Annotated in this window: 39 protein-coding genes and 3 pseudogenes (1 of these 42 running past the window's edge); 9 read left to right on the top strand and 33 right to left on the bottom strand. The window is 43.2% G+C overall.

The window, feature by feature from the left end:
* From NF418_RS02975 to yycF, 14 genes are all read right to left on the bottom strand, one after another.
* Nucleotides 1–96 carry the beginning of a peptide chain release factor 3 gene (locus tag NF418_RS02975; RefSeq protein ID WP_105107860.1) on the bottom strand. Its footprint begins 1,449 nt before the window's first position, so 96 of the gene's 1,545 nt are visible here — the first part of the coding sequence; its start codon is at nt 94–96; its stop codon lies beyond the left edge, outside the window.
* Between the two features lie 144 nt (nt 97–240).
* Nucleotides 241–924 carry a YwaF family protein gene (locus NF418_RS02970; RefSeq protein WP_256778369.1) on the bottom strand — a complete coding sequence of 228 codons (684 nt, stop codon included), beginning with the start codon at nt 922–924 and terminating at the stop codon, nt 241–243.
* Between the two features lie 128 nt (nt 925–1,052).
* The gene (locus NF418_RS02965) at nt 1,053–2,258 is read right to left on the bottom strand and encodes a hypothetical protein (RefSeq protein ID WP_256778368.1); all 1,206 of its coding nucleotides are present in this window, start codon (nt 2,256–2,258) and stop codon (nt 1,053–1,055) included.
* 128 nt (nt 2,259–2,386) lie between these two features.
* The gene (locus NF418_RS02960) at nt 2,387–3,748 is read right to left on the bottom strand and encodes a UDP-N-acetylmuramoyl-tripeptide--D-alanyl-D-alanine ligase (protein WP_256778367.1); all 1,362 of its coding nucleotides are present in this window, start codon (nt 3,746–3,748) and stop codon (nt 2,387–2,389) included.
* A gap of 368 nt (nt 3,749–4,116) precedes the next feature.
* Nucleotides 4,117–4,785 carry an ABC transporter ATP-binding protein gene (locus NF418_RS02955; protein WP_256778366.1) on the bottom strand — a complete coding sequence of 223 codons (669 nt, stop codon included), beginning with the start codon at nt 4,783–4,785 and terminating at the stop codon, nt 4,117–4,119.
* A 9-nt stretch (nt 4,786–4,794) separates the two neighbouring features.
* Nucleotides 4,795–5,871, bottom strand: coding sequence for an ABC transporter permease (locus tag NF418_RS02950; protein WP_256778365.1), 1,077 nt, complete (start codon nt 5,869–5,871; stop codon nt 4,795–4,797).
* A 1-nt stretch (nt 5,872) separates the two neighbouring features.
* Nucleotides 5,873–6,253, bottom strand: a complete 381-nt coding sequence (locus NF418_RS02945) for an OsmC family protein (protein WP_256778364.1) — start codon at nt 6,251–6,253, stop codon at nt 5,873–5,875.
* Nucleotides 6,254–6,358: 105 nt separating this feature from the next.
* Nucleotides 6,359–7,405 (bottom strand): D-alanine--D-alanine ligase, encoded by a 1,047-nt coding sequence (locus NF418_RS02940; protein ID WP_256778363.1) that lies wholly within the window; start codon nt 7,403–7,405, stop codon nt 6,359–6,361.
* 81 nt (nt 7,406–7,486) lie between these two features.
* Nucleotides 7,487–8,083 (bottom strand): recombination mediator RecR, encoded by a 597-nt coding sequence (recR, locus tag NF418_RS02935; RefSeq protein ID WP_014637682.1) that lies wholly within the window; start codon nt 8,081–8,083, stop codon nt 7,487–7,489.
* Nucleotides 8,084–8,091: 8 nt separating this feature from the next.
* Complete coding sequence (gene pbp2b, locus NF418_RS02930; RefSeq protein WP_256778362.1) at nt 8,092–10,158, bottom strand: penicillin-binding protein PBP2B; 2,067 nt, start codon at nt 10,156–10,158, stop codon at nt 8,092–8,094.
* Between the two features lie 88 nt (nt 10,159–10,246).
* A complete protein-coding gene (gene vga(F) / locus NF418_RS02925; RefSeq protein WP_256778361.1) occupies nt 10,247–11,626 on the bottom strand; it encodes an ABC-F type ribosomal protection protein Vga(F) in 1,380 nt (459 codons plus the stop codon).
* A 358-nt stretch (nt 11,627–11,984) separates the two neighbouring features.
* Entirely contained in the window at nt 11,985–12,788 is an 804-nt protein-coding gene (locus NF418_RS02920) for an MBL fold metallo-hydrolase (RefSeq protein ID WP_004298858.1), read from the bottom strand.
* A gap of 6 nt (nt 12,789–12,794) precedes the next feature.
* Nucleotides 12,795–14,144 carry a cell wall metabolism sensor histidine kinase VicK gene (vicK, locus tag NF418_RS02915; RefSeq protein ID WP_256778360.1) on the bottom strand — a complete coding sequence of 450 codons (1,350 nt, stop codon included), beginning with the start codon at nt 14,142–14,144 and terminating at the stop codon, nt 12,795–12,797.
* A complete protein-coding gene (gene yycF / locus NF418_RS02910; RefSeq protein WP_172084212.1) occupies nt 14,137–14,841 on the bottom strand; it encodes a response regulator YycF in 705 nt (234 codons plus the stop codon). Before yycF ends, vicK begins: the two co-directional genes overlap by 8 nt.
* Before the next feature lie 195 nt (nt 14,842–15,036).
* Between yycF and NF418_RS02905 the strand changes: the two genes are divergently transcribed.
* The 4 genes from NF418_RS02905 to NF418_RS02890 are packed head-to-tail and all read left to right on the top strand — an operon-like array spanning nt 15,037 to nt 18,039.
* Nucleotides 15,037–15,798 (top strand): amino acid ABC transporter ATP-binding protein, encoded by a 762-nt coding sequence (locus NF418_RS02905; protein ID WP_105110078.1) that lies wholly within the window; start codon nt 15,037–15,039, stop codon nt 15,796–15,798.
* Nucleotides 15,799–15,808: 10 nt separating this feature from the next.
* Nucleotides 15,809–16,654 carry a transporter substrate-binding domain-containing protein gene (locus NF418_RS02900; protein ID WP_256778359.1) on the top strand — a complete coding sequence of 282 codons (846 nt, stop codon included), beginning with the start codon at nt 15,809–15,811 and terminating at the stop codon, nt 16,652–16,654.
* A gap of 14 nt (nt 16,655–16,668) precedes the next feature.
* A complete protein-coding gene (locus NF418_RS02895) occupies nt 16,669–17,367 on the top strand; it encodes an amino acid ABC transporter permease (protein ID WP_256778358.1) in 699 nt (232 codons plus the stop codon).
* 12 nt (nt 17,368–17,379) lie between these two features.
* A complete protein-coding gene (locus tag NF418_RS02890) occupies nt 17,380–18,039 on the top strand; it encodes an amino acid ABC transporter permease (RefSeq protein WP_105145086.1) in 660 nt (219 codons plus the stop codon).
* A gap of 391 nt (nt 18,040–18,430) precedes the next feature.
* Here NF418_RS02890 and thrS read toward each other — a convergent pair whose 3' ends face one another.
* The 6 genes from thrS to ccpA form a co-directional block, all read right to left on the bottom strand.
* Nucleotides 18,431–20,380, bottom strand: coding sequence for a threonine--tRNA ligase (thrS, locus tag NF418_RS02885; RefSeq protein WP_256778357.1), 1,950 nt, complete (start codon nt 20,378–20,380; stop codon nt 18,431–18,433).
* Between the two features lie 17 nt (nt 20,381–20,397).
* Nucleotides 20,398–20,727 (bottom strand): MazG-like protein, encoded by a 330-nt coding sequence (locus tag NF418_RS02880; RefSeq protein ID WP_256778356.1) that lies wholly within the window; start codon nt 20,725–20,727, stop codon nt 20,398–20,400.
* Between the two features lie 263 nt (nt 20,728–20,990).
* On the bottom strand, nt 20,991–21,365 hold the full coding sequence (locus NF418_RS02875) for a hypothetical protein (protein ID WP_256778355.1): 375 nt from the start codon (nt 21,363–21,365) through the stop codon (nt 20,991–20,993).
* Between the two features lie 13 nt (nt 21,366–21,378).
* On the bottom strand, nt 21,379–22,692 hold the full coding sequence (locus NF418_RS02870; protein WP_256778354.1) for a glycosyltransferase family 4 protein: 1,314 nt from the start codon (nt 22,690–22,692) through the stop codon (nt 21,379–21,381).
* Between the two features lie 99 nt (nt 22,693–22,791).
* Nucleotides 22,792–23,832 carry a glycosyltransferase family 4 protein gene (locus NF418_RS02865; RefSeq protein ID WP_256778353.1) on the bottom strand — a complete coding sequence of 347 codons (1,041 nt, stop codon included), beginning with the start codon at nt 23,830–23,832 and terminating at the stop codon, nt 22,792–22,794.
* Nucleotides 23,833–23,989: 157 nt separating this feature from the next.
* Complete coding sequence (gene ccpA, locus NF418_RS02860; RefSeq protein ID WP_256778352.1) at nt 23,990–24,994, bottom strand: catabolite control protein A; 1,005 nt, start codon at nt 24,992–24,994, stop codon at nt 23,990–23,992.
* 208 nt (nt 24,995–25,202) lie between these two features.
* Between ccpA and NF418_RS02855 the strand changes: the two genes are divergently transcribed.
* A complete protein-coding gene (locus NF418_RS02855; protein ID WP_256778351.1) occupies nt 25,203–26,288 on the top strand; it encodes a M24 family metallopeptidase in 1,086 nt (361 codons plus the stop codon).
* 39 nt (nt 26,289–26,327) lie between these two features.
* Here NF418_RS02855 and tgt read toward each other — a convergent pair whose 3' ends face one another.
* The gene (gene tgt / locus NF418_RS02850; protein ID WP_256778350.1) at nt 26,328–27,470 is read right to left on the bottom strand and encodes a tRNA guanosine(34) transglycosylase Tgt; all 1,143 of its coding nucleotides are present in this window, start codon (nt 27,468–27,470) and stop codon (nt 26,328–26,330) included.
* Between the two features lie 167 nt (nt 27,471–27,637).
* Between tgt and NF418_RS02845 the strand changes: the two genes are divergently transcribed.
* The gene (locus NF418_RS02845; protein WP_256778349.1) at nt 27,638–28,489 is read left to right on the top strand and encodes a DUF975 family protein; all 852 of its coding nucleotides are present in this window, start codon (nt 27,638–27,640) and stop codon (nt 28,487–28,489) included.
* Between the two features lie 734 nt (nt 28,490–29,223).
* Here the strand turns inward: NF418_RS02845 and NF418_RS02840 are convergent.
* The 11 genes and pseudogenes from NF418_RS02840 to NF418_RS02795 form a co-directional block, all read right to left on the bottom strand.
* Nucleotides 29,224–30,510 (bottom strand): FAD-binding oxidoreductase, encoded by a 1,287-nt coding sequence (locus tag NF418_RS02840; protein WP_256778348.1) that lies wholly within the window; start codon nt 30,508–30,510, stop codon nt 29,224–29,226.
* Nucleotides 30,507–31,262: an FAD:protein FMN transferase gene (locus NF418_RS02835; protein ID WP_256778347.1), complete on the bottom strand. Its 756-nt coding sequence runs from the start codon at nt 31,260–31,262 to the stop codon at nt 30,507–30,509. Before NF418_RS02835 ends, NF418_RS02840 begins: the two co-directional genes overlap by 4 nt.
* Entirely contained in the window at nt 31,259–31,744 is a 486-nt protein-coding gene (locus tag NF418_RS02830; RefSeq protein ID WP_256778346.1) for an FMN-binding protein, read from the bottom strand. Before NF418_RS02830 ends, NF418_RS02835 begins: the two co-directional genes overlap by 4 nt.
* Nucleotides 31,745–31,921: 177 nt before the next feature.
* On the bottom strand, nt 31,922–32,731 hold the full coding sequence (locus tag NF418_RS02825) for a hypothetical protein (RefSeq protein WP_256778345.1): 810 nt from the start codon (nt 32,729–32,731) through the stop codon (nt 31,922–31,924).
* Nucleotides 32,732–32,755: 24 nt separating this feature from the next.
* Nucleotides 32,756–33,190 (bottom strand): CoA-binding protein, encoded by a 435-nt coding sequence (locus tag NF418_RS02820; protein WP_256778344.1) that lies wholly within the window; start codon nt 33,188–33,190, stop codon nt 32,756–32,758.
* An 11-nt stretch (nt 33,191–33,201) separates the two neighbouring features.
* Entirely contained in the window at nt 33,202–33,468 is a 267-nt protein-coding gene (locus NF418_RS02815) for a hypothetical protein (protein ID WP_256778343.1), read from the bottom strand.
* Nucleotides 33,469–33,491: 23 nt separating this feature from the next.
* Nucleotides 33,492–34,241, bottom strand: a complete 750-nt coding sequence (locus NF418_RS02810; protein ID WP_256778342.1) for a glucose-6-phosphate isomerase — start codon at nt 34,239–34,241, stop codon at nt 33,492–33,494.
* An 11-nt stretch (nt 34,242–34,252) separates the two neighbouring features.
* A complete protein-coding gene (polA, locus tag NF418_RS02805; RefSeq protein WP_256778341.1) occupies nt 34,253–36,889 on the bottom strand; it encodes a DNA polymerase I in 2,637 nt (878 codons plus the stop codon).
* 125 nt (nt 36,890–37,014) lie between these two features.
* On the bottom strand, nt 37,015–43,554 hold the full coding sequence (locus NF418_RS02800) for a ZmpA/ZmpB/ZmpC family metallo-endopeptidase (RefSeq protein WP_256778340.1): 6,540 nt from the start codon (nt 43,552–43,554) through the stop codon (nt 37,015–37,017).
* Nucleotides 43,555–44,180: 626 nt separating this feature from the next.
* Nucleotides 44,181–44,306: pseudogene (locus NF418_RS10655) on the bottom strand (LPXTG cell wall anchor domain-containing protein); the annotation flags it as partial.
* A 105-nt stretch (nt 44,307–44,411) separates the two neighbouring features.
* Nucleotides 44,412–50,726, bottom strand: a pseudogene (locus NF418_RS02795) (hypothetical protein); the annotation flags it as partial.
* Nucleotides 50,727–52,704: 1,978 nt separating this feature from the next.
* Between NF418_RS02795 and NF418_RS02790 the strand changes: the two are divergent.
* The 3 genes from NF418_RS02790 to NF418_RS02780 all read left to right on the top strand — a co-directional run bounded on the left by NF418_RS02790 (nt 52,705) and on the right by NF418_RS02780 (nt 56,442).
* Nucleotides 52,705–52,956 (top strand): hypothetical protein, encoded by a 252-nt coding sequence (locus NF418_RS02790; RefSeq protein ID WP_256778339.1) that lies wholly within the window; start codon nt 52,705–52,707, stop codon nt 52,954–52,956.
* A 1,998-nt stretch (nt 52,957–54,954) separates the two neighbouring features.
* On the top strand, nt 54,955–55,239 hold the full coding sequence (locus tag NF418_RS02785; protein ID WP_256778338.1) for a hypothetical protein: 285 nt from the start codon (nt 54,955–54,957) through the stop codon (nt 55,237–55,239).
* Nucleotides 55,240–56,274: 1,035 nt separating this feature from the next.
* Nucleotides 56,275–56,442 carry a hypothetical protein gene (locus tag NF418_RS02780; RefSeq protein WP_172000303.1) on the top strand — a complete coding sequence of 56 codons (168 nt, stop codon included), beginning with the start codon at nt 56,275–56,277 and terminating at the stop codon, nt 56,440–56,442.
* 392 nt (nt 56,443–56,834) lie between these two features.
* Here the strand turns inward: NF418_RS02780 and NF418_RS10650 are convergent.
* Nucleotides 56,835–57,074, bottom strand: a pseudogene (locus NF418_RS10650) (accessory Sec-dependent serine-rich glycoprotein adhesin); the annotation flags it as partial.
* Between the last annotated feature and the right edge of the window lie 597 nt (nt 57,075–57,671).

The raw sequence follows: 57,671 nt of genomic DNA, 5'->3' as shown, positions 1-57,671 counted from the left end.
ATAGAGCAACTGCTCAGTAATGGTGGTCTTACCCGCGTCCGGGTGAGAGATAATCGCAAAGGTTCGGCGTTTCTTGATTTCTTCTTGTAGTGACATGATCGTTATTCCTTTTTCTTTGGTCCATAGCAGAGCTGACTTCTTCTTTTGCCTACTAAATCAAAAGAGTACAAAAAAAGAGAGCAACTACTGCAACTCTCTTATTATATCGGAAATAATGGAATTTTTCAAACACTTGGAAAGTCAATCTTGGAGTAGGTAAAACCTTTTTTTCCAGTAGACTTGAAAGCCAGCCTGAATAGAACCAATCAAAAAAGATAAAACAAGCGTTAATAAGAAAAAGTTAAACCAGATTACCTGACTATTAACAATCGGCAAGCGAGTTAGAAACCCATAATTTCCCTTTGTCAGCCAGTTAACCACCAGCATGACCAGATGAATCATTGCTGTCTTTGAAAAAAACTCCCATATTGAAAGACTGAATTGGTGTCCTTCTGCCAAGATATAAGACAAACTCATTACTGCTAGGGCATAGTGCCCAACTACATGCGTAAAGAAAGTTAGATGCGGAAAAGGAAAGGGATCGAAGACCGGGTAAATAAAAGCTACTACGGAACCAATGAGACCAAGATAAGAAAAATAGAGTTTCAAATCTCCCTTTCTAGCAAAAAGTAAAAATAAAATGGCTAACCGACAATGATAAAAAGGCAAATTTTCAGATAGAGGAAATTCAGCCCAAACATACCAAGTATATAGACTAATCACTTGAAAAAGTAAAATCGGCCAAAACAAACGCTTAAACCAAGTCTTAGTATAATATCGCTTGGTCAAGTAAAGTAAAATAAAAAGCAGTACTAATAGGCCAAAGTGAGTAAATAACGTTAGATGCGGACCATGTGAAATTTGATTTGTAAAAAACTCATTCATACTCTCTATCCCTAAATCCTTTCTAACAGTTCAAGTTGGGATTAGTATATCAAATTTCATAAATGTTTACAATACTAAAAAACGAAACTCTCTCTCAACTTGAAACTGTCACCAACAGTCTACAAAGTTCAAAAACCCCTTTTCTTCATCAATTCTAGGAATCGTTGCAACCAATCACGCTGCTCCTGCAAATCATCCAAACTATCCACAAATTCAATACATTTTTTAGCCCGTTCAGTATAGGGATAATATTTTTTCACCTGCCTTCGCAATTCTAAAACAACACATTTCAACTCTTCCAGTTGTTTCTGTTCCAACCGACGATGATGTACATAGTCTGTATGCCACTTTTCAAGCATGAACAGTTTCTTATCGACGCTTTCAATAGTCTGAACTTTTTTCAGGTCATCCATACGATTATGTGAACGGAGCCAATCACATAAACTCTTCACACGAGCCTGTTTTCGCTCTAGTTCCGCTATAGCCACTCTTTCCTGTGCTTCTTTTCGTTCAAGAAAGCTTTGATACTCTGCGATTTTATGACAGATTTCCCTATCTTCCGTTTGGGAATCAAGCGAGTTCTTCAAAGCAATTGACTCTTCATCGAATTGTCCATCTAGCCAGGCTAATAAGTCTTGCTTTTTCTGAGCCCATCGCTGCAAGTCGAGTTGTCTTTGTCGCTCTCGCTCTGCCTCTCTTTCTCTCTGTGCAAGTAATTTCTCTCGTTCAAGGGCTTTTTTACGCAATGCAGCAGCAACTCGCTCGTGCAGTTTCCACCTTCTTAGCTTCTTTAAGTAGGCTTCCACATCAAAAACTTGATTCAATTCCGGTCTCAAATAATCATTGACTACATAAAGGATACGTTCAATCTTGTGAAAGGCCAACTGTCGCTCCGCTTGTTTTCCGCTTAAGGCTAGCTTAAATAATTGGTAATCATTCCAAGGATCAAAGCGATTGCCCCTATCTGCCTTAAAATAGCCCTTCTGATAGTATTCATCTAAACTATCCAAGTCCATTATTTCTTTTAGGCTTGAAAAATCAGAGTTGGTTCGCAAACGATACTCTCGCTCTGCCTTTTTCAAACTCTTGGTCAGTTCCTTATTTTGAAATTTTTTGATACAAGAGGAACCGATTGGCGATAGCTTTATGTTACTAAGATCTGTACGAGAAACAGAATAGACTTTCTGCAAGTGAGCCTTTCCACATAAACACTTGCTTTCCATGGTCTTGTCAATTTTTTCTAGCTTTACTCTTGTCCATTCCAGCCTTGCCTCTTCCCAGTTATCCGCTAGACTTAATGAAATGACTATCGTTTGTAAATTTGAATCCTTCATCTCAACCTCTCTTTATATATTATTATGATATATTTTATAAAATGTAGACATATTTTTCAAGGTCTCGAACAAATAAAAATGATTGAACTTCTCCGCATTTTTGCAAAAGAAATTCAATCATATTCTTACTATTCTTCTAATTCTTCCACCACTTTTCCAAGATTCATGGAATTAGAGCCTTTAAAGAGGATTTGATCTTGGCCGCCAAGAACTTCCTTGACTTGTTTGACCAAATCTTCAAATTGGTCCTGCTCTGCATTTTTCCTAAAGAAATAAACTTTTCCAATTGGGAACATCTGACTAGCCAACTGGGCCAGACCTTCAATATCCTGACCGTAGAAAATGACAGTGTCTAGCACATCAGGCGACAGGCTCAGAATCATCTGATTGTGGAGGTCAACGGACTGATGTCCCAGTTCTTTCATATCTGCCAGCACAGCAATTTTCTTACCGCCTTCATTGGCTGGAATGCTGGAGAAGGTTTCCAAAATCAAACGCATAGCGGTTGGGTTGGCGTTGTAGACATCGCTGAGAATATCTGCTCCGTTTGCTGCCTTCTTCCACTCGGTGCGGTTTCGAGTCAAGTTTAGACTGGCTAGGGCTGACTTGATTGCCTCATCTGACACACCCAAGGTCTTGCCCACATAGCTTGCTACCATAGCGTTGGTTGCGTTATACTTGCCCGTTACTGGGAGGAAAATGTCGCCGTCCATAAAATTGACGGTGAAGGTCAGGCTATCTTTTGACTCGACCAGACTAGTCACCTGCAAATCAGCCTGCTCACCGAAACGAATGAGGTCTACATGGCTCGGCAAGAGCTTATCCGCAATCGGATCTGCTGGGAGCAGCAATTTACTTCCCGCTGCCATACCGTCCGCAATCTGCAATTTTCCTTTGGCAATCTCTTCTCGTGAGCCGAAAAATTCCAAATGGGCTTCGCCAAAAAGGGTAATGACAGAAAGGCTTGGCTTAGCAATTTCAGACAGGAGATGGATATCGCCCAGATGATCTTGCCCCATTTCCAAGACCAGTTTTTCTGTATCCTCAGGCATATGGAGGACGGTGTAAGGCAGACCAATTTCGTTGTTGTAGTTGCCTTGTGTCTTGTAAGTCTTGTAAGTCGTCGCCAGAACATCGTGAATCATGTCCTTGGTGGTCGTTTTACCGTTTGAGCCTGTCACAGCAATGACCTCTACCCCTGTTTTCTCTAGGTAGTAGGCCGCTAATTGTTGAAGCGCAGCCAAGCAGTCATCTACTAGGATGTGGGGAACATCAAGGCTGACTTCAGACAGGGTTACTGCGCAGCCATTTTCAAAAGCAACAGGAATAAAGTCATGACCGTCACGCGCTCCCTTGAGGGGAACAAAAAGATCCCCTTCTGTAATCAGGCGACTGTCGAACTCCACCTTGTTAAGGGCTCTATCGGGATAAAGACTAATATTATTTTTTGCGCCCAAGACCTGAGCGACTTCGTGTAGGGTTAATTTCATTGTTTTCTCCAATAAACTAAAGGCTAGTTTCACCCCCACACCGCTTCTCAAAATTTGCATCAACATCTCAGCGCAGTGGTTGATTGGCTTTAATAGTCCAGTGGACTATTAAAGGTTGGAGATAGGATTTGCGAAGCAAATTTCAGCTGTTCGTAATTACACTCCAAATCTGTCCTACCTACTGATGCGATCAGTGTTCGCTTTATTTCCAACCTCAAACTGTCTCCCAGACAGTTTGAGCTGTGCGGGGGTGGGAGTGAAACAGTCTGGGAATAGACTGTTTCAGCTCAACAACTAGAAATAAAAACTTGTTGACGAACTCTTTTTTTGACCAGTCGAGTTCTTTCCCGCTCCCATTATACCACTTTTTATCGAACTTGAGTGAGGACGCCATCTTTCATCTCATATACTTTGTCGCATTTTTCAATCATGCGCTGGTCATGCGTTACCATGATGATGGATTTGTTCCGCTCTTTGGCTTCCTTAGCTAATAACTCAACCACTTCAAAAGCGCGATTACTGTCTAGACTGGCTGTTGGTTCATCAGCTAGAATCAAAGCTGGATCGTTATAAAGTGCACGGGCAATAGCTACACGCTGCCGTTCTCCGCCTGACAAATCCTTAGGGAACTTGTTTTTGAGATGGTCCACACCCAATTCAGATAGGAGCTCGTTTCGCTTGCTCGGATCAGCTTTCTTATTAACCTGATCAACCAAGGTTAATTGTTTTTCGACTGTTAAAAATGGAATCAAATTGGAAGCCTGCAAGACAAAACCAATGTCCTTATAGCGTAATTTGGCACGTTTTTTCTCAGGTAAATCAGAATAGTCCGACTGATTGATTAAAACACGACCCGTTGTCGGTGTTTGTAAACCACCTGCCAAGGTCAAAAATGTTGACTTCCCAGAACCAGATGGTCCAATGATGGCAACAAATTCGCCTTCTTCAATGCTAAAATTTGTTGGTTTAAGAGCCGTAATGGTTTGACTGCCATCTTGGAAGGTCTTACTAATATTTTCAAAAATAAGTGTTTTCATAACAACCTCCTAAGATAGATTTCGTAATGGATCTACCTTAAAGATAGAACCTACAGAGAAACTAGCACCCAATAGGGCAAAGACAACCAGAGCTAAACCGATTGCACTATAGAAGGTCCAGTTATTCTCAAATGGAACAACGCTTGGCAAGACAAGGGATGACAAATAAGTTCCAGCCAATCCAAGGACAGTTCCCGCACTAGCCAGTAGGAAGGTTTGAGCCAGTACAGAACCTGAGATATAGCCATTTGAAAGACCTTGAATTTTCATCAAGCCAAAAATCGGTGATTTCTGTGTTGTCAAAACAAAGATAAAAATACCAATAACAATGGCTGAGATGACAATCAAGAATCCTATCATAAAGCCAAAGGTCATATTTTGTGCCTTATATCCTGGCAGATTTTCAATAAAGTCTGCAATGGCAACTTTTTCCAGCTCATCTGGTAGAGAAGCGACATCGCCACGAACGACAATGGCACTGGCAAGATTACTCGTTGTAGCTTGTAGTTTATCAGCCTGCATCAATTCTGCAAATGCCGTAAAATCCATATAGACAACAGGCGCCACTCCAAAATAAGCATTGTCAGTATAACCTACAATGGTCACTTTTTCGTCAGTGCCCGACAGATAGACTTCATCACCTAGTCCAAAACCTTCTACTTCTGACAAGGTTTTGTCTACAAGGACTTCTCCCGTTTTTTCATACAAACGACCTTCTACAATATTTGGAACGATAAAACTATCTGATTCAACAGCAAAGATGTTTACCTTTTCTTTTTCGTCTGAGGTGGCATTTTCATCCACATAGGCAACTCCAGCTTGTTGGCGAATCAAGGCTTTGTCACCAGCGTCCACCCGGTCAAGCAAGCTCGTATCAATTTTTGATGCTGTAATCAGGCGATTGCTTTCTGAATTAAGCAAGACATAGTCCGCCTGCCATTTATCAACTGCTGTTCTATTTTCCTGCATGAGACCATAAGCCAAACCCGTCAGGAAAAAGACCAGGTAGGAAATCAGGACCAGTAGTCCTAATATTAAACCATAACGCAACTTATTCTGTCGCATTTCTTCAATTGCTAAAAACATCTTACTCCACACTTTCTAAGACATAAAAACTTGTCTCAAACTGCAAGTCTTCCCTCAAAAGAGCTTTGACTTTACATTTTTCTCCCACATAGGCAAGAATCTCTTTCTGCTTCTGCGCTGAAACCGACTCACCAATTCCAATCAACACCTCAAAACGCTGATTGTCCAAGCGACTCTCCACCTGAACAGGCATGGTTTTATTGCCTTCTTGGCTGGCATAGTAGCCCTGCACGCACATATTCACGCAGGCAGCCAAACCAATATTAACTAAACTCACCGGAGTCTCACCCTTTTCCGTCACCCCAAAGGTACGAACCGGTTCGCCATAACCTTGAGAAAGAGCCTGAAACAGACCTTCCCCTTTTACTGTCGTTTGATACATAAATACCTCCACATACTAGAGACAATTCTAATCTTTTTTGCAAACCTTTGCAAGAATGTGGACTAGAAAAAGATTGGAAAATTTTCCAATCTTTTTTCAAATATTTTAAATCAAGTGACTTTCCCGTTTTTCAAACATTTCCTTGGCCAAACGAACAAGCTCTTCAATCAAGTCTGGATAAGCTAGGCCCATATTATCCCAAAGGAGTGGATACATAGACCACTGGGTAAATCCTGGCATGGTGTTGAGCTCATTGAGGAAGATGTCGCCGTCTTCTGTCAGGAAGAAATCACAGCGAGAAAGTCCACAACCACCGATAGCACGGAAGGCCTTGGCAGCATTGTCCCGCATGGTGTCCATGATAGCCTCGTCAATCTTAGCTGGGATTTCCATGGTGATTTTGTTGTCGATGTATTTGGCATCGTAGTCATAAAAAGCAACGTCTTTGACTACTTCACCAGGAAGGGTGGTTTTCACGTCAGCATTTCCCAAAAGACCAACCTCAATCTCACGCGCATTAACACCCTGCTCAACGAGGACACGGCTGTCGTACTTGAATGCCAGATCAAGTGCCTTACGCAAGCCAGCTAAATCCTCAGCTTTAGAGATACCGACACTTGACCCCATATTAGCTGGTTTTACAAAGACCGGATAAGTCAATTTTCCTTCAATCTCTGCAATCTTATCGTCGATATTTTCACCCTCGATAACTGCTACATAAGGTACTTGGGAGATTCCTGCTGATTCAAGAACGCGCTTGGTAGTGATTTTATCCATGGCAACGCTGGAAGACAAGATATTGGTGCCAACATACGGCATACGAAGCACTTCCAAGAAGCCTTGAATCGAGCCATCTTCCCCCATCGGTCCATGAAGGACAGGGAAGACAACCGCATTTTCTTCATAAATATCGCTTGGACGAATTTTTTGCTCTTCAATAATCGTCGCATTGGTCATCAATTTTTCATCAGCAGCTGGTGTTTGAGAAAATTCTTGCGTCTTAATAAAGTCACCTGTCTGTCTAATGAAATAGGTTTTGACAAAAAATTTATCATAATTGATGGCACGCATGACGCTTTCAGCAGACAGAACGGATACTTCACGCTCTGCTGATCGGCCACCATATAGTAAAATTAAAGTTTCTTTTGTCATATACTTTCCTTTTCTAATTCAAAACAACTATAGTTAGTATAGCATATTTTTTATCTGATGGGCGGACCAAGGTCTCCGAAACTATAATTCTGTCCTGTTCTCAATGGCACGAAGGAGGGTGACTTCATCTGCGTATTCAATGTCACTTCCGACTGCCAATCCTCTTGCCAGGCGAGTAACCTTGATACCTGCTGGCTTTAGGACACGTGAGATGTACATGGATGTCGCTTCACCATCTGCTGTTGCATTTGTCGCTACAATGACTTCTGTCACTTCATTTTCCATCAAACGAGTTAGCAAGGTCTTTAAGTTAATATCGTCTGGTCCAATGCCATTCATCGGGGAAATCAAGCCATGCAAGACATGGTAAAGACCGTGGTATTCTTGGATATTTTCCAAGGCTGTCACATCTCGACTGTCTTCTACAATTAAAATGGTCGACTGGTCACGGCTGGTATCTTGACAAATGCCACAAGGGTCCTGGTCTGTCAGATTGCCACAAATGGAACAATAGGTCAAATCTCTCTTAGCTGCCAGGAGATTTTTAGCAAATTCGTTGACCACATCATCTTCCATACCGATGGTATAAAAAGCCAGTCGCGTAGCTGTCTTAATACCGATTCCTGGTAATTTAGAATAACTGTCAATCAATTTAGCTATGGGAGTTGGGTAGAGCATAAGCCTCCTTAATTCATTGGGTAAAGTGAATTGTATAAATTAATAATTTCTGTCACAATAGTCATGCTAGCTGTGGAATTAAAATCTGTCAGATTTGGTAGAACAACTGCTACAGCAATTTTAGGATTAGCACTTGGGGCATAAGCTACGATATTGGTATTTACAGCACTTATAACCTGACCATTTCTATCCGTCGTAAATGTCTCTGCAGTACCTGTTTTGGCACTGATAGACACAGCAGCACCATTACTGATTTGACGCCCGGTATTAAAGCTACCACTTCCATTTGCTACCTGATAAAATCCCTGTTGTAGAATAGCCAAATCCTGTTCTGAGATGGCAACTTTATTGAGTTCTGTACTTGTCTTCTTCTCAATTAACTCACCTAAACCACCTTCTGCGCTATTCCCATAAATCCCCTCCACCAAGTGAGGAGCTACTCTAGTTCCATTATTGGCGATTGTCGCTACATATTGAGCCATCTGCATCGGTGTATAGTTATCAAACTGTCCAAATGCATTCGTAATAAAGTTTGCGGTGGAATATTCTTCTGGTAAGAAACCTGTTGATTCAAGCGGTAAGTCAATTCCTGTTGGAGCACCTAATCCATATTCCGCAAAAGTAGAACGAAGTTTTGTCATCGCATTTGTCAATGCATCTCCATCGTTCAAAAACATATTAGGAGAATAGGTTTGTCCAAGTAAACCAAGCGCAATTTTTACCATATATGCGTTTGAAGAATATTCTAACGCCTGTGTAACATCCAGATTACTACCATAAGCACCATACCAAGATGTTATTGGAGCAGAACCTGCAAAATAAATCGGTTCATCTAATAATACCTGATTTCCTGAGATAATGCCATTCTCCCAACCAGATGAAATAGTTGCACCTTTGACAATAGAACCTGGAGTAAAGACGCTTGTGATGGTCCCAAGAGCATCTTCCGTAATCTCTCCCGTACCTTTTTCATGACTATATCCTGACATTGCAAGAACAGCACCTGTCGTTGGATTCAAAGCTACTGCATAGACTCCTTCAGAATATAGAGCACTTCCCGTAGCAAGCTCACTTTCAAAATATTTTTTCAAAATAGCATTCACACCTTCTTGAAAGGCTAAATCAATAGTTAACTTTATATTGTTCCCCTTTTGACCTTCCTGAATGGTTTCAATACGCTCGATATTTCCATTTCTCCCAAGCTGAATTTCTTTCTGTTCACGTTGCCCTTGTAGAACATCTTCATATTGTTTCTCAAGATAAGCCGTTCCCACACGGTCATTCGGAAAATATCCTTTTGCCAAATATTCTTCAGCATCTTCTGCTGGCAGTCCGGCCTGCTCAGTTGTAACGGTACCGATAATCGAGCTCAAGGAGGTTGGGAGAATGGTACGTTGCCAGTTATTAGTGGTAGAAATCCCTGGTAACTGATCGGCATTAGCAACTATAAGGGCTACTTGTTCGACTGTCAAATCATCTGTCACCAAATTAACCGTTTCGAAATAAGAAGCTCGGTTCATTTGCTTGAACAATTCAATCGCCTTGCTTTCCTCTTCAGAAAATTGCAATTGCTCCTCTGTCAGACTGTCCACTGCATTGTTATAGATTTGAGATTCGCTAAAAAAATTACCGTCTGTATCAAATTTCATATCTCTTGGCAAATTCTCTACGACTTGAGCATATACTTCCGGATCAGCCAAATAATAGTCTGCTCGATCTCTAGGAGTAATCGTTACCGTAGATACCGTGACCCATTTCAATAAGTCATTAGCCAGTTGTTTCATTTCTTGAGCCGTCATTTTATTGGAACGAGTAAAGGATGCTACCTGTTGAATTTCATTCTCCACAAGGGGCTTACCCTTTGCATCATAAATCTGACCACGAACAGCTCCCTTACTAATCACTTTTTTACTGGCAGTTGATAGCTTATTGCTATAAAAATCATGATTAATAATCTGCATATCTGCCAACCTAATGATCAAAACTGTAAATAGAAAAATGACGATTGCAAATAAAATATTTAAACGGAAGGATATAAACTTCCCTTCTTGGTCATGATAATACTTTCTTGTCACACAAAAACCTCATTCTAGAAATTTCCTTCTTATTATACCACAGGAAAAAAATATTTTTTAGACCTAGCTTCCATTTGAGAAATTTTTTCTAGTCTATTAAGCTACCATCCTTTATCCACCACTTACTTCTTGCGACCTTGTCCACAAAGTCCTGGTCATGAGAGATCACCAAGATACTTCCCTGGTATTCCTTCAAAAATCTTTCCAGGGCTTCAATAGCTGTCAGATCTAAAAAATTAGTCGGCTCATCTAAAATCAAGAGATTAGCATCAGTCAATAATACTTTGGCCAAGGAAAGCCGAACACGTTCCCCACCAGATAAATTTGCTACCTTCTGCTGGGCCTTATCATAAGAAAGTCCTAACATACCTAATAAATTGAGAACCGTTACCCTATCTTGAAGCGACGTCGAGCTAGCATTCACAAAGGCTGTTTCCTCTTCATTGAGACTGGTCAAATCCTGGGAGAAATAGGCAATTTTTAATTTTGGATTGTAATAGCCTTCTAATTCTTTTGAAATCAATTTCCGAACAAAACTGGTTTTCCCAGTACCATTTGACCCAACCAAAGCTAGTTTATCCCCAAAAGTCATGCCAAGTTGAGGAAAATCAAATAAATAGGTTTCCTCAATCCAGAGCTGACCAGCCTGCAAACGAAAGAGACTGTGAAGTCCCGTATCCAAGGCACCTTTGGCTTCCATCTTTACCCACCTTTCCTTTCTAGGTTGTTCAACCTTGTCCAAACGCTCTATCCGTTTTTCCAAATGCTTGGCAGTCTTGGCCATAGACTTGGCTTGACTATCATAGGAACCCATCATAGCATTAACCTTCCACTCAGACGATGAAACACCTTTCTTTCTCTTCCCCATCTTCTGAGCCTTTGCCTGACGTTCATGTTGGGCCTTTTTCAGTTGGGCAACTTTTTTCTGATAGGCTTCATAGGCCTCCTGCTGTCCTTCTCGCCTAGCCCGACGACTTTCTACAAACGCCTCGTAATTTCCTAGATAAACCTGAACCTTTCCTTCTTCTAAATGCCAAATGTGACTGGCTATTTGATTGAGAAAATGCCGATCATGACTGACAACCAGTAGACTACCTCGATAGCGTTTGATTTGTTTGATTAGCTTTTCCTGGTGTTCTTGATCCAAATTGGCAGTCGGTTCATCCATGATTAACAACTGTGGTCTTTGGGCAAAAGCCTCTTGAATAGACTTCCAAACCTGTTCCCCACCTGAAAGCGAGCTCCTTTCCTGTAACTGGGGTACATAGGCCCAGTCTGCTTTTACCTCAACCTGACCAGCAAAATCCCTATCCAGTCCTAGTAAGATTTTCAAAAAAGTAGACTTGCCAACACCATTATTTCCAACCAAACCAACCTTTTGACCAGCTTGAAGGCTCAACTGCTGGATTGTAAACAAACTACGTCCCGCAAATTCCTTCTCTAATTGAATACATTTTATCATTTCCATATAGACCTCTTCTCTTCACAAAAAGGGCTTCTATTCTTCAAAAAATGACACAAGAAAAAGCCATGCAAAACATGACCTTTCCCTATGGAAAAAGTCACACGAATACTAAGCCCTTATGAGCAGTCTTATCCCTTGTGTAGTCATTTAGTTTATCTTTTATTACTTCGTTAACTCGCTTTGCCGTACTTCAGTACAGCCTGCAGCTCGTTGCCTAGTACTAAAAGCAAACTAAAAGACTAAATTATCAAATAATTGATTTTCAACAAGTTTTAAGAACGACTAATAAGCAGCTTAATTATTCATGTAACTTCACCTCGTATAATTAGTAATTTTAGTATAACTTAGTTTGTATCAATTGTCAAATCTTGGTCAATGGTGTCGCTGTATCTGGCGAGGTATCATAGACCTGGAAATCCACTCCAACTCCTAAATCAGCCTGCGCCAACTGATTAACCATGGTCATGTGGGCCAATTCCTTGATATTATTTTCCTTTGATAAATGCCCAAGGTAAATCTTTTTAGTCCGATTTCCTAGTGAGCGAATCATGGCATCTGCCCCATCCTCGTTACAAAGGTGCCCCTTATCCGATAAAATCCGTTGCTTTAGGTTCCAAGAATAAGAACCCGCACGCAAGATTTCGACATCATGGTTAGACTCAATCAAATAGGCATCTGCGTTGGCTACAATCCCAGCCATTCGATCGCTGACATAGCCAGTATCCGTCAACATAACAAAGGATTTGTCATCCTTCATAAAGCGATAAAATTGAGGACAGGCCGCATCATGACTGACACCAAATGACTCAATATCTAGGTCACCAAAGGTCTTCATAGCCCCCAATTCAAAGATATGTTTTTGAGCCACATCAATCTTCCCCAACTTGCTCTCCATAGCCTGCCAGGTCAATTCATTAGCATAAATATCCATACCGTATTTACGCGCTAAAACACCGATACCATGGATGTGATCGCTATGTTCATGCGTTACCAGGATAGCATCAATATCCTCAGGCTTTCGGTCAATTTCTGCCAAAAGGCTGGTAATCTTTTTTCCTGATAAACCAGCATCTACCAAGATCTTTTTCTTATCTGTTTCCAAATAGAAACAGTTTCCACTGGATCCTGATGCCAAAATACTGTAGTTAAATCCTTTTCCGATCATATTCTCCTATTCTTCCTCATCCGAATCATCCCACTCTTCCATAGTAATATCCTTACTGTAAGGCAGAACTATCGTAAACGTTGACCCATGACCATACTCACTCTTGGCCCAAATGAATCCCTTGTGTTGCTTGACAATTTCTTTGGCAATGGCCAAACCTAGACCAGTACCACCTTGGGCGCGTGAACGAGCCTTATCTACACGATAGAATCGGTCGAAAATCCTTGGTAAATCAGCCTTTGGAATGCCCAAGCCTTCATCCGAAATTGAAACAATCAACTGACTATCTGTCGTTTTCATACTAAAGGTAATAGTCCCACCGTCAGGTGAATACTTAATGGCATTGTTTAAGATATTATCCAAAACTTGGGTCAGCTTATCTGTATCAATTTCTACCCAGATTGGACTTATTTGATAATCACGAACAATGGTATAAACTTTATCAGAATCAGAATGTTTCATCTGATCAAAACGGTTGAGAATAAAGGTCACAAAGGCTGTAAAGTTAATCAATTCAACATCCATTTCACCGACTTGATTATCAATCCTTGACAAACTTAACAAATCAGTAATCATCCGCATCATGCGGTTGGTCTCATCTAAGGATACCTTAACAAAACTCGGTGCAACAGATTCCGTCAGCGCCCCCTCATCCAGGGCTTCTAAATAGGATTTAACGGAAGTCAATGGCGTACGCAATTCATGGCTGACATTTGAGACAAAGAGTCGACGTTCCCGCTCTTCCTTGGCCTGTTCTGTCATATCGTGTAAGACAACCACCAAGCCTGAAATTAGACCGCTTTCGCTCCGAATGGTTGCAAAATTGGCACGAAGGGTAATAAATTCCTCATTCTCATTCGTATGTTCCAAGACAATCTCAGGGGTCTGAGCTAATAAATCCCGTAAGCTATATCTTTCCGATAAATCTAAAACATCCAAAAGATTAAGCTTCTCTTGCAGTTTATTGGTTAGCCCTAATTGTTTCTGAGCCATATCATTAACCATGATAATTCGACCAATCCTGTCCGTAGCGATTACCCCATCACTCATATAAGAAAGAATGGAAGTTAGACGTGTCTTTTCTTGCTCCAAACTATCATGTGTCAAGCGAATGACCTCGGACAAATCATTAAGAGAATTAGCCATGTCAGTGATTTCTGGACTCCCCCGCATGTCTAAAACATCTGTATAATTCCCTTCAATCAAGGCTTTGACTTTTTGATTGAGCTGCTTGATTTGTCGTGTATCCCGATAATTCTCAATCAAAAGAATAGAAAGTGCAATCACAAAACCAACTAATATGACTGCAAACCAAAACTCTACTGTAGTTATTAAATAACGTAATTGATTAATCATTGCCTTTAATATAATAACCAACACCACGACGTGTCAAAATATATTCCGGACGACTTGGTGTGTCTTCAATCTTCTCCCTCAAGCGACGAACTGTCACGTCAACTGTTCGAACATCTCCAAAGTAATCATATCCCCAAACTGTTTCCAATAGATGCTCTCGCGTCATCACCTGACCTAAATGCTGTGCAAGATGGTGCAACAACTCAAATTCACGATGAGTTAACTCTAACTCCTTACCATGCTTCTTAGCAACAAATGCATCCGGCAAGATAGTCAAATCACCAATTACTAAATCTGGGGTTCCTGAGCTATCAATAGCCATCTGCGTTTCAGACAGTTCACTACGACGCAATAAGGCCTTCACACGGGCCTGCAATTCACGGTTCGAAAACGGCTTGGTCACATAATCATCTGCACCAATCTCAAGTCCGATAACCTTGTCAAACTCACTGTCCTTTGCAGAAAGCATCAAAATCGGAACATTACTTGTTTTACGAATAATTCGTGCTACTTCTAAACCATCTAATTCTGGCAACATCAAATCCAAAATCACAATATCTGGAAATTCAGCTTCAAATACCTCTAATGCTTCACGTCCATCAAAAGCAGTCACTACTTCATAACCTTCGCGGGTCATATTAAATTTAATAATATCTGAGATAGGTTTCTCATCATCTACAATTAATATTTTCTTCATTATTTAAAAAACCTCTTTTTTATTTCTTCTATTATAACAAACTTGCTTCAAAAATTCATGATTAAGAATCAATTAACACGGTCGTGTCAGAAAATATAACACAACTAATATTAAATTGTCAGAATTTACTTGACTTTCTTAATTCTCAATGCTACTATATTCATACATTAGAATACTTTACACAAGGAGAACATTATGGCTTTAGTAGAATTTAAAAATGTTAACAAATACTACGGTGACTACCACGCCCTTCGCAATATTAACTTGGAATTTGAACCTGGACAGGTTGTCGTTCTCCTCGGACCTTCGGGTTCTGGCAAATCCACCCTCATTCGTACAATCAATGGTTTAGAATCAATTGATAATGGTAGCTTAGTGGTCAATGGTCATGATATTTCTTCTACTTCAATCAAAGAATTGGTTGCACTCCGCAAGGAAGTCGGAATGGTTTTCCAGCACTTCAACCTTTATCCACACAAGACTGTGTTAGAAAACGTTACTTTAGCACCTATTAAAGTTCTAGGCATCGATAAAACAACCGCCGAGAAAACCGCAAAAAAATACCTTGAGTTCGTTAACTTGTGGGATAGAAAAGACTCTTACCCAGCTATGCTTTCTGGTGGTCAAAAGCAACGTGTTGCTATCGCTCGCGGATTGGCTATGCACCCAGAATTGCTCTTATTTGACGAACCAACTTCTGCCCTAGACCCAGAAACTATCGGTGATGTACTTGCAGTTATGCAAAAATTGGCACGTGACGGAATGAACATGATTGTCGTGACTCATGAAATGGGATTTGCCCGCGAAGTAGCCGATCGCATCATCTTCATGGCTGAGGGAGAAGTACTGGTTGACACAACCGATGTCAATGGCTTCTTTGATAATCCAACTGAACCACGTGCCCAACAATTCCTCAGTAAGATTATCAACCACGAATCAGATAAGGTCAAACTCTAGGAGGTAGCTTATGTCAGATAAAAAAGTAAATCTATTTTTAGCCGTCAGGCTTGCAATTATCAGCCTACTGACTTTATTTTTCATCAATATTGACCAATCAGTTGTACAAACTGAAACACCTACAGCCATTAGCAATAGCGATCAGGTACAAGCTATCATCGATAGAGGCATTCTCCGTGTTGGAGTAAAACAGGACGTCCCAAACTTTGGTTACAAGAATCCTGATACAGGTGAGTTTGAAGGTATGGAAATCGACATTGCTCGCAAAATTGCAGATGAATTAGGTGTAGATATCGAATTTACACCCGTTACAGCGCAAACCCGAGGACCGCTCTTAGATAACGGTCAAGTGGATATGGTCATTGCAACCTTCACCATAACCGAAGAACGTAAATTGCTCTACAATTTCACAACTCCATACTACACTGATGCTGTCGGATTTTTGGTTAATAAGGATAGCGGAATCAAAACATTTACTGACCTAGACGGCAAGACAATTGGTGTAGCTCAGGGTTCTATTACACGTACCCTCATCTCTGAACTAGCAGACAAGCACGGAATTACTGTGAGTTTTGCTGAGTTAGGTTCATACCCTGAACTCTCAGTCTCACTACGCGCTCACAGAACCGATGCCTTCTCAGTCGACCAGTCCATTCTTTCAGGTTACATCGGTTCACAATCAGAACTAATGGATTTTAGCTTCTCTGCCTCAGACTATGGAATTGTTACTAAATTATCTAACAAAGACCTTAACAACTACTTAAACAGCCTTGTCGAAGAATGGACAGCCGACGGCAGTCTTCAAGCTATCTATGATGCCAACGGCCTTACTCCAGTAACAGAAACTGATGAATAGAAAGGTGAAACAATATGACAGTTTTGACAACTAGTCCTTATGCTTGGGAGAATTGGGTTAGTTACTTCAATGATTTTCCAACCTTTTTCCAAGGATTTCTCTTTACTCTAGCTATTTCTATCGGTGCCTTTATCATGGCTATGCTGCTGGGAATTGTCTTTGGTAGTCTCTCTTCAAGCAAAAATAATGCTTTGAAAATTCTTGCCCGAATCTATGTCGAGTACTATCAGAATACACCACTTTTGGTTCAGTTCATGATCGTATATTATGGGCTGCCTCTGATTTCCAACTATGTCCTTATGCCATCCATTTACTGGACTGCTGTTATCTGTGTAGGACTCTATCACGGTGCCTATATCGCAGAGGTCATTCGTGCAGGGATTGAGGCGGTGCCGACTGGCCAGACTGAAGCCGCACTCTCACAAGGCTTTACCCAGTCTGAAACCATGCGAATCATCATCTTGCCACAGGCAATTCCAACCATTCTGCCACCTTTGACCAACCAAGTGGTAAACTTGATTAAGAATACGGCAACAGTTGCCATCATCTCAGGTGCCGACATTATGTTCATGACCAAGTCTTGGTCTGCTATGAACGCTAACTATATTCCAGCCTTTGCAGGTGCTGCCTTCCTCTATTTCTGTATGTGTTTCCCAGTTGCAAGCTGGGGCCGTCGTATCGAAGAGAAAAACAAGGCTACCTTTTCACACTAAGGAGGTTGAACAATGAATTATGTTTTAGAATTACTCAAGCCTTCAACCTTCCAACTCTTGTGGAGTGGTTTGAAGTTAACCCTTTATATCTCTAGTATTTCGGTGGTTCTTTCAGTTCTCTTCGGAATGATTTTAGCCATCATGCGCAATGGAAAAAATCCAATTTTCAAGTGGATTGCAACCATCTATATCGAGTTTGTGCGCAACGTGCCAAACTTGCTCTGGATTTTCACCGTTTTCTTAGTCTTCCAAATGAAGTCAACGCCTGCTGGTATTACTGCCTTTACTATTTTTACCACGGCAGCCATGGCCGAGATTATCCGTGGTGGTCTAAACGCCATCGGACCGGGCCAGACCGAAGCTGGTTTATCACAGGGTTTTACCCCAGTACAAATCATGATTTATATTATCATGCCTCAGGCCATTCGTAAGATGTTGCCCGCCATCATCTCGCAGATTGTGACGGTCATCAAGGATACCAGTTTCCTCTACTCCGTTATCGCCTTGCAAGAGCTTTTCGGTGCCAGCCAAATCCTAATGGGACGCCATTTTGAAGCTGAACAAGTTTTTGCACTCTATCTCATGGTAGCCTTGATTTACTTTAGCATCAACTTCGCCATCTCAAGCCTGTCACGTTATGTGGCTAGGTCTTGGGCGAGCAGTATTGAATAATACTCTTCGAAAATCAAACTCAGCCGTTGTTGACTTGATTTGATGAGTGAAAAGGTCCAGTGGAGCTTTTCAGCCTACTACTTGAAAGTGCGAAAGTAGTAGAGTGCTATCTGCTCTTGGAGAAACGAACTTTGTTCGCCTTATCTCCAACCTCCAAAGGTTCCCCGAACCTTTTTGTAGCGAACTTTGTTCGCCTTATCTCCAACCTCCAAAGGTTCCCCGAACCTTTTTGTAGCGAACTTTGTTCGCCTTATCTCCAACCTCCAAAGGTTCCCCGAACCTTTTGAGCTAGCCTGATTTTGATTTTCATTGAGTACTACCAAACCTCCCAGCCAATCGGTTGGGATTTTTTTCTGCCAAAAAAGAAGCCCTTTCGGACTTCTTACTTTATTTATTCAGCTTCAGCTGGACGTGACTTACGGGCAATATCTGCTAGGATATGGTCCACAAATTCTGATACAGACTGAGTTTGTGTTGCCTTGCTTCCGTAACGACGAACGTTGACAGCATTGTCTTCCATTTCCTTGTCACCGACGATGAGTTGGTATGGAATCTTGCTAGTCTGGCTCTGACGGATCTTGTATTGCATCTTCTCGTTCCGCTCATCCACGTGTACGCGAACGCCACGGTCTTGCAATTCCTTAGCAACCTTCCAAGCGTAATCCAAGTGAGCTTCCACAGAGATTGGAATCATAGTCACTTGGGTTGGAGCCAACCAAGTTGGGAAGGCACCCTTGTAGGTTTCAATCAAGATAGCCGTGAAGCGTTCCATGGTCGAAATAACACCACGGTGAATCATGACTGGGCGGTGTTCTTCACCGTCAGCACCGATATAAGTCAAACCAAAGCGTTCTGGCAAGAGGAAGTCTAACTGAATAGTTGACAAGGTTTCTTCGTTACCAAGGGCAGTTTTCACCTGAATATCCAATTTCGGACCGTAGAAGGCTGCTTCACCCTCAGCTTCAAAATAGTCCACACCCATTTCATCCATGGCACCCTTCAACATACGCTGAGCATTTTCCCACATCTCATCGTTATCGTAGTACTTCTCTTTGTCCTCTGGGTCACGATAAGACAGACGGAAACGATAGTCGTTTAGGTTGAAATCTGCGTACACATCGATAATCAACTGGAGAGCTTTTTTGAACTCTTCTTGGATTTGTTCAGGTGTGACAAAGATATGACCGTCGTTAAGAGTCATCTCACGTACACGTTGCAAACCAGTAAGAGCACCAGATTTTTCATAGCGGTGCATCATACCAAGCTCAGCGATACGTACTGGCAATTCACGGTAAGAACGCACATGGTTTTTGTAAACTTGAATGTGGTGCGGACAGTTCATCGGACGAAGAACAAACTCCTCACCGTCGCCCATATCCATAGTTGGGAACATGTCTTCTGAATAATGCTCCCAGTGACCCGAAGTCTTATAGAGTTCAACAGAAGCCAACGGTGGCGTATATACGTGCTGGTAGCCTGAAGCCAATTCCTTGTCTGTGATGTAACGCTCCAAGGTACGACGGATAGTCGCCCCATTTGGCAACCAGAATGGCAAACCTTGACCAACTTCTTGACTAATCATGAAGAGTTCCAATTCCTTACCAAGTTTACGGTGGTCACGTTCTTTGGCTTCCTCACGCATTTGAAGGTAAGCCTTGAGATCTTTCTTGTCAAACCAAGCTGTACCATAAACACGTTGCATCATTGGATTTTCGCTCTTACCACGCCAGTATGCACCAGCCACATTGAGCAATTCAAAAATCTGGATACGGCCTGTTGACGGAACGTGTGGCCCACGGCAGAGGTCAACGTATTCGCCCTGTGTATAAATGGTCAAACCGCCTTCGTCATCAGAATGTTCCTGAATCAATTCCAACTTGTAGGGATCATTTTTGAAAATCTCAAGAGCTTCTTCCTTGGTCACCTCACGGCGTTCTGAAGGGAAGTTTTCCTTGACAATCTTCATCATTTCTTCCTGAATACGTGGCAGGTCTTCATTTGAAATCTGACCTGCTGCATTGTCCGTATCATAGTAGAAACCATCCTGAATAGCAGGACCAACCCCCAACTTGATATCTGGGAAGAGACGACGAGCCGCCTGGGCAAACAAGTGAGCTGCCGAGTGACGCAAGATGTCTAAGGCATCCTCATGGTCAGGTGTTACGATTTCAAGCGTGCCGTCCTCTTCAATGGCACGAGTAGTATCAATCAATTTACCATTGAACTTACCTGCAAGAGCCTTTTTCGCCAAAGACTTGCTGATGCTCTCAGCAATTTCAAAAGTAGTTACGCCAGCCTGGTACTCACGAACAGCACCATCTGGGAAAGTGATTTTAATCATGTTTATCTCCTTTTTATTTATTTTTTAATCCCCAATAACTCTTCTTTCTGAGTTAAAAAGGTTTCCATTTCTTTTTGAATATCAATATCCAAGCGGTCAGCCAGTTCAATCAACCACCAGATATTTTCAGCCATTTTATGCTCCAAGCTATAGGGCGTTTCGTCATAGTAACGACCCTGCTTGGTCATAATTAGACGGTTCATATTGCCAATATCATTGGTCAAAGCCAAGAGGTCTTCCTCAATAGACCACTCTTTGTCGTGGTGCTTGACCTCCAACTCTCTGTAAGCCTTGCGAATGGCTAGGCAACGGTCAATCGTTTCTTGTGGAATGCTAGTCAACTTCATCTCCTTATTTTGTCAAAAAAGAAAACACGACGCCCTCACAAAAGGACGTCGTAACGTGGTTCCACCTTCATTCGCAGTCACGCTAAAAAGCCTGACTACCTCAGATTGGCGATAAGGGAACCACCCTTTTATGTTTGCATAAAATCCTACCGAGTAGTGTCAATCCTATCCTCTATGTGCTTGCACCCACCGCACACTCTCTCAAAGATTTCCTAGAATTGATAAGTCTCTAGAGGCTATTATAACAAGGATTTTCTGATTTTTCAAGGATTTTTCTTCATTTTCTTTCTTAAGGAAAATAGCAGAGCTCCTAACCCGTTTCCCATGATAACACAAAGGGTATAAGCAATCTGGTAAAGAACTATCCACTCTTGAAAGAAAAAAATAGTTACAGGATAAAGCAGAAAGACTAGTATCAAAAGCCAAATAGAAAAGCCCTTGAACAGTCCGTAAACTAGTCCCAAAAAAAATAATGCTACCGGAGTGTATATTAGAATATTTCCAACAACAAGACCCTTAGAAACTATAGTATCACTGACTAAATGAAATGCTATCAAATACATTCCTGCATACATGAATAAAATCACCATTATTGCTGGAATGAAGACTTTCCAACTAGATTTCTGTCTCTTTTCCATTTTCAACACCTAACTAATCAAAGAAATTTCGTATAGAACGAACTTGCTGAACAGATTTTTTAAGTATTTTTACAGTGGTATCAGTTGATTGAACCATAACTTTTTGAGGTAGATAGATAGCTTCTTTTAACAACACCTCTGCAACGCTATCTTGAATAGTATGTTCCTTACGAAAATCATAAGAAATTTTCAAATCCAGATAGTACTCGTACACACGTCGACCAAAGTTTGTAGATGAAATCTCATATAATTTTTTCTCTAACACATGGGCATTCATTGGTGGCGTCGCAACAATAGCCTCAACCACTGCGTCTGCTAGTTCCTGCTCACGTACAAAGAGGGTTCCAAACATCTTATCCGTAACGACATTTTTCAGGTAGGGATTGGCATGAGCCAAAATAGGGGTGCCTGAAGCCAAACTTTCTAAAAATGTAAGTCCTTGCGTTTCACTGGTTGATGCTGAAATGAAGAAATCCGCAGCCTTGTAATAGAGGGCTGTATCGCTCGGTGCAATCATCCCTGTTAATTGAACATTAGACGAGAGATCGAGTTCAGAAATCATTGACTGCAATTCAACTGCATAGGGGCCGCCACCAACGATGACCAATTTTACTTTTGGATTTTCCGAAAGGATTTTTGGCATAGCTTTGACAATTGCCTGAATGTTCTTTTCATGAGAAATACGCGAGAGACTGAGCAACATGGTTTCATCTGATTCGATACCTAACTGTTTCCGAAGTTCTGCAATATCCTCTTCTGAAATTTCCGGACGATCAAACTTAGCTAAATCAATTCCTGTAGGAATAACACGCTTTGAAATCGGGATATCGTAACCAGTTAATAAATCCTCAACTATCTCACTAGGACAAATAACCCCATCCAAATCTCGAAAAAATGCACGTACAAAATATTTAATCATACTTGGACGAATAATCCGCCCTTTTGCAATATAATGCACATAGTCTTCATACTGAGTATGATAGGTATGTACGACTGGAATACCCAATTCTCTCGCCACCATCTTACCCAATATGCCCAAGGCAAACTCTGTATGAGTATGAATGATATCCAACTTGTAACGACTAGCAATTTTTATTGCATCTGTAAAGCCTGCATAGGCTACTCGCCGATCCTTGAATGCAAAAAATGGAACACTGGGAATTCGAATGATATCCCAATCTTCATAACGATTCACATCCTCATCTGTCGTTGTAAAAATAAAAACAGTATGTCCAAGTTTTTCCAACTCTGTTTTTAAAGTTCGTATGGAGGTAGCTACCCCCGACACTTGTGGAAAATAAGTATCTGTAAATAATCCAATCCGCATCTACATCTCCATTATCGTTCTAGAATTTGCTGCTAGTAATCACTCCATTTTTTATCGTTCCTATTTGGAGCAATCTAATCCCACAAATGACGTTGTCAACTACTTTTGTAGTTTGTACTGCTCCCGATAAAACCTTAACCAGCGGTCCAGCATCACTTCTGGTGAATACTGTTCTGAAATCTGTCTCGATTTTTCTCTCAGTTCCTGCACAAAATCACTATTCTGACTCAATTCCTTTACCTGATCTTTCATCTGATGTATATCTTTTACAGGCAAATAGTATCCATCAAGAATAACCTTATACAACTCAATATCTCTCAGCATGATAGCTGTCCCACAACTAGCTGCCTCTAGAATAGTCATTGGGAATAGTTCGCTATAGCTTGGCAAGAAAAAGATATCAGCTGCACCATATAAGCTTCTCATTTCCTCAGCCTCAATAATACCTGTGAAAATCAGATTCTTTGGAGGATTACTCATCAATTTTCTATATTCAGCATGACCTTCCGTGATACTGCCAAAAGAAAATCCACCAGCCCAGATAAAAGTGATTTCAGGCAATAAAGTAGCCAACTGAGCAAAGTCATCAATCCCTTTTCGCTTTTGAACTTGACCTGCTCCCATTACAACAAAATCATTCGGGCCGATTCCATATTTCGACCGTACCTTCTTTTTCTCATCGTCTGAAACAGGATACCACTTTTCTCTATTGACAAAATTTGGTAAAAAAGTAATTTTCTCTCGTGAGATACCATGTTCCACTAGGTCATCGATGAAAGTCGGATTAACCACCACCAAGGAATCCATTCTGTTATAAAAACTAGTCACATATTTAGCAACAAGTGGTTCAAATAATTTGGGAATTTGAAGACTTCCCTGCAATGTTTCTGGCAAAAAGTGAACATAGCCAACTTTTCTACCAACTCGTTTTTTGAAAAATGTAGTCAAGTAAAATAAGGGGTCAATAGTATGATAATGGGTTATATCAGCTTTAGCAAACAGTTCTTCCTGAATACTAAGCTCCCCAGTACCTTTTTCACGTAACAGATGCATTAACTCACGGTAAGCACCCGATACTCCTTGACCTTTCACTTTTTCGCTTGAACTAAGCATATTGATTACAAGTTTCTCTGTTGTCATACAACTATTATACACTACTTTACCTAATATTGAAATAATCGTACTAATTCTGTTTGTGATAATTGAGCATTAAAGCAACTCATTAAGGTTATTGCATGATTATTTTGTACTACATTAACAAAAAGAGTCGAACCTTTCGATTCGAACTCTTGAACTATTATTTGGTTGACTTACGTTGCTTAATCCCATGATTCAAGATAACCTCTCGATTATCTAATTCTTCCTTGTGCATAATCTTGGTCAGCATACGCATTGCAATTGCACCGATGTCATACAATGGCTGATTAATCGAGGTCAGGTTTGGACGAGTGTACTTGGTCACAAGTGAATCATCGCTAGTGATAATTTCAAACTCCTCTGGTACCTTGATACCCTTGTCAGAAATACCATTGAGTAAACCTGCTGCAATCTCATCCTCTACCACATAGGCCGCCGTTGCTCCGGCATTCAACACACGTTCTGCTAAGGCATAACCTTCTTCATACTTGTATTTTGATTCAAAGACAAGCCCTTCATTAAATTCAATACCATTGTCTTTCAATCCTTGCTTATAACCTGCAAATCGCACCTTACCATTGATATCATCCACTAGTGGACCTGATACAAATGCAATCTTTTTATTATGCTTAGCAAGAAGATTGATAGCATCTGCACTAGCTACTGCATAGTCAATATTTACACTCGGTAATTGTTTTTCCAAGTCTACAGTACCAGCTAAGACAATCGGTGTACGAGAGCGCGAAAACTCTGCGCGAATCTTATCTGTCAAATGGTAGCCCATGAAAATGATACCATCTACCTGCTTAGAAAAGAGCGTATTGACTACGTTGATCTCCTTCTCATCGTTCTCATCACTATTGGCAAGGACAATATTGTATTTATACATATCTGCAATATCGTCAATCCCTTTAGCTAAAGTAGCAAAGTAAGCATTAGCAATGTTTGGAATCACAACCCCCACAGTAGTCGTCTTCTTGCTGGCCAACCCTCGGGCAACAGCATTTGGACGATAATCCAAACGATCAATAACTTCTAATACTTTTTTGCGAGTATTTTCCTTTACGTTCTTATTACCATTTACAACACGCGAAACTGTTGCCATCGATACTCCAGCTTCGCGAGCAACATCATAAATCGTCACCGTATCGTCAGTATTTAACATACCTGTTACTTCCTTTCAATATTATTCTATTTCTATGAAAATTACGCTTTCACTCCATTATAGTTTATCACTTTTTGAAACCACTTTCAAGAGAAAACGGCGATTTTTTTGATAATACTTGCAATTTTTTTCATTTTTTGAAACAATAGTCTATATAATAAACGAAAATTTCATAATGATTATCAATTAATATAGGAAGGTATACCTTATGTCCAAACTAAATCAAGTCAAATCCTATCTCGAAGCCAAGAAACTGGACTTGGCTATTTTCTCCGACCCTATTAGCATCTACTACCTGACAGGTTTTCATAGCGATCCGCATGAACGACACATGATGCTCTTTGTCATGCCTGACTATGATTCCCTCCTCTTCCTTCCAGCCTTGGATGTGGAACGTGCGGTAGCAACCGTTGACTTCCCAGTGGCTGGCTATATGGATTCTGAAAACCCTTGGAAGATTATCAAGAGTAAACTACCACAGAAACCATTCTCTGCTATCGGTGCTGAGTTTGACAATCTCAACCTAACCCGCTACCACGGTTTGCAGTCCATTTTTGACCAACCTTTCTCTGATTTGACACCACTAATCAACACCATGAAGTTGATTAAGTCCCGTGATGAGATTGACAAGATGCTGATTGCCGGTGAGTTTGCGGACAAGGCCATGCAGGTCGGCTTTGACAATATCTCCCTTAATGTGACCGAAACAGATATTATCGCTCAGATTGAGTTTGAAATGAAAAAGCAAGGCATTTCCAAGATGAGTTTCGATACCATGGTCTTGACAGGTAACAATGCTGCAAACCCTCACGGTATCCCAGGAACAAACCGCATCGAAAACGATGCTCTGCTATTGTTCGACCTAGGCGTCGAAACCTTGGGCTACACCTCTGATATGACGAGAACTGTCGCTGTCGGTCAACCTGATCAGTTTAAAAAGGATATTTACAACCTGACTCTTGAAGCCCACATGGCCGCAGTCAATATGATTAAGCCAGGTGTGACTGCTGGAGAGATTGACTACGCTGCTCGTTCGGTCATTGAAAAGGCGGGTTATGGTGAGTATTTCAACCACCGGCTTGGGCATGGTCTGGGCATGAGTGTCCATGAGTTTCCGTCAATTATGGAGGGCAATGACCTGGTTATCGAGGAAGGCATGTGCTTCTCTGTTGAGCCTGGTATCTATATTCCTGGCAAGGTCGGTGTACGCATTGAAGACTGTGGCTATGTGACTAAAAACGGCTTTGAAGTCTTTACAAAGATGCCGAAAGAACTTTTGTATTTTGAAGGATAAAAAACAAGCCTCCTACAAATCTGTAGGAGGTTATTTTGTCTAAAAATTTCGACCGTTTTTGCCGTAGCCGTATTTTTCTATAAAGTCCTGACGGAATTCGAGCAGGTTATCGTCCATGATAGCCTGACGAACATTTTTCATAAGGTTAATTAGGAAGAAGAGGTTGTGGTAGCTGGTCAAGCGGATACCAAAGGTTTCATCTGCCTTGAGCAAGTGACGGAGATAGGCACGGGTATAGTTTTTACATGTGTAGCAATCACATTCTGGATCAAGCGGGGTAAAGTCTTCTGCAAATTGGGCATTTTTTACCACCAAGCGACCTTGACTAGTCATGCAGGTGCCGTTACGAGCGATGCGGGTTGGCAAAACACAGTCAAACATATCCACGCCACGGATGACGGCATCAATCAAACTATCTGGCGCCCCTACTCCCATGAGGTAGCGTGGCTTGTTCTCAGGCAACAATGGTGTTGTGAAGTCCAGTACGGCATTCATTTCATCGTGGGTCTCACCAACAGCTAGACCACCGATAGAATAACCTGGGAAATCCATGCTGACCAGGTCTTGAGCAGACTGACGACGGAGGTCTTCAAAACCAGCCCCTTGCACGATTCCAAATAAGCCTTGGTCATGCGGACGTCGGTGAGCCTTGAGACCACGTTCTGCCCAACGGCTGGTTCTTTCGATGGATTTTTTCACATAATCATAAGGCTGGTAAAACTGTGGACACTCATCAAAGCTCATCATGATGTCTGAGCCTAGATTGTTCTGAATGGAAATAGCCTTTTCAGGTGACAGGAACATCTTGCTGCCGTTGAGGTGGTTCTTGAAGGTCACCCCTTCTTCTGAGATATTGCGGCTATCCGCCAAGGAATAAACTTGGAAACCACCTGAATCGGTCAAAATTGGCTGGTCCCAGTTCATAAACTTGTGCAAGCCACCTGCTCGAGCAATTAACTCATCGCCTGGACGAAGCCAGAGGTGATAGGTGTTGGATAGGATAATGCCTGAGCCCATTTCCTTCAACTCTTCTGGCGACATGGTCTTAACCGTTGCCTGTGTCCCTACAGGCATAAACATAGGGGTCGGGAAGGTCCCGTGGGGTGTGATAATCTCCCCTAAACGAGCACCTGTGTGCTTTTCTTTCTTAATCAAGCGGTACTTGATTGGAACATCTGTCATAGTTACCTCCAACTAGGAAAAACAGTCCTAGGAATTTAATCTTGTATAGCTAATCGGTCAGCTTTACAAAAAACAACCAATTGCCACAGCATCTTCCAGTCTATCAAAAAAAAACTTTCTTGTCACTTAGAATTATGTTACAATGTTTTGGTAAGGAGATTATGTAGATGTTTACAATTTATAGTATACGTGAAAAAGCTCGCCAAACATTAAATGAAACAAGTGGTATCTATCAACTTGTGGCCATCCCTGTTTTCATTTCCCTTGGCCTACAATTATTTACTTCTGCTAGAAACAATGCAGCAAGTTTAGCCGACCTCACACCTGAACAAGTTCTCAACCCTAATTATCTGGTCTCAAGCTCACTATTCCATATCCTCTCCGGTCTGCTACTTGGTCTGTTGTCTCTCTCTGCACTGTTGACCCTATTCAATCTTGTAAAAACGTCAAAGAAGACCAGTAGTTATAAAGATATTTTTTCTGTCTTTAATCATCCTCGATTCAGCAAAATTCTTTTGACCTACCTTCTTAAGAACTTCCTATTGTTTCTATGGGGAATGCTCTTCTATTTTGGTCTAGCAATGCTTATCTCTAGTCTAGGAATCGTAATCGCTTTTATTATTGCCTCTAGTCTAACAGAACCAAATAGCCTACCACAAGACGTCCTAGCAATGCTGTCATTAACATTTTTAGTTGGTGTCGTTTGTTCCATTGTCGGATTTGCTATCTATATCCCCCAGTATTATGCTTACTCTCAAGTAGAGTGTATTCTGTTTGAGCAATTAGAACGTGAGGAATATATGAGTGCCTACTCTATCATCAAATCGAGTCGAAAATTGATGAGAGGCTATAAATTCAAGCGTTTCTTGCTGGATTTTTCTTTTCTAGCTTGGTTTATCCTCGTCATCATAACCTTTGGTTTGGCAGGATTTTACGTCTATCCGTATTACTATTCTAGTCAGATTCATTTTTATGAAGCGATTTTGGAAGACCAAGCAGAAAAATTATATTCATTATAGGTCGATGAAAAATCGGCCTTTTTTCATCAAAATCTTCATACTTATTTGATTATTTACCGAATATTTCCTAATTCTTTTCATTTTTGTCGATAATTAAAAAAAAGAAAATGTAAATTACTAGAAATATTTAACGTCTTATGTTATACTATTAATTGGGGGTGGCGACATTCTCTTGTTACAAGAAATGGGTGCTGAAACAGGTTCCTTCCTTTCTATTTTATTTACGCCATGTGTAGTAGCTTGTTTCAACTCCGCCATTCCCTTTTACCCCTTAGAGTAGTCCATTACCTTGTGTATTGGGCTGCTTTTTTGTACTATATGCTTATTTTTCAATAGATACTATAGTGGACTGGATTAGAATCAAAATATTTCTAATTTGATAAAATTGAGAACTATAAAGCCATTTGAGTGCAGGCTACTGACACTATCACACAAAGTTATCCTTTCCTAAAGCAATCTTTTAAAATTTTAATCTTGAAAGCTAATCAATCACACAGAAAGAAAAGAATACCGTTCAAAAATCGAGATCAGACCTTGTTGGCTTGATTAGATCAATGAAAAACTAGTGTGGAGTTGTTCGGTCTGTTCACTTGAAATATGAAGAAACATATGCTATCTGTTTCTACGTCGCCTAAACTGATTTTGATTTTCATTGAGTATAATGACCATAAAAAAAAGCTGGTCTTCAAGAAGACCAGACTCATTTTTTGATATATCTTATACATTTTGAAGGATTACCAACCAAATTCTTCATAGAAGATTTGTGTTTTTGGCACTCCATTTTTTGCCAAGGCCTTGATCCAGTGACGAGCCATAACTGGCGGGCCTGACACTAAGACTGTCAATTCATCAAAGTCATTTGGCAAGGCAGATAAGACTTCTGCTTCTTCAAAAGCACCAATTTTACGGACAGCTTTAAAATTATTTCTTTCTGATTCCCAGAAGTTAAATTTTTCGCCATAGATCAAGGCTGCCTCTGTAGTGGCACCATGGAAAACAGTCATGTCAATTTCTGGGAATTGATCAATCACGGATAGTAATGGCGTAATTCCAATACCACCTGAAATCATGATGATATGCTTAGGCGCTTGATCCTCTACGACAGTTTGAAACATTCCGTAGCCTCCATCAACTCGAACACGAGCTGGAGCTGCAACAGTTTGTAAGGTACGAGTAAAGTCCCCATCTCCACGAATAGCTAATGTAATCTGATCCCTGTCATCAGGGGCATTGACAATAGAGAAAGGATGGGGCTCAGCTAAACCTTTTGCACCTGGGAAAGAGATAAAGACGAAGTCTCCCGCTCTCATTTTAGAAGCCTTGCCTTTTGGTAGCTGAATCTGTAACTCACGGATATTTTCAGCAATCTCTTGATTTGCAACCAATTTGGCCATATACCCTTTTGCATTTGGATTGAATTTGGCCCAGAGATATGACAGGAATACAAAACCAGAAGCTAAGTAGAAGACCGTCATAAAGCTAGTATTTGCACGGATATAATCAATCAACTGGACATGGACAAAAATCAAGAATGTTGCCAACAAGTTCAAACGATGGAGCCATACAGATACTTCGTGTTTAAAGGTTGTTTCCAGTTTGCGTTTTAGGTTAGCGAGGAAACGAATTCTAGATGTTAACCAGCCCGCCATGAAGACCATTGAATAAATGGCTAAGGACAGGAAGATGAGAAAGGCGATATTACCAGTTTGTTGAATCAAGCCGTAAGATGGCAAGAGATTCTTATGCATAAATGAAAAGTAAATAGCCACCAGACTGAGTATACCGTGAATCATATAGGCTGCTGGTAGGCCAATCAAGCGGTCTAACCACTTAGGTTTAGTACCTATGTAAATCGCCAAAAGCATCCAGACATAGGCAACAATCCCTAAGGCAATACTGATTTTCATTTCTCCGAATCCTGTAGGTAAGCCTGTTACGAAGGTATAAATAAATGGAAATGGCAGGATGAATAAAGCGGCCATCCAGGCTAATCCTAGAGCATAATTATTTTTCTTTATCACGAAATGAATTCTCCTTTTTGAAAAAATTGTAATTGTTGAGACTTGATATACAAGCCACTGAGCTGTTGCTGAGCAATAGCTTCCTTCAATGTATTTTCTGGCATACTTAATCCAGCCGTGGCCCAGACATCTGCTCTTGTCAGACTACTATCCATAAATGTAATCTGTTGAAGGTCATTCTTGGCTTGGATATGCTGACCTCGTTTGCTGTAGCCAGATGTGGCAATGGCCCCATTCTTGGCTGTAAATACGGCAAGGATTTCTTGTAGATTTTCAGGATTTTCGATACCAATTTTCCAGACAAAATCACTTGTATCCTTGGTTGCAAACTGCATATCTCCTCCTCCATTTAAGCAAACTGCTTCAACATCTGGATGTTGGAGGTAGGGATGGAGTTTATTTTGAAAGATTTTTTCAATCACCCACCCCTTGACCAGACCAGTTGGATCATAGCACCCTTTATAGTAGGGATCAAAGGCCCCCTCTGTTTCTTGATGAGCCATTTCTGCTAAGGCAAAAACTTCTTGAAATTCCTGGTCCAACAAAACTGATCTATCTCCGTCTTGAAAGCGACATACCAAGGAACTTGGACGAAAGGCTGAAAATTTCTCTTCCAAGCGTTCTAGCTCAGTCAGTATAGCCATGTTTAGACTTTCCAACTCATCTTCCAATTGACTTGCTTGTGTTACTGCCAGACTAATGGTAAAGGGCAGGGTCATGGCTTCAACTGTTCGGTTTATGATGTTGATCATGAAGCTTGGTTAATGGCATCTTGTAAGGAGCCTGTAAAGCCATTATAGGCTTCCGTTGCTCCCGAAATTTGATTGACTTGAGCAGATTGATTGGAAATGGCTTCCGCGGTATAGGTAGGCAGAGCACTATCGTTTATTTCCTGCGATCTCGGATTATCATTTGGATATTGTAAAATTGAGATGTCACTGATCACTCCACTTGCTACTGTCAGCTGTACCTGGTAGTCCCCTCGGTTGGTTGATGTTATTGCACCTGTATAGGTACCATCTGTCAAGCCTGTGGATTGGCTAGAGCTTGCTTCACTTGTCCCTGCTGCTTGACTGCTTGAACTGACTTGATTAGAGCTACTTGCAACCTGACTGGAGCTGCTGGTAGTGGTTTCTGTTGCCGTATCCGTCTGGAAAAAGAGCAAGAAAGCGTTATAGGCTGCTGCGGCCAAGGCTAGAAGGGCGATAAGAGCTGCTGTTATTTTTTTCTTCATTATTTCCTCATTTCTTCGTAGAAAACATAGGTTTTCAGTCAATTTTCACACAGTGATTTCCAATTATAGCACATTAAAAGATTCAATGGCAAGCAAAGAATCTCCAATTATCGCTATTTTAAAAATGCTTTAAGAAAGCTTTAAGAAAAGGCCCAGGGCAATCCTGAGACCTTATTTTTATTGTAATAATTGCCAATTCAAAACATCTTGAATAGCCGTACTTCTTTCTGGCAGGACTTCTGGTCCATCAGAAGTAATTTGACCTGTATGAGTATTTAGAATAAAAGTTCCAACTGTATAGGCCTGACTTCCATCAGTAGCCAGGCGATAGATAGTTCCATGACTTTCTGGCCGATAGCCGTCCAAAAAGAAGCTGCTGATTAGACCATTATCAAAAATATCTACATATACTCGAACATTTTCGGAAGAAACCAAGCGAGTTGGGTAGGATTCATTTCCCCAAATGGAGAAAATAAACTTGTGATTTCCACCAGTTGCAAGCAGGAGTTCTAACTGACCATTTCCGTCAATATCATGCAAGGCATAATAAAATGCAACAGAGGGGTCGATATTTTTTAGGTAGCCCTCTTCCACCGTTGGATCATCAAAAGTTCCGCCACTTCTCAACACTCTTATCCACTTACTATAGGTATTTAAGATTGCTTGATAATTGGGGTGAAGAGTGGGTTGGCTAGGTGGAACTACTTGACTACTTTCCTCAGATTGACTGGTTTGGGTTTGACTAGAGCTTTCAGTAACTAAGCTGCTACTAGGACTGGTGCTTGTCGCTGAACTCATAGTTGAGCTTGTGGTTGACGAGCTGGTCGAGTTCGTTGAAGTGCTGGTTGAGGAACTGATTTTAGTAGAACTGCTAGTAGTTGAAGAGGTAGTATCGACAGACCTAGTCTGGCTAGAACAGGCTAGTAAGGTGACCAACATGACCACCGATAATCCCAAGTAAATTACATATTTCATAGGCAATTTCATCACAAAACCTCCTATTTTATAACCTTAAACTTCCTGCATCTCCAAATATTCAATCTTGATACACTTATTCATGACAATGTCATTGCGACCTGCTTGACGTAGAATGTCTTCTGCTTCTTGGCTTTCTAAACCGAGTTGAGCCCAAAAGATTTTCGCATCTGTCTGAACAAATTCACGCGCTACATCTGGCAGAAACTCAGACCGACGGAAGACATCAACGATGTCGATTGGTTGGTCGATTTCCAAGAGGCTAGCATAGACCTGCTCTCCTAGGATGGTCTCGCCTACTGCCCTTGGATTGACAGGAATAATCTTGTAGCCTGCTTCTTGCATAAGCTTTGATACCCGATAGGCCGCAGTTTCTTCACGGCTAGATAAACCAACGACTGCAATAGTTTTAGATTGTTTCAAGTAGTCAAAAATGACAGCTTGACTAGGATTTTGAAATGAATAGGTCATAGCTTTCTCCTTTAGGATACATCAAATCGAAAGATAAATAGAAATAAAACAAGTGCAAGGATTGCCACCAAGCGAATGGTCTTCCCTTCCTTTTCTGTCAGCCGTGTCCGATTGGGTAGTTTTGGAAATACAAACATCAAGACAGCATAGGAGGCACAACCGAGATTGGCCAGGTAATTGATTTTAGTAACCCTGGCTAATACCATACCTAATAGACAAAACCCAAATCCAACCCAAAATTGCTGACCATAGGTTCTAGTCTTCAACCAGTCTACCATCTGCTACCTCATTCTAGCTAACTTTACTTCTTAGAAATATTGTACAAAACGTCCTTGAGCTCGCCAATTGTTTTCTTAAGGTTAGTACGGTCCTTGTCCAAACCTGGATCTAGAGAGTAATAAATGGAACCAACGACAACTGAATCATCATAGGCACCTGTCGATTCCATACGGTAGAAGGTAATACGAGCCATTTTTTGATCCTTCATAATTTGACGACCCACCTGCCATTCTTGACCATTAATGGTAACAATGGTTTTTTCAACAAAGGAATGGTTGGTTTCAGCCATACGAGCCTCCAATTCTTCCGGTGTCATATTACGCCCCTCTTCAAGAGGAGATTTGTTGAAAGCATTGATGTTGTAAAGCTGGACCATAAAGTTGCTAGAATCAACTTTTACATCATAGACTGCAGCCACAGTTTCATCTTCTGTGTTCTCAGCATTGATAGTCCAATTGGCAGGAACATCATAGTAACGGAAATATTCCTTGATGTTCCCAGCTTCATCCTTCTCTGCAACACCATTGTTGGCAGCATGAATCTTATGTCCTTTTTGCGTCTCATCTGCTGGTGGAGTGGCATTAACCACAACAAGAGGGGCGTTAGCAAGAACATTCATAGTTTCGTTACTTGTGTCTTGTTTCTCTTTTAAAATAGGTAATTGTGTTGAAAAATCAGCTCCTGACGGGTTTGTTCCCGTATTTTCCTGTTTTTCTCCACAGCCTGCTAAAAGCAAGCCACATAATCCAATACATACTAGTGTTTTCTTCATGTCATTCCTTTCTATTTGGCTTCATACCAAGTCTGTCCATCATTTTCATCGGCAATCAATGGGACTGACAAGGCGATGGCTGATTCCATTGTTTCTTTAACGAGGGCTTTTACAGTTTCCAATTCTGCTCTTGGTACTTCAAGTACAATCTCATCGTGTACCTGAAGGAGCATCCGTGTTGACAAACCTGCTTCTTCAATGGCCCTGTCCAAGTTGATCATGGCTACCTTGAGAATATCGGCAGCAGATCCTTGAATTGGGGAGTTGATAGCTGTCCGTTCCGCAAAATTGCGGACATTGAAATTACGGGAATTTATTTCTGGCAATTCCCGACGGCGTTTGTAGATAGTCTCTACAAAGCCCTTATCTCGCGCTTCACGGACAATGGTTTCCATATAATTCTTGATTCCAGGGAAACGCTCAAAGTAGGTATCAATATAGTCCTTGGCTTCCTTACGAGTAATGCCCAGGTTGTTGGACAAGCCGAAATCTGAGATACCGTAAACCACACCGAAGTTAACTGCCTTGGCGTTGCGACGGTCATTTGCCGTCACATCTTCAGCCTTTTCAATACCGAAGACCCGCATGGCCGTCGAGGTATGGATATCTACACCTTTTTGGAAGGCCTCTATCAAATGCTCATCCTTAGAAATATGTGCCAAGACCCGCAATTCAATCTGTGAGTAATCCGAAGCCAGAAGAACACTGTCTTCAAGCGACGGCACAAAGGCCTTACGAATCAAGCGACCTTGTTCCAGACGAACAGGGATATTTTGCAGGTTGGGGTCCGTCGAAGACAGACGACCAGTTTGGGTCAAATCCTGTACATAACGAGTATGGATCTTGCCGTCTTCTAAAATGGCATCCTGCAAGCCGATAACATAGGTTGATTGGAGCTTGGTAATCTGGCGGTAGTCCAAGATCTTGGATACGACTGGGGCGATTGGAGCAAGCCGTTCTAAGACATCCACTGCTGTTGAGTAGCCTGTCTTGGTTTTCTTGGTGTATTCCAAAGGCAAGCCCATGTCTTCAAAGAGAATAGTTCCCAGTTGTTTTGGCGAGTTGATATTAAATTCCTGACCTGCCAACTCGTAGATTTCCTTGGTCAGCTGTTCAATCAAAACTTCATTTTCAGCCTGCATGGTTTGTAGAGTTTCTTTTTGAACCTTAATCCCTGTGATTTCCATTTTGGCTAGGACATTTGCCAGAGGCAATTCCATATCAAAGAGCAATGAAACCTGCTGGTTTTCTTCCAGTTTTTCCAGCATAAGAGCTTCTGTTTCGATAAGAACTTGAAGCTTGTTGGCAAGATGTGGGAAGAAATCCGCACGTTCGGGAAGAGCCAGTTTTGCTCCCTTGCCATAGACCACCTCGTCTGGCACCACACGGGTCTGACCATAGAGGTTGGCAATAGTGGTGATGGCATTGTCTTCGACTGTTGACAGGAGGTACTTGGCCAAACGGCTGTCAAAGCTCGCTAATGGCAAGTCAATGCCCTGACGGGCTAGAAGAACTTTACCACGTTTAAAATCATAGGTTTTAACAGGCTGTTTTTCTAAGAAGTCACGCAAGATTGGGCTGTCGAGGAGTTCTGGCCCCCCAACATAAATCTGCTCCTTGTCTCCCCAAGATAGTCCCACCAAGTCTTCTCGGTGGTAGTTTTCACCCAAGATTTCAAAATAGAAAAATTGATCTGCGTGTAGCATGTCCTCAGTCAATTCGGTGACTGTTTGAAACTCGACTGCAGGAAGTTCTTCCTCAGCGCTGGTTCCCAATTGAGCCCGCAACTGTTTGAAGCCCATGTCATCGTAGAATTGTCCTAGTTCTTCTAGTTTTGGACCTTGGTAAACAATATCATCTAGTCCAATTTCGATTGGAGCATTTGTGTCGATGGTGGCAAGGATTCGAGAAAGAAATGCTTGTTCCTTGTCAGCAATCAAGTTTTCCTTCATCTTTGAAGCCTTCATACTGTCGATGTTTTCGTAAATGCCATCCAGTGACCCGAATTCTGTCAGAAGTTTGAGGCCTGTCTTTTCACCGATTTTGGTCACGCCAGGGATGTTATCGGATTTATCACCCATGAGTGCTTTGAGGTCGATAAACTGAGTGGGAGTGATACCCATTTTTTCCATGAGGTAGGCTGGGGTAAATTCTTCGAATTCGGCGACACCTTTCTTGGAAATCTCAACTACGGTGTTCTCGTCTGTCAGCTGGATCAAGTCCTTGTCACCGCTGACAATGGTCACATCGAAAGGGATGTCTGTCCGCTCTGCCATTTTGTCCAAGGTACCGATAATATCGTCTGCCTCGTACTGAGCTAGCTCATAATGCTTGACCCCCATAGCATCCAGCATCTGACGAATGAAGGGAAACTGCTCGCGGAACTCGTCGGGTGTCTTGGCACGACCTGCCTTGTAATCGGCGTACATCTCAGTACGGAAGGTTGTCTTGCCTGCGTCAAAAGCAACGAGAATGTGGGTCGGCTCAATCCGCTTCATCATGTGGTCCAGCATGAGGTTGAAGCCGTAAATGGCGTTGGTATGCAGACCATTGGCGTTCTTGAAGCGGTCAATTTGATTATAAAGTGCAAAGAAGGCACGGAAGGCTACCGAAGAGCCATCGATGAGTAATAATTTATTTTTTTTCATGTTTCTATTATAGCATGGATGGGGTGGAATGTTGGAAAAACTATCCTACTCCCCATATAAAATCTCACTCTTTTTCATTTGAAAGAAAACTCCCCCTTCTTTTTAGGGAAGAGGAAGTGTTTCCTTTATTTGAAAATGGACGTTCTAAAGTCGTTGGTCGTCCGTAAGAGAGCATTGTATATCCGCTCTTTCAGATGGTTGACCATACTTGTTCTCGGATCTGACAATACTTTTGTCATGTATTGTGCATCATAACGAACAGCTTCATCCATTAAGTCTTGCAACTGCTTGAAGCTAGTAATACGAATGGTATTAGCTGAATTTAGGACACCTGATTGATACTGTATAGTGAAGTCGATCAAATTATCTTTCTGATCAATACGTCGTTGGTACATGGCTTTCTTGAAGTCTGCCCAATCCTTGTATTCACTATCAAAAATATGTGCAAAGACACGATTGTCGGTCACTTTCCCAACTTCTCTACCAAACCAGTTATCATAGATTTTCTCACCTTCTTGGAAGGCTTGTGGTCCTAATTGACTCGATACATATGGTAAGAACCCATCTGTGTAGCCTTTTTCAGCTAGTAACTCGAAGGCCATCCGTCTGAACATAAGGTCACCTGGTGAACCTTCTGGATTATGGAGACTCGCATAAATTGGTGACATCATGCTGATATTGTAGTAGCCATTATGTTCGAGTTGAATGGAAGGATTTGATAGGTTTCTAGCGTTCACATAATTCCGTGCATTGATGATATTCTTTTCAATCAAATCATCTAGAGTTTTCAGGCTGCCCACTTCATCACCAGTGAGCATTTGCAGATTATTTCCTGCATGAACAGAGGTTCTACCACCTTCTGTTTTATACCAGTTACCAATCTTGCGGAACCAATCCATCTTGGTTTTATCATTTTGTTTCAGAACAGAATCTGCTTCTAAATAATCTAACAGATAGATAGCATCAAACATCTGTCTAGAATATGTGTTCAAATCTTCCTCTGACCGGTAACGTTCCAACGGATTGGCAGCATGATAACGGTGACTATCATCGACATTTCCAGTAAACATCATATTGATACCAATGATTGGCTGAGTGACTGCTGTTGGGTTTTGTAGCATACCCTGTGCAAAGAATTCTGCTAGCTGTCCTTGTCGGCGACCATACCCCTTGAAGAAGATATTGCTATCGAAATTATGTACCATTTCATGAGTAAATACAGAAGAACCATATTGATCCAATACGCGTGAATCCTCAAATTGAGTATAGACACCAGTCGCATAGGCAGCGGAACCAAAGTATTGTGCCCATTTTCCAACAGGACCGTAGAAGTCGCGAATAGAGTTATATTGTGTATCTGCCAAGGTCGCCCAATGATTTGGCTTACCGAACCAATATCCTTCAAAGTTTGGGAAGCTTTGGAAGAGTTTCTCTCTGTTGGTCTCATCCAAGAGTCTGTACCAGGTGTCAAAGAAGGTTCCTTGCCACTTAGCACCCGTAGCTAATTTTTCATCCATGTACTCACTAATATCTCGTCCTTTAGCCTCTTCAGCATTACGGTAACGATCAAGTGAACCTACTGTCAATGTTGCCATTGTAGAAAGTAGATAGATACTTTGATCTGGTAAAGTCAGAAGAGGCAAGAGCATATTGCGATAATTCCAATTTGGACTAGAGATTCGGTCGTAGACGCCCAGACTATACTTGCTATCTGGAGTGGCATTCTCTTGTTTGGTAGCCACTTCTGGAATGGTAGATTTGACTTCCACAATCTTAGCCTTGGTATTATCACGTAACCATTGGTTATTTGACTTGGTCGGTAGGAAGAGTGAGCGGTAGGATTCCAAATAATTGAACAAATCTGATTTTTTCTTAGCATCTTTCAAGAATCCGGCAAAAGTTGTCACGTTGTTACGTGGTCGAAGATTATCATAACCTGACTTACCAAGTTCAATAATCGTATCTAAGGCGGATGCCTCTTGATTACCAAAGAAGTCTAGTTTGAAAATTGAGAGGTCTTTAACATTAATGGAATCATAGTTGATGTTATACCAGCGATTGAGGTAGGCAAGACCGAGGAGTAAGGCTTCCTTATTGTTGGCAATCTTATGAACAAGATAGTTCTGAACAGAACTTCCGACAGAATTAATAGCCTTGTCCGCTGTTAATAATTTAACCAATTGTGCACCAATAGCTGATTTAACAGTATTGAAGCTATCTTCAAGGTAGAGTGCCCAAAGTGGTCGTTCAACATCCGTATCTTTCAGTGTCGTCACACCCAAATCAATAGCCCAGTCATTGACATTCGGCAATTTTTCCTTGCTATCCTTGTCCTTATTCTCATCCTCCTTGGCTCGAATATAACCTACGGTTGGCTGATTTTCAATTCCCAGGGTTCTCTCTACGCCTGATGAATTAAATTGAATAGCGGATAATTCTTGAATCAGATTTGTCAAGGCTGTTGTCGAATGATTGCTTACAAAGGACTCTGGTGTGTAGAGGATATCAGTACCAGTCAGTTTGTATTCTGCAATAGCCGAATTTGTAAAGTCCCCGACATAGTTCAAGTTCACATATTCAACCTTATTGTCGGCAAAGTGGAGCATAAGGCGATTAATAGCTGTCTTATCAGTATGTAAATCTGTGACAATCCTATCATTTACCATCGGAACCACGTCGATCAAGGCTGTTTGAGCCAACTTGTGATCAGTTGGGATAGCCTTGGCTGCTTGGACAAGGAACTCCTTGTTATAGAATGGTAGGAGTTTTTCCATATTCGCATAGGTCACATCTCTGCCTTGGCTCGCACTAGATAGGGTTCTGTAGTCAACTGAATAGCGATTTCCGCCTGCTTTTGTCAAGCTATCTTCTACCGTACTAGATAGTCCTAGACCGGCCAAGCGATTTCTAAGAGCATCTTTTGAAATAATAGCTGCCCATTTTTCTGGCTTGCCTTTTACGGATTGGCTAACTGCACCATTTTGGATATTAGCATCCTGATAATTAACATCGCCATGAAGCAAGTGTCCGTTGATGACATCAACTTCACTGAGAACATTGTTTACGGAACCATTTGACCAAGTAGAACCAATCACTCCACCGGTTTGTCCTTCTTTACTTAGGTTGGTAATCCGGCCTTTAGCATAGGCTTTTTCAAGTCTAGCACCCTCTTTCACCATACCAGCAACACCACCTGTTCGGTAGGTTCCGAATCGGGCCGACAGACTCATATCAATATCTGCCTTGGCTTGACTAATAACCGTACCGTTACCTGACGCTGTACCGATGACACCGCCTAAGTTTGAGTCAGGAAGAAGATTGCTGGTAGCAGTGATTTGACCTTGATAGGAAACATTGGTCATCTTGGTTTGATTGCTTGCTTCATAGACCAGACCACCGATGTGTCCAGCCGCAATAATACTACCTTGGGCTGCTACATTTTGAATGCTGGCATTTTTTGCCTCCTTAGCCAAGGCACCAATTTTATCTTGGTCCGTCTTGATAGAGAGGTTTACTAGATCTAGGTTTTGAATAGTCGCACCATTCAAGACATTGAACAATGGCTTGGTAAGGTGATGGATAGCAAAGGATTGATTATTGTGACTACCGATCAATTTTCCACGGAATTCATTTGTCACATAGCTACTTGCATCGCTAGACAAACTAATTTCATCAGCTGTCATATCCGCACCCAAGACATATTCACCATTAGGATTATTTTGAATAGCTTCAACCAATTCTTTAAAGGAAGTATAAACACCATTTTGTGTCGGTACTTGCTTATCAATATAGAAGGTGAAGTTTGGTTGGTAGCCTGTGGCTGAATCCTGTACCAATTGATCAACGGAAGCCGTCAATTTATATTTGATTTTTCCATTATCAGTGACTTCTTCTGCCTTAGTTACTGGAAGCAAGATTTCCTTGAAGCGATCTGATTTGATCTTCACAAAATAATTGTCAAGATTGGTCGGTCTGTCTTTCAAGGTTAGGTAACGGCGATAGCGTTGGTCTTCCAAGCTATATAACTCAACTGCATCAATATCCTTGATTTCAATCTTCTTATAATCTAAGCGGAAATTCCGAACATCATCTTCGATTTTTTCCTGGTTGCCTTGTCCCAGATTATAGATAAGCTTGGTCTTGATTCGGTAGTCTGTATAGTAATCCAGATTTGTCAAGACTAATCCTTGGTTGACATCAGAAATTGCATACTGACCAACTTCAGTATCTCCCTTGTAGAGAATAGCTAGAGCGGATTGATAGGTTCTTGTTTCATCCGATAGAGCATAGCTAACAGTTGCACTACGACTGTCTGGATTTGTGACCAGATTTGTCATTCTCAAGCTCGGTACAGTTCCCTGTCTTCTACCAACTTCCACAATTTGAGAAGTCGGCTCTTTAGTAATGACCGGTTCTTCTTCTACTCTTTTAATAACCTGTCCATTGATCTTATAAATCTTGGTTACGAATTTCTTCTCACCTTTCACTCCTTGACGAGTGATACGAGTTTGCCCTGCAGGTAGGTTTGAAGTCGGCACTTCTTCAATAGTGAAATTGATTTCTTCTGTACGTTCTGATTCTGTTGTCTCAATAGTTAGACTAGGTAGACTGTGCTTGATGTTTTCTTTTGGTACTTCTGTTACAACACGTGTCCCTACCTGGACAATATGGTCTTTAGCTGGTGTTACTTTCCGTGAAATGGTCTCACGTCTGACTTCCACGCCGTCTCGTTTATAGACTCTGACAAGAGTTTCTATACTACCTTTTTTACCTTCCTGGCTGACTTCCCTCACACCATAAAGTAACTGGTCATTAGCTTGTTCGACTGTCTTAAAGTCAAGATCTTCTTTGATTGTGATATCTTCATGAGTTTCAACTGGAGTCGGTGGCTGTGGATTTTCTTCCGGATGAACTGGTGTGGTCGTTCCGCCCGTATCTGGAGTGGTTGACTCCGTTGGTTGCGTTGGTGCAGGAGTTTCTTCCGGTTGTTCTGGGGTGCTTGTGCTACCTGTATCTGGAGTGGTTGACTCCGTTGGTTGCGTTGGCTCTGAAGTTTCTTCCGGATGTTCTGGGGTAGTTGTACCGCCTGTGTCTGGAGCGGTTGACTCCGTTGGTTGCGTTGGCTCTGAAGTTTCTTCCGGATGAACTGGGGTGCTTGTGCCACCTGTATCTGGAGTGGTTGACTCCGTTGGTTGCGTTGGCTCAGTAGTTTCTTCCGGTTGTTCTGGGGTAGTTGTGCCGCCTGTATCTGGGGTGGTTGACTCCGTTTGTTGCGTTGGCTCAGTAGTTTCTTCCGGTTGTTCTGGGGTAGTTGTACCGCCTGTATCTGGAGTGGTTGGTTCCACTGGAGTAGTTGGTTGTGGATTTTCCTCTGGCTGAACTGGTGTGGTCGTTCCGCCTGTATCTGGAACTGGTGCATCCGATGGAGGAGTTGGCTCAGTAGTTTCTTCCGGTTGTTCTGGGGTAGTTGTGCCGCCTGTATCTGGAGTGGTTGGTTCCACTGGAGTCGTTGGGGTAATCGGAGTACCACTTTCCCCTGGAGTGGTCGCAGAACCTGAATCTGGAAGAGTCGGTGTCGCTGGCTCTGTTGGTTGGTTCACCTCAGCTACTTTAGTTCCTTTATAAACAACCGTGCTGACTGGTTCAACCTCCTCACGCTTCAGCTCTTTTCTGGAAATGAGTTGCCCTTCTACAAAAACATCCTCATAAGTCACACGAATAAGGCCTGCTTTACCTTCCACAACCTTGGTTTCGCCGACTAATAACTCCTCTGTTTCAACAACCTTAGTCGGCACTTCAGTAAACTGCTCTTCAACGCTTTCTTTCACTTCAACTGAAAGACGTGGTTTTTCCTCTGCAAGTGGAGCTACCTCAGAAACTGCCGTTATCAAGGCCTGCTCTTCACCTGACGCTCCGTCAATATTGGTCTGATTGGAGCCATTATTCTCCACTAGCTCACCATTTGAAGCAGTTCCTTCTTTTTCAGGAGCAATTGCAGAGCTACTAGACACATCTTTGCCAGTTTCTATATTTGACTCAGATTTATCTAGTTCAGTAGAGGCAGGCAGAGCTTCTTTTCCTGATTCAGGCTGGGCTTTTTCTTTAATATAGCCCAAATAAGTATAGCCTGAGATATCCAACGGTTTTGGCAACTGATCACCAACAGAAAGTGTCAAGCTTTGATTGTATTGTGCCAATACCTGGTTACTAATAGCCATAACTGATGGAGCTAATAGACTTGCACCTGTGGCCGTTAGGAGAAATACTCCCAACCATTCTTTGCCACCTGTTTTTCGCTTACGAATAGCAACAACTAATAGGGAAGCACCTGTTACTGCCAATACCGCATTAAGCCTCATATCGCCAGTTTTTGGCAACTGTCCCTCAGGCTTATTCGCACGATAGACCAAATAATACACCTGATCTTCTTTCTCCACCAAGCCAGGTAGGCCATTTTCCAATAGGCTCTTCTCCTGACTTGTCAACTCAGATTCTACCACATAACGAAAATCAATCGTTTTTGCCTCTGCCTGAGCCTGTACCTGTGGTGCATTCATCAATCCCAAAGACAGGAACAAACTAGCTATAGTCGCTGAAACCAAGCCCACACCTGTTTTGCGGAAGGAAAAACGTTGCACCTTTTCACGAGAATGTGATGAACTCATATTCTTTCTCCTTGTGTATGTCATTATATTAATCATATATTTTTTGGAAGAAAAAATCAAGTTAAATCTAGTAGAAACCACGCATTTTAACCAATTTCCGACTCATTTTGTAAACGTATACAGCACACCTTATTTTTATAAGTTATCGAACAAAGAAAATATATTCCTCTTAATTTTAAAAAACGATCATGGCTGTCCACATTTTGAATCAACCATTGCGTCCTACCACTCTAATTTATTGTGAACTATAATGATATGGATTATTTGTCTAAAAACATCAAACGAGCTGAATCAGATGGTAGTAGTTTAAAAATTGAAGAACTCTAAAACTATTTTAGAATCGGATTTCTAGCGCTATCTGTCAAAGTTATCCTTTCCTAATTCAAGTCTTTATAGTATAGACAGTTTGTTTTTCCCTTATTGAATCATTAACCCAATTTACCTAATTTCACTATAACCTGCAGCTCCTTGACTTGTACTAAAAGAAACAAACCTACAATTAAATTTGTAGGCTCCTACATTTTTGAAATAATAAAAAACTCTGTAATCATCGTAATGAGTTGATTCACTACTAAATTACAGAGTTTTACAAAAATTTTCAGATTACCTACATTATCGGTCTCTAACTATTCAGTTTCTTCGTCTTTTTTACGACGACGTCTTGCTGTAAGAGCAAAGGCACCTAGCAACATTGCAGCGCTAACTGCACCCGCTAGTTCTATCCTCTCTTCACCTGTGCTTGGTAGTCTTGTAAGTTTTGGACTTGTTGATTCAGAAGTCGAGGTGCTGGTCGATGCCGATTCAGATGCGGACTCGCTGGCACTCATACTTGCGGAAGTTGACGCACTGGTCGAGGCGGACTCGCTGGCACTCATACTTGCCGAAGTAGACGCACTGGTTGATGCTGATTCGCTTGCTGATGTACTTGCCGATGTTGACGCACTAGTCGAGGCGGACTCGGAAGCACTTGTGCTTGCTGAGGCCGATGCACTCGTGGACGCTGACTCTGAAGCTGATGTGCTTGCTGAGGTAGACGCACTTGTTGAAGCCGACTCGCTGGCACTCATACTTGCCGAAGTAGACGCACTAGTCGACGCTGACTCACTAGCACTCATACTTGCCGAAGTAGACGCACTAGTCGACGCTGACTCGGAAGCACTTGTGCTTGCTGAGGTAGACGCACTAGTTGAGGCTGACTCGGAAGCACTTGTGCTCGCTGAGGTAGACGCACTAGTCGAGGCTGACTCGCTAGCTGACGTACTTGCCGAAACCGATGCACTTGTTGAAGCCGACTCGCTTGCTGACGTACTTGCCGATGTTAACGCACTGGTCGACGCTGACTCGCTGGCACTCATACTTGCCGAAGTAGACGCACTGGTTGATGCTGATTCGCTTGCTGATGTACTTGCCGATGTTGACGCACTAGTCGAGGCTGACTCGCTGGCACTCATACTTGCTGAAGTTGACGCACTTGTTGAAGCCGACTCGCTGGCTGATGTACTTGCTGAAGTTGACGCACTAGTTGAGGCTGACTCGCTTGCACTCATACTTGCTGAAGTTGACGCACTAGTCGACGCTGACTCTGAAGCTGATGTGCTTGCTGAGGTAGACGCACTAGTTGAAGCCGACTCGCTGGCTGATGTACTTGCTGAAGTTGACGCACTGGTCGACGCTGACTCGCTGGCTGACGTGCTTGCTGAGGTCGATGCACTGGTCGAAGCAGATTCGCTGGCACTTGTACTTGCTGAGGTCGATGCACTGGTCGAGGCTGACTCGCTGGCACTTGTGCTTGCTGAGGTCGATGCACTGGTCGAAGCGGACTCGCTGGCTGACGTGCTTGCTGAGGTAGACGCACTAGTTGAGGCCGACTCGCTTGCTGATGTACTTGCTGAGGTCGAGGCGCTAGTTGAAGCCGACTCGCTTGCTGATGTACTTGCTGAAGTTGACGCACTAGTCGATGCGGACTCGGAGGCACTTGTGCTCGCTGAAGTTGACGCACTGGTCGAGGCCGACTCACTGGCACTGGTACTTGCGGAAGTCGAGGCGCTAGTTGAAGCCGACTCGGATGCGGACGTACTTGCGGAAGTCGAGGCGCTAGTTGAAGCTGACTCGGATGCGGATGTACTTGCTGAGGTCGAGGCACTGGTCGATGCGGACTCGCTGGCTGACGTACTTGCGGAAGTCGAGACGCTAGTTGAAGCTGACTCGGATGCGGATGTACTTGCTGAGGTTGACGCACTGGTCGAAGCGGACTCGCTGGCTGACGTACTTGCGGAAGTCGAGGCGCTAGTTGAAGCTGACTCGGATGCGGATGTACTTGCTGAAGTAGATGCGCTGGTTGATGCCGACTCGCTGGCACTCATACTTGCCGATGTTGACGCACTGGTCGACGCGGACTCACTGGCTGACGTGCTTGCTGAAGTTGACGCACTTGTTGATGCGGACTCGCTTGCTGACGTGCTTGCCGATGTTGACGCACTAGTCGAGGCTGACTCGCTTGCTGACGTGCTTGCTGAGGTTGATGCACTAGTCGATGCCGACTCGCTTGCCGATGTTGACGCACTAGTCGAGGCTGATTCGCTAGCTGACGTACTTGCCGAAGTCGACGCACTAGTCGAGGCGGACTCGCTTGCACTCATACTTGCGGATGTTGACGCACTAGTTGAGGCTGACTCGGAAGCACTTGTGCTTGCTGAGGTCGACGCACTGGTCGACGCTGACTCGCTGGCTGAAGTGCTTGCTGAGGTCGACGCACTGGTCGACGCTGACTCGCTGGCTGAAGTGCTTGCTGAGGTTGATGCACTAGTCGATGCCGACTCACTAGCTGACGTACTTGCTGAAGTAGACGCACTCGTCGATGCGGACTCAGATGCTGAGGTCGATGCTGATTCTGACGCTGAGGTGCTTGCTGACTCAGACGCTGAGGTACTTGCTGAGGTCGACGCACTCGTCGATGCGGACTCGCTGGCTGACGTACTTGCAGAAGTCGATGCACTGGTCGATGCGGACTCGCTGGCTGACGTGCTTGCTGATTCTGACGCTGAGGTCGATGCTGACTCAGATGCTGATGTTGATGCGGATTCAGACGCTGAGGTCGATGCTGACTCAGACGCTGAGGTTGATGCTGATTCAGATTCTGAGGTCGAGGCGGACTCGCTGGCACTGGTACTTGCTGAGGTAGACGCACTAGTCGAGGCGGACTCGGAAGCACTTGTGCTCGCTGAGGTTGACGCGGACTCGCTGGCTGACGTGCTTGCTGAGGTTGATGCACTGGTCGACGCTGACTCACTAGCTGACGTACTTGCTGAAGTCGACGCACTAGTCGATGCTGACTCAGACGCTGAGGTTGATGCTGATTCAGATGCTGAGGTCGAGGCGGACTCGCTGGCACTGGTACTTGCTGAGGTTGACGCACTAGTCGATGCCGACTCGGAAGCACTTGTGCTCGCTGAGGTGGACGCACTAGTCGAAGCTGATTCGCTGGCACTGGTACTTGCTGAAGTCGATGCACTAGTTGAAGCGGACTCGGATGCGGATGTACTTGCTGAAGTCGATGCGCTAGTTGATGCCGACTCGGATGCGGATGTACTTGCTGAAGTCGACGCACTAGTCGATGCCGACTCGCTGGCTGACGTGCTTGCTGAGGTTGACGCACTAGTTGATGCCGACTCGCTGGCACTCATACTTGCTGAAGTTGACGCACTGGTCGACGCGGATTCACTAGCTGATGTACTTGCTGAGGTTGATGCACTAGTTGATGCCGACTCAGAAGCACTTGTGCTCGCTGAGGTTGACGCACTAGTCGAAGCTGATTCGCTGGCTGACGTACTTGCTGAGGTTGACGCGCTAGTTGAAACCGACTCGGATGCGGATGTACTTGCTGAAGTAGACGCACTAGTTGAAGCGGATTCTGAAGCTGACGTACTTGCGGAAGTCGATGCACTGGTCGATGCGGATTCGCTTGCTGACATGCTTGCTGAGGTAGACGCACTGGTCGACGCTGACTCGCTGGCACTCATACTTGCGGATGTTGACGCACTAGTCGACGCTGACTCGGAAGCACTTGTGCTTGCTGAGGTTGACGCACTGGTCGACGCGGATTCACTAGCTGATGTACTTGCGGATGTTGACGCACTAGTCGATGCCGACTCGGATGCGGATGTACTTGCAGAAGTTGACGCACTAGTTGAGGCTGACTCGCTAGCTGACGTACTTGCTGAAGTAGACGCACTAGTTGAGGCCGACTCGCTAGCACTCATACTTGCAGAAGTTGACGCACTAGTCGACGCTGACTCGCTAGCTGACGTACTTGCTGAGGTTGACGCACTGGTCGATGCGGACTCGGAAGCACTTGTGCTCGCTGAAGTTGACGCACTAGTTGAGGCTGACTCGCTGGCTGATGTGCTTGCTGAGGTTGACGCACTGGTCGATGCAGACTCGCTGGCTGATGCGCTTGCTGAAGTTGACGCACTAGTCGACGCTGACTCGCTGGCTGATGTGCTTGCTGAGGTAGACGCACTAGTCGAAGCAGATTCGCTAGCTGATATACTTGCTGAGGTTGACGCGCTGGTTGATGCCGACTCGGATGCGGATGTACTTGCGGAAGTTGACGCACTAGTCGACGCTGACTCAGAAGCGGACGTACTTGCTGAAGTTGACGCACTAGCCGATGCAGACTCAGAAGCACTTGTGCTCGCTGAGGTTGACGCACTAGTTGACGCGCTAGTTGAAGCCGACTCGCTGGCACTCGTCGATGCGGACTCGGAAGCACTTGTGCTTGCTGAGGTTGACGCACTGGTCGAGGCGGACTCGCTGGCACTCATACTTGCTGAAGTTGACGCACTAGTTGAGGCGGACTCGCTGGCACTCATACTTGCTGAAGTCGACGCACTTGTCGAAGCGGACTCGCTGGCTGATGTGCTTGCGGATGTCGACGCACTAGTCGAAGCAGATTCGCTTGCTGAGGTACTTGCGGATGTTGACGCACTGGTCGAAGCCGACTCGGAAGAACTTGTGCTAGCTGAGGTTGACGCACTGGTCGACGCGGACTCGCTGGCACTCATACTTGCTGAAGTTGACGCACTAGTTGAGGCGGACTCGCTGGCACTCATACTTGCTGAAGTCGACGCACTTGTCGAAGCGGACTCGCTGGCTGACGTACTTGCTGAGGTTGACGCACTAGTCGACGCTGACTCGCTGGCACTCATACTTGCTGAAGTTGACGCACTAGTCGAGGCGGACTCAGAAGCTGACGTACTTGCTGAGGTTGACGCACTAGTCGACGCTGACTCGCTGGCTGAAGTGCTTGCTGAAGTTGACGCACTAGTCGATGCCGACTCGCTGGCACTTGTGCTCGCTGAAGTTGACGCACTAGTTGAGGCTGACTCGCTGGCTGAAGTGCTTGCTGAAGTAGATGCACTGGTCGATGCGGATTCACTAGCTGATGTACTTGCGGAAGTTGACGCACTCGTCGATGCCGACTCGCTTGCGGAAGTCGATGCGCTAGTTGATGCCGACTCGGATGCGGATGTACTTGCGGAAGTTGACGCGCTAGTTGATGCCGACTCGGATGCGGACGTACTTGCTGAGGTTGACGCACTGGTCGAAGCTGACTCGCTGGCTGAAGTGCTTGCTGAGGTAGACGCACTTGTCGAAGCAGATTCGCTAGCTGACGTACTTGCTGAAGTCGATGCACTGGTCGATGCGGATTCACTAGCTGATGTACTTGCGGAAGTTGACGCACTCGTCGATGCCGACTCGCTGGCACTGGTACTTGCTGAAGTAGATGCGCTAGTTGATGCCGACTCGGATGCGGATGTACTTGCCGATGTCGACGCACTAGTTGATGCCGACTCGCTAGCTGATGTGCTTGCTGAGGTAGACGCACTTGTCGAAGCTGACTCGGAAGCTGACGTGCTTGCTGAGGTAGATGCACTAGTCGAGGCTGACTCAGAAGCAGACGTGCTTGCTGAAGTTGACGCACTTGTCGATGCCGACTCGCTTGCGGATGTACTTGCTGAAGTAGATGCGCTAGTTGATGCCGACTCGGATGCGGATGTACTTGCCGATGTCGACGCACTAGTTGATGCCGACTCGCTAGCTGATGTGCTTGCTGAGGTAGACGCACTTGTCGACGCGGACTCGCTGGCACTGGTACTTGCGGAGGTTGACGCACTTGTCGATGCTGACTCAGAAGCTGACGTGCTTGCTGAAGTTGACGCACTTGTCGAGGATGACTCAGAAGCAGACGTACTTGCTGAAGTTGACGCACTGGCCGAAGCTGACTCGCTGGCACTGGTACTTGCAGAAGTTGACGCACTGGTCGAGGCCGACTCGCTGGCTGAAGTACTTGCTGAGGTCGACGCACTGGTCGAGGCTGATTCGCTGGCACTCATACTTGCTGAAGTAGACGCACTAGTCGAGGCGGACTCAGAAGCTGATGTACTTGCTGAGGTCGACGCACTTGTTGAGGCTGACTCGCTGGCTGATGTACTTGCTGAAGTAGACGCACTGGTCGAAGCGGACGCGGAAGAACTTGTGCTTGCCGAAGTCGACGCACTAGTCGACGCTGACTCAGAAGCTGATGTACTTGCGGAGGTTGACGCACTAGTCGACGCTGACTCGCTGGCACTCATACTTGCGGAAGTAGATGCACTGGTCGAGGCTGACTCGCTGGCTGAAGTACTTGCGGAGGTTGACGCACTAGTCGACGCTGACTCGCTGGCACTTGTACTTGCTGAGGTTGACGCACTGGTCGAAGCGGATTCGCTAGCTGATGTACTTGCGGAGGTTGACGCACTAGTCGACGCTGACTCAGAAGCTGATGTACTTGCGGAGGTTGACGCACTAGTCGATGCGGATTCGCTGGCTGACGTGCTTGCTGAGGTTGACGCACTAGTTGAGGCTGACTCGGAAGAACTTGTGCTAGCTGAGGTAGACGCACTCGTGGACGCTGACTCGCTGGCACTCATACTTGCTGAGGTTGACGCACTAGTTGAGGCTGACTCGGAAGAACTTGTGCTAGCTGAGGTAGACGCACTGGTCGAAGCTGACTCGCTGGCACTGATGCTTGCTGAGGTTGATGCACTAGTTGAGGCTGACTCGGAAGCACTTGTGCTTGCTGAGGTCGAAGCACTCATTGAGGCGGACTCAGAAGCTGACGTACTTGCTGAGATTGACGCACTAGTCGATGCGGATTCGCTGGCTGACGTGCTTGCTGAGGTCGAAGCACTGGTCGACGCGGACTCACTTGCTGACGTACTTGCTGAAGTTGACGCACTGGTCGAAGCAGATTCGCTGGCACTTGTGCGTGCTGAGGTCGAAGCACTCATTGAGGCGGACTCGCTGGCTGACGTACTTGCTGAGGTGGACGCACTAGTCGAGGCGGACTCGCTTGCTGATGTACTTGCGGAAGTCGATGCACTTGTCGATGCCGACTCACTAGCACTCATACTTGCCGAGGTGGACGCACTGGTTGAGGCGGATTCGCTTGCTGACGTACTTGCTGAAGTTGACGCACTAATTGAAGCAGATTCAGAGGACGATAGACTTGCTGAGATAGATTCAGATGCTCTATCCGTCACAGTCAACTTGTAGGATTTCTCAGTTTTAGCTCCGTGTGAATCCGTAGCTGTAACAGTAACTGTATAAACTCCTGCAAGTAAGGTTCCTGCTGGAATAACTGAGTTCGGACCGTCGTATACAACTTGTCCAAGTTCATTCACAACTTTAAATGTAACAGCTGTTACTACTCCTGCCTGATTATCTTCAGTATCTGTAACACTCACTCCCTCTGCTACATCAATCGTCGCTTTGCCACTACGATCTACCACTCTATCATTTGCTTCAATAGTTGGTGAAGTATTGTCTTTTACAGTCAATTGGAAATTGCTTGTAGTCGTCGCTCCTGCACTATCCCTAGCTTCAACTTCAACAGTATAGGTTCCTGCTGTTAATTCATTAACGTTGATCGGAGCAGGTTGTCCTTTCAATGCAGTAACCGTTTTTAGAACAGTTCCATCTGGACCTTTAATCTTGTAGGTAACAGAAGTATTATTTGCATCAGTTGTACTACTATCATCTTCCGCATCTGTTACTGTCACAGCTGTAGATAAATCAAGAGTAACCGGTGTGCTATCAGAACGTTTAATAGCTGATAATGAAGTTTGGTCTGAAATAACCGGAGCAGCATTCGTGTAGTTGATAGTCACTGTGACGTCTGCATAGTTCCCTTGGGCATTTGTCATGCGAACCGTCACAGTATGCTGACCTGCTGTGAACGTATGATTTGGCGTACCAACAATGGAATAGGCTGAAATATCCAACAAACCTGACGCGTTACGATAGGTTGTTGACATGGTTCCAAAGGCCGCAAAATTATTTGCCGTCATAGCATTAAGAACAGCCTGCTTGATTTCATCGTCGGTAAACTTAGTATTGCCAGTCAGTGTTTTAGTCAGTGTAGCACTTTGTGGTGTGACAGAAAGCACTTGAAAGCTTGCCTCACCAGTGTTAGCACCATTGTTATTATCAGTGCTCCTATCCGAAACCTGAACATGTCGCGTATAGGAACCTGCCTCAGCCGGAGAGAAGGTGCCTGTTACTTCACCATTGGAATTAATGGTTAGCCCTGTACCTGTATCTCTCAAGCGGATAGTATTGTTATCAACACCACTTCCAGTATCATTAGTACTTGCAACAATATCTACAGGATTTTGCAGAGGAGTACCACCAAAGACATATAGGTTATTTGTCGTAATCGTTGGATTAGTCGTATCTACATATTTAACATTAACACGTACATCCTTATAAGTCCCACTCGCAGTCATCACACGAACAGTTATCGTATGATTTGGACGATAGAGATCTTGAGGATGACTTTCGTTGGCAATGACCTTAGCCGTCAAATTAGCCGCTGCTTTTTGGTTATCATTTCCTGCCAAGACCGCATCGATCGCTGCTTGAGCAATTTCATCATTTGTATACTTGGTACCTGTTACTTCTCTTGTTGCGAGGGTAATCTCACTCGGAACCTCTAGGATGTAAAGAGAAAGATTTTCCTGAGAACTACCTGATGTACCAAGCGTATCTGCTGCTTTTACCTTGCTGGTATACAGATTCTTTTCTGCAGTAGGCGTGCCACTGATGTAGATGGTTTTTGAAGTATTGGCTCCATCGGTAGAAACCGTCAAACCACGGTTGGCTTCTGCTCCACTTGTTGCATCCACGATTGCAACGGTACCGACACCAGTTTGGTCAGTAGCTGTACCAATTTGCAAACGTGTTCCTGCTGCTCCATCTAGTTGCGTAAAGTTAGCATTGGCTACTTTAACTGCTTCATCCTTGAATACAAATACATTGTTGGCAGTAATGTCTACAACTGGTGCCACTTTCTCTGGGTAATCCAGAGTCACTACAACATCTTTGTAAACGCCGGCATCGTCAACTCCATTATAGTCCGTTGTCAAACGAACGGTTACACTACCATCAACTGTAGGAATTTGTGATGTAGTTACATTTGCATCATTAACAGGCGTACCATTTACAAGCAACTTATAAGACAAGCCTGCACCTGCATGGTTACCAGCCAAGGTACTTGCAACGCTAGCTTTTACTTCATTCCAAGTAATCGGTGTATGGTTGGCACGCTGAATAGTAGAGTTGGCTGCCGAGATGACTTGAAGAACCGCTTGGTTATTTGTCGTAGACAAAGGTTGTCCTTGATCATTAGCTGTCAGAACCTGGGTATACTGTCCAACGTTGGCAGATGTTGTCCCGCTGACTATCAACGTGACATTCTTATTACCATCTGTTGAGTTCTTAGCCAAAGTCAAACCTTGTAAATTGCTAGTTCCAGATGTTGTCGTATTAATACCAGTACCTGCATCTGACATCTTAGCCAACTGCAAGCTTTGGGTCATCGCAGTATCTTTGAAGACATAGATAGTACGTGGTTCTGTAATTGTCGGTGCCGTTGTGTCTACATACTTAAATCGAACTTGTACATCCTTATAGACATTTGTCGAAGTCTTCACACGAACCGTCACAGTATGATAGGTTACCGCACCACTACTGTCTCTCTTGACTTCTACAGTGTGATTTGAATTGAGAACGATTGCCTTTTCCAGACCAGCTCCCGCTTTCAAGGTTGCCTTGTTGGCGTTGTTCAATGTACCGTAATCATAATCAACTGCTGCCAAAATTTCAGTGTCTGTAAAACGACTTGTCACCTCACGGCTGCCTAAATCAATATAGGATTGTCCTGCAGAGTCTTTTTGAACAGTGAGACGAGTTCCGTTATTGATAGTAGAAACTGAACCACCTTGCACATCCATAATCATGATGTCTAGCTGTTTCGCAGAAACCGATGTATTATCATAACCATCGACCGCTTTAATTTTGTTATAGTAATCGCCGACCGCCAAATTAGCTACGGTCGTTTTACCGGTTAGATAAACATCAGACTCTTGTGGTTTTGTTGGATCCGTCTGCTTGTTTGGCCCCATCTCAAGCGTCAGACCCTTACCATTCTCGATATTATTGTCGTTGTTGTTAACGATTTGAAGCGTTTTTACTCCAGGAAGGTCAAGGGCAGTAGCGACTTTCAATTTGTCACTATTGGCAGTGAATGTTCCTGCATCAACTAGCTTGACTGTCTCATCACGGAAAACATAGACAGTTTTTGAAGTATCTGTATCATTATCAACGACAATCCGTACTTCAGGTGGATAGTTGACGTAGATGTTGGCGATTGCTTCAACGCCTTGTTTATTCGTTACCTTGACACGAATGATTTTGGTTTCATTGATTTGTGGAAGTGAATCCATTGGTGTATAGGTCAATTCCGCATCCGCAAAATCCCCTGTTCTCCAACCATTGATGATACGGTCTACTTCTGTTTGATCGACACGTTCACCAAAGTTTTTATTGATAACACCACTCGGGATTCTTGTAACACGAACAGCCATACCAGCCGAAGTCGTTACATTGGTACCATCCGACACGTAAATTCTTCGAGCGTGACGACCTGGACCATGTTCAGGGTTTTGACCAACTTGGTTGTCCGACATCAAACGAATCAGTGGCTGATTGTTTTTACTTCTAGCCCAGACATACCCATCTTGATAATAGACTTCGATATTATCCTGAAGAACATCATCCGCAATATTCTGGCCATTTGTTTGGTTAAACTCATCAAGAGTTGCATAACCCCAGTTGGCCGCCAAACGGACACCTGTTACAGCGATATTATCCGACGCTCTCGCTAATCGAATCGCCGTAGGAACGATATTCCCACTGCTATCCACTTTTCCGATAACCGAGTTCTCGAATATTTGTAAGTCTTGTGTCTCTACAACAGGTGGCGTTGTATCTTGAATAGTCGCTACTGTTGCTGCTGAAATGAGGTTAGTCTGGTCATTCAGCACCTCATCAGCTCTGTTATTTTCAACGATAACATTGGTCTTTCCGGTGGTCTGTGTTGCTGAAACGGTCGTTGAAGCCGACATGGCTCCTGTTGGTGCTGTTGCTGTCCAAGTACCGTTTGCTTGCACTACTGCAGTCGTTGTCACACCGTTTGAGAATCTCAGAGTGACTGTACTTCCTGCATTACCCGTACCAGATACAGTTGTAGAAGTACTAGTCAAATTATCATTAATAGTCGGTGCATCTGCTACCTTACTATAGATGGTTTGCGTCTCACCAGCATTAAAGTTAGCCTTAACAACTGGAGAGTTCGTAATGATACCGCGTTGACTAGGATTGATATGCTGGTTAGGTACTGTTCCATTAAAACCACTATTGTTAGTAGTATTGATATTGGCTGTTTTTAAGCGGAGCTTATTGATACCTGTACCATCGGTATTAACTTTCACCTCAAAAGTCAGAGGGGTATTTGCAGTCACTCCGCTAATAAAGAAATATCTCCCCTTAGGAGAACCTCCTTGCAAGGTTTCATCAACAGTCTGAGCATCTAAAGTACCATTTCCTGTCACTTTTGCTGCTCCAAAAGAGCTAGTGCTATCAACGCTAATACCAATACCGACCTTGCCAGCAACTGCTGGTGTAATTGTTACTGTATAGGTCATAACATCTGTATTTGCGTCGTAGCTATATCTCACTTCCTTAACATAGGAAGTAAAGGTTCCTGTAGATAGTGCTCCGCGTGGAAATTCCGTTGAAGGTCTCCTAAAATTAATAACCCCCGAACTGCTGACATCTGTACCATTGGCACCGGGGGTCACTGCCCGTGTCCCGGAACCTTCAACTATAGCAAATTTCCCACCTGCAGCCCCAATCTGATTGATCCGACCTGTTAAAGAGATTGCTGCCTGACCAGCTCTCTTTGCCATAGACTCTAATTCATCTTGACTTGCTGACAAAGAATATCTCAATTCCAAGGCTTCTGACAAGACTTTTTCTGCATTCTGCAAAGCTGTCTGATAACGCTGGTAGCTCGTTGCTGTTGTCGTAGTCGCATCAATCGCTGGCAGTGATAAGGCATGGTTCAAACTCGCAAGAGCATTATCTAGATTCGTATAATCCAGCTCCGTTGTTAGCTGTTCCGTTTCAGACTCACTTGACGAAGAACTATCCAAGCTAGCTGCCAATAGAGCCGTTGTGACTTCAGAACTTGCCGTCGCTGTTCCCGCCACTGCACTATTCAGAAGTGATAAACCTTGACCAACTCCGAAAGTATTGAGTGGAGCTGGCTGGCTACTTGTGGCTGAAACAAGACTAGATCCTGTTTCAGAAGATGATGATGATGAACTGGTTTCAGAAACTTCTGATGTCGAAGACGAAACCGATGTTTCCTCAGTCGATGTCTGGCTTGTTGTACTTGTGCTACTTGTAGATTCTGAAGTAGTCTCGCTCGCTGAAACCTGCTGATCCACAGCTGACGCTTCAGATGAAGACAAGGAAGCCGACTCACTGGCACTCAAAGATGAAGAGTGCGACTCGCTGGCACTCATCGAACTGGATTCGCTAGCACTAAACGACGCCGACTCACTGGCGCTAATCGATGATGATTGACTCTCTACCTCGCTCAGACTGAGTGAGATACTCAATGACGTATCTATAGACTGGCTGAGTGAAAGAGAATGGCTAAGTGAACCTGCTAGTGACTCAGAAGCAGAAAGACTGGCTTCATCCACAATCTCTGTTGAAACTGTCTCGATAACCACATAATCCTGGTTAACAACCGTATCAACAGTACCCTCTGCTTCTTGCTCCATTACAGTCACTTGTTCTTCCGCAAAAGCTGTCGTTACGGCAGTACCTGTAATTGCAGCTCCTGAAGCAAGTACGGCTTTAAGGTAGTCCATACGCTGACGATCCAAACGCTCACTGTTTTCTATGACAGGTAAGGAAATGGTAGCTTGACCCTGACCTCGAATAACACGAAGAAGGTTCAATTGAGACATAACTGTCCGAACCCAGTTCTTACCTGATTTATGCATCTTAACTTTACTTTTTCGATCTATCTCATCAAAATTTTTATTAAACCGTTTTGAATTCATGAATGCTCCTAAGTTGTATTTAACACTATCAAGTTTACTAATTTTAAAATGTACTCAAGAAGTAAACTATCATTTTTATTTTATCATAAATGAATCATTACATCAATAATTATACTAATTTATTCAATCCAAATGAGTACAAAATGTATGTAACTACTTTCCAGCTACATATAGTTTCATCATTTTTACAAATCTTAAATTTCAACTGAGTTAATTTTTCGTATACGAGGAAATTTTCTAGCTTTAACTAACTATTATAGGAAAAATATGATTGGCAAAAATAATGATTCTTCATTATGGAAACAGTTTCAAACGTATAGCAGAATTGAACCTCGTTAACTCAAGCAAAGTACTTATTCGTTAACCTCAGAAATAAACATAGTCTAGCTTAAAGTGGAAAACACTTCGCTTATTTGTAACCGCCCAATAACAAGGTATCTATCCACTCACTCCTTCCTCCGGTATACTGTTATAAAAAACAAACTGGAGGATTTATTATGTCTCAGCCCATCGTCCCATTGACTATTCCCCAATCTCGCCGCTTTGAAAAGAAAAGCAGAAACGATATTCTGATGAGAATTCGTCTCGGAAAAACGG

It is taken from the genome of Streptococcus suis (genome assembly GCF_024509555.1).
GTDB classification, from domain to species: Bacteria; Bacillota; Bacilli; order Lactobacillales; family Streptococcaceae; genus Streptococcus; species Streptococcus suis_AD.
This window is presented reverse-complemented; position numbering and strand designations above follow the sequence as displayed.

What these genes read in the sequence shown, in the direction of transcription:
- NF418_RS02970 (WP_256778369.1), bottom strand. Translation starts at nt 924, where the DNA reads ATGAATGAGTTTTTTACAAATCAAATTTCACATGGTCCGCATCTAACG.
- NF418_RS02965 (WP_256778368.1), bottom strand. Translation starts at nt 2,258, where the DNA reads ATGAAGGATTCAAATTTACAAACGATAGTCATTTCATTAAGTCTAGCG.
- NF418_RS02960 (WP_256778367.1), bottom strand. Translation starts at nt 3,748, where the DNA reads ATGAAATTAACCCTACACGAAGTCGCTCAGGTCTTGGGCGCAAAAAAT.
- NF418_RS02955 (WP_256778366.1), bottom strand. Translation starts at nt 4,785, where the DNA reads ATGAAAACACTTATTTTTGAAAATATTAGTAAGACCTTCCAAGATGGC.
- NF418_RS02950 (WP_256778365.1), bottom strand. Translation starts at nt 5,871, where the DNA reads ATGTTTTTAGCAATTGAAGAAATGCGACAGAATAAGTTGCGTTATGGT.
- NF418_RS02945 (WP_256778364.1), bottom strand. Translation starts at nt 6,253, where the DNA reads ATGTATCAAACGACAGTAAAAGGGGAAGGTCTGTTTCAGGCTCTTTCT.
- NF418_RS02940 (WP_256778363.1), bottom strand. Translation starts at nt 7,405, where the DNA reads ATGACAAAAGAAACTTTAATTTTACTATATGGTGGCCGATCAGCAGAG.
- recR (WP_014637682.1), bottom strand. Translation starts at nt 8,083, where the DNA reads ATGCTCTACCCAACTCCCATAGCTAAATTGATTGACAGTTATTCTAAA.
- NF418_RS02920 (WP_004298858.1), bottom strand. Translation starts at nt 12,788, where the DNA reads ATGATCGGAAAAGGATTTAACTACAGTATTTTGGCATCAGGATCCAGT.
- vicK (WP_256778360.1), bottom strand. Translation starts at nt 14,144, where the DNA reads ATGATTAATCAATTACGTTATTTAATAACTACAGTAGAGTTTTGGTTT.
- yycF (WP_172084212.1), bottom strand. Translation starts at nt 14,841, where the DNA reads ATGAAGAAAATATTAATTGTAGATGATGAGAAACCTATCTCAGATATT.
- NF418_RS02905 (WP_105110078.1), top strand. Translation starts at nt 15,037, where the DNA reads ATGGCTTTAGTAGAATTTAAAAATGTTAACAAATACTACGGTGACTAC.
- NF418_RS02900 (WP_256778359.1), top strand. Translation starts at nt 15,809, where the DNA reads ATGTCAGATAAAAAAGTAAATCTATTTTTAGCCGTCAGGCTTGCAATT.
- NF418_RS02895 (WP_256778358.1), top strand. Translation starts at nt 16,669, where the DNA reads ATGACAGTTTTGACAACTAGTCCTTATGCTTGGGAGAATTGGGTTAGT.
- NF418_RS02890 (WP_105145086.1), top strand. Translation starts at nt 17,380, where the DNA reads ATGAATTATGTTTTAGAATTACTCAAGCCTTCAACCTTCCAACTCTTG.
- thrS (WP_256778357.1), bottom strand. Translation starts at nt 20,380, where the DNA reads ATGATTAAAATCACTTTCCCAGATGGTGCTGTTCGTGAGTACCAGGCT.
- NF418_RS02880 (WP_256778356.1), bottom strand. Translation starts at nt 20,727, where the DNA reads ATGAAGTTGACTAGCATTCCACAAGAAACGATTGACCGTTGCCTAGCC.
- NF418_RS02875 (WP_256778355.1), bottom strand. Translation starts at nt 21,365, where the DNA reads ATGGAAAAGAGACAGAAATCTAGTTGGAAAGTCTTCATTCCAGCAATA.
- NF418_RS02870 (WP_256778354.1), bottom strand. Translation starts at nt 22,692, where the DNA reads ATGCGGATTGGATTATTTACAGATACTTATTTTCCACAAGTGTCGGGG.
- NF418_RS02865 (WP_256778353.1), bottom strand. Translation starts at nt 23,832, where the DNA reads ATGACAACAGAGAAACTTGTAATCAATATGCTTAGTTCAAGCGAAAAA.
- ccpA (WP_256778352.1), bottom strand. Translation starts at nt 24,994, where the DNA reads ATGTTAAATACTGACGATACGGTGACGATTTATGATGTTGCTCGCGAA.
- NF418_RS02855 (WP_256778351.1), top strand. Translation starts at nt 25,203, where the DNA reads ATGTCCAAACTAAATCAAGTCAAATCCTATCTCGAAGCCAAGAAACTG.
- tgt (WP_256778350.1), bottom strand. Translation starts at nt 27,470, where the DNA reads ATGACAGATGTTCCAATCAAGTACCGCTTGATTAAGAAAGAAAAGCAC.
- NF418_RS02845 (WP_256778349.1), top strand. Translation starts at nt 27,638, where the DNA reads ATGTTTACAATTTATAGTATACGTGAAAAAGCTCGCCAAACATTAAAT.
- NF418_RS02835 (WP_256778347.1), bottom strand. Translation starts at nt 31,262, where the DNA reads ATGATCAACATCATAAACCGAACAGTTGAAGCCATGACCCTGCCCTTT.
- NF418_RS02830 (WP_256778346.1), bottom strand. Translation starts at nt 31,744, where the DNA reads ATGAAGAAAAAAATAACAGCAGCTCTTATCGCCCTTCTAGCCTTGGCC.
- NF418_RS02825 (WP_256778345.1), bottom strand. Translation starts at nt 32,731, where the DNA reads ATGAAATTGCCTATGAAATATGTAATTTACTTGGGATTATCGGTGGTC.
- NF418_RS02820 (WP_256778344.1), bottom strand. Translation starts at nt 33,190, where the DNA reads ATGACCTATTCATTTCAAAATCCTAGTCAAGCTGTCATTTTTGACTAC.
- NF418_RS02815 (WP_256778343.1), bottom strand. Translation starts at nt 33,468, where the DNA reads ATGGTAGACTGGTTGAAGACTAGAACCTATGGTCAGCAATTTTGGGTT.
- NF418_RS02810 (WP_256778342.1), bottom strand. Translation starts at nt 34,241, where the DNA reads ATGAAGAAAACACTAGTATGTATTGGATTATGTGGCTTGCTTTTAGCA.
- polA (WP_256778341.1), bottom strand. Translation starts at nt 36,889, where the DNA reads ATGAAAAAAAATAAATTATTACTCATCGATGGCTCTTCGGTAGCCTTC.
- NF418_RS02800 (WP_256778340.1), bottom strand. Translation starts at nt 43,554, where the DNA reads ATGAGTTCATCACATTCTCGTGAAAAGGTGCAACGTTTTTCCTTCCGC.
- NF418_RS02790 (WP_256778339.1), top strand. Translation starts at nt 52,705, where the DNA reads ATGGTTTTTGAAGTATTGGCTCCATCGGTAGAAACCGTCAAACCACGG.
- NF418_RS02785 (WP_256778338.1), top strand. Translation starts at nt 54,955, where the DNA reads ATGAGGTTAGTCTGGTCATTCAGCACCTCATCAGCTCTGTTATTTTCA.